The following is a 55,815-nucleotide window of genomic DNA, read 5'->3' as shown; positions in this document are numbered from 1 at the left end:
CCGGTGACGGCGAGCGCGGAGCTGCCGGCGCCGATGGCGACCGCCCAGACCGCGGTGTGGGTCAGGGTGCGGTGGCCGCCGTTCCGGCGCGGGTCGGTGCGCGTGCGGGTCGCCTTGTACACGGCGTACGACAGCTTGTCGACCACCTCGCACAGCCAGCGGGACAGCGGCCCGAAGGCGCGGGAGATCGTCGCCGACCTGTGGTCGAGGTCGGGGGCGAGCGCCGCGCCCGCGCAGATCAGCGCTCCGGCGACGAGGACCGGCCACGGCATGGGCCGGTCGGCGGCCGTGGCCGCGGCCCCCACCCCCAGCCAGGCTGCGGCCCCGGAGAGTGAGTGCGCCGGTCCCATCATGTGCGTGCCCCGCCCCGGTGTTCGTGTGGTGTAGCCGAGTTGACGGCACAGGGTACCGCTCGTGATCTTCGAGGTGGTGGCCGGTTCCCGCTTCCCGGAGGAAGCCAGGCAAGATGGAGGCGTGACCCTTATCGATCAGCTACCGCAGACCGCCGATCCCGATGCCCTCTTCGAGGCCTTCTCGACGTGGGCGGAGGGCCGGGGCATCTCGCTCTACCCGGCCCAGGAGGAGGCGCTGATCGAGGTGGTGTCCGGCGCCAACGTGATCCTCTCCACCCCCACCGGCTCCGGGAAGAGCCTGGTCGCGGCGGGCGCGCACTTCACGGCGCTCGCCCATGACCAGGTCACGTTCTACACGGCGCCGATCAAGGCGCTCGTGTCGGAGAAGTTCTTCGACCTGTGCAAGCTGTTCGGCACGGAGAACGTCGGCATGCTGACCGGCGACGCGTCCGTGAACGCCGACGCCCCGGTGATCTGCTGCACGGCCGAGGTGCTGGCGTCGATCGCGCTGCGCGACGGCAAGGACGCCGACATCGGCCAGGTCGTGATGGACGAGTTCCACTTCTACGCGGAGCCGGACCGGGGCTGGGCCTGGCAGATCCCGCTGCTGGAGCTGCCGCAGGCGCAGTTCGTCCTCATGTCGGCGACGCTCGGCGACGTGTCGATGTTCGAGAAGGACCTGACGCGCCGTACGGGTCGCCCCACGGCCGTGGTCCGCTCGGCGACGCGCCCGGTGCCGCTGTCGTACGAGTACCGGACGACGCCGATCACGGAGACGCTGACCGAGCTGCTGGAGACCAAGCAGGCGCCGGTCTACATCGTGCACTTCACGCAGGCGGCCGCCGTCGAGCGGGCGCAGTCGCTGATGAGCATCAACATGTGCACGCGCGAGGAGAAGGACCGGATCGCCGAACTGATCGGCAACTTCCGGTTCACCACCGCGTTCGGCCGGAACCTGTCGCGGTACGTCCGCCACGGCATCGGCGTGCACCACGCGGGCATGCTGCCGAAGTACCGGCGGCTGGTGGAGAAGCTCGCCCAGGCCGGCCTGCTGAAGGTGATCTGCGGTACGGACACGCTCGGTGTCGGCGTCAACGTCCCGATCCGCACGGTGCTGTTCACCGCCCTGACGAAGTACGACGGGAGCCGGGTGCGCACGCTGCGCGCCCGCGAGTTCCACCAGATCGCCGGCCGCGCCGGGCGGGCCGGGTTCGACACGGCCGGGTTCGTGGTCGCGCAGGCGCCCGAGCACGTCATCGAGAACGAGAAGGCCCTGGCGAAGGCGGGCGACGACCCGAAGAAGCGCCGCAAGGTCGTCCGCAAGAAGGCCCCCGAGGGCTTCGTCAACTGGTCGGAGAACACGTACGAGAAGCTGATCGCGTCCGAGCCGGAGCCCCTGACCTCCCGGTTCCGGGTGACGCACACGATGCTCCTGTCCGTGATCGCCCGGCCCGGCGACGCGTTCGAGGCGATGCGCCGCCTCCTGGAGGACAACCACGAGCCGCGCAGGAACCAGCTGCGCCACATCCGCCGCGCCATCGCGATCTACCGGTCGCTGCTGGACGGCGGCGTGGTCGAGCAGTTGGACCGGCCGGACGCGGAGGGCCGCACGATCCGGCTCACCGTCGACCTCCAGCAGGACTTCGCGCTGAACCAGCCGCTGTCGACGTTCGCCCTGGCCGCGTTCGAGCTGCTCGACCCGGAGTCGCCGTCGTACGCGCTCGACATGGTCTCGGTCGTCGAGTCGACGCTGGACGACCCGCGGCAGATCCTCGCCGCCCAGCAGAACAAGGCGCGCGGCGAGGCCGTCCAGGCGATGAAGGCGGACGGCGTCGAGTACGAGGAGCGGATGGAGCGGCTCCAGGAGGTGTCGTACCCGAAGCCGCTGGAGGAGCTGCTGTGGCACGCGTACAACCTGTACCGGAAGTCGCACCCGTGGGTCGGTGACCACCCGGTGTCGCCGAAGTCGGTGATCCGCGACATGTACGAGCGGGCGCTGTCCTTCACCGAGTTCACGTCGTTCTACGAGCTGGCCCGCACCGAGGGCATCGTGCTGCGGTACCTGGCGGGCGCGTACAAGGCGCTGGACCACACCATCCCGGACGACCTGAAGACCGAGGACCTGGAGGACCTGATCGCCTGGCTGGGCGAGATGGTCCGCCAGGTCGACTCCAGCCTGCTCGACGAGTGGGAGCAGCTGGCCAACCCGGAGGTGGAGACCGCCGAGGAGGCGCAGGAGAAGGCCGACCAGGTCAAGCCGGTCACGGCCAATGCCCGCGCCTTCCGGGTCCTCGTGCGCAACGCGATGTTCCGCCGGGTGGAGCTGGCCGCGCTGGACCAGGTCGAGGAGCTGGGCGAGATGGACGGGGAGTCCGGCTGGGACGCCGACGCGTGGGGCGAGGCGATGGACAAGTACTGGGACGAGTACGACGACCTGGGCACGGGCCCGGACGCGCGCGGCCCGAAGCTGCTGTCCATCGAGGAGGACCCGGAGCACGGCCTGTGGCGCGTCCGGCAGACCTTCGCCGACCCGAACGGCGACCACGACTGGGGCATCAGCGCGGAGGTCGACCTGGCCGCCTCGGACGAGGAGGGCCGCGCGGTGGTCCGGGTCACCGACGTGGGTCCGTTCTGACCCCTCCCCCGCCCCGGCCGGCCGTTTCGCGCCCCCGTTCCGACAGCCCCCCCTTTCGTGAGAGGAAGAACCGGAGATCCCATGACGACGAACCCCGCCGAAAGCCTGGTCGCCCTGCTCGACCTGGAGCAGATCGAAGTCAACATCTTCCGCGGCCGCAGCCCCGAGGAGTCGTTGCAGCGGGTCTTCGGCGGGCAGGTCGCCGGGCAGGCGCTGGTCGCCGCGGGCCGCACGACGGAGGGCGAGCGCCCGGTGCACTCCCTGCACGCGTACTTCCTGCGGCCGGGCATCCCCGGCGTGCCGATCGTGTACCAGGTGGAGCGGGTGCGGGACGGCCGGTCGTTCACCACGCGGCGGGTCACGGCGGTGCAGCGCGGCAAGACGATCTTCAACCTGACGGCGTCGTTCCACCAGCCGGAGGAGGCCGGGTTCGAGCACCAGCTCCCGCCGCGCCTGGACTTCCCGGCCCCGGAGGAGCTGCCGCCGGTCGTGGACGAGATCCGCGAGCACCTGGGGGCGCTGCCGGAGTCGCTGGAGCGGATGGCGCGGCGCCAGCCGTTCGACATCCGGTACGTGGACCGGCTGCGCTGGACGGCCGAGGAGATCCGGGACGCGGACCCGCGCAGCGCCGTGTGGATGCGCGCGGTGGGCCCGCTGGGCGACGACCCGCTGGTCCACACGTGCGCGCTGACGTACGCGTCGGACATGACACTGCTGGACGCGGTCCGCATCCCGGTCGAGCCGCTGTGGGGGCCGCGCGGGTTCGACATGGCGTCGCTGGACCACGCGATGTGGTTCCACCGGCCGTTCCGCGCGGACGAGTGGTTCCTGTACGACCAGGAGTCCCCGATCGCGACGGGCGGCCGCGGCCTGGCGCGGGGCCGGATCTACGACCGCGGGGGCCGGCTGCTCGTGTCGGTCGTCCAGGAGGGGCTGTTCCGGCGGCTGCGCTAGAAGAGGGGCTCCTGTTCCACGTCGTGGCGGCGGGGGCGGATGTCGGGCCGGTCCGGGTGCAGCTTCGCGTCGCACGCCGGGCCGAGGCCGGTGCGGCGCGAGGCGCGGCCGGTCAGCGGGCGTCCGCACAGCCGGCACCGCACGGGTGGCCGGACGGTCGACTCGGGGGCCGGTTCCTCGGGGGCGCGGTCCGGAAGTGGCTGGTCGTTCACGTGTACCTGTCTACCCTGTCGTCTGATCCGACGACGAGGAGTGGCCGATGAGCCTGTACGACATCCCGCTGCGCACCCTGTCCGGCGAGCCGCTGAGCCTGGCGGAGTACCGGGACCGGGCGGTGCTGGTGGTGAACGTGGCGTCGCGGTGCGGCCTGACGCCGCAGTACGCCGGGCTGGAGAAGCTCCAGCAGCAGTACGGCGAGCGCGGCCTGACCGTGCTGGGCGTGCCGTGCAACCAGTTCGGCGGGCAGGAGCCGGGCAGCGCGGAGGAGATCCGGACGTTCTGCTCGACGACGTACGGGGTGACGTTCCCGCTGCTGGAGAAGACGGACGTGAACGGGCCCGGCCGGCACCCGCTGTACGCGGAGCTGACGCGGGTCGCGGACGCGGACGGCGAGGCGGGCGACGTGCAGTGGAACTTCGAGAAGTTCCTGGTCGCGCCGGGGGGCGAGGTCACCCGCTTCCGGCCGCGCACGGAGCCGGACGCCCCCGAGCTGGTCGCCGCGATCGAGGCGCGGCTCCCCGCCTGACGCGGCCCGGCGCCACCGCCCGGCCCGGTTCCGCGCCACCGCCCGGCCCGGTGCTCGGGCCGGGCGTGCGCGCCCGCCCGGGCGCCGGGGCCCGGGCCGGCGGTCAGCGGTCAGCGGTCAGCGGTCAGCGGTCAGCGGATCGGGACACCCGACAGGGTGCGGGCGATGACGAGGCGCTGGATCTCGCTCGTGCCCTCGAAGATGGTGTAGATCGCGGCGTCGCGGTGCATGCGCTCGACCGGGTACTCGCGGGTGTAGCCGTTGCCGCCGAGGATCTGGACGGCCTGGGCCGTGACCTCCTTGGCGACCTCGCTGGCGTACAGCTTCGACATGGAGCCCTCCGCGGAGGTGAAGGGCTTGCCCGTCGTGGCCATCCAGGAGGCGCGCCACACGAGGAGGCGGGCCGCGTCGATCCGGGTGCGCATGTCGGCGAGTTGGAAGGCGACGCCCTGGTTGTCGATGATCGGGCGGCCGAACTGGTGGCGCGTCGTGGCGTAGTCGAGGGCGACCTCGTAGGCGGCGCGGGCCGTGCCGACGGCCATCGCGCCGACCGCCGGGCGGGACGCCTCGAAGGTGGCCATCGCCGCGTTCTTGACGCGTTCACCGCCCTTGCGGGCCTTCTCGCGCGCGCGGGCCAGGCGCTCGTCCAGCTTGTCCTTGCCGCCGAGCAGGCACGAGCCGGGGACGCGGACGCCCTCCAGGACCACCTCCGCCGTGTGGGAGGCCCGGATGCCGTGCTTCTTGAACTTCTGGCCCTGCGACAGTCCGGGGGTGCCGGGCGGGACGATGAAGGAGGCGTGGCCCTTGGAGCCGAGCTCCGGGTCGACGACGGCCACGACGACGTGGACGCCCGCGATGCCGCCGTTGGTGGCCCAGGTCTTGGTGCCGTCGAGGACCCACTCGTCCTTCGCCTCGTCGTACACCGCGCGCGTCCGCATGGCGGCGACGTCCGAGCCGGCGTCGGGCTCGGAGGAGCAGAACGCGGCGACCTTCACGTCCTCGGGGGTGCCGTACATCTGGGGGATCCAGGTGCCGATCTGCTCCTCGGTGCCGTTGGCGAGGACGCCCACCGCGGCGAGGCCGGTGCCGACGATGGACAGGGCGATGCCCGCGTCGCCCCAGAACAGCTCCTCCATCGCCACGGGGATGCCGAGGCCCGTGGGGTCGAAGAACTGCTGGGCGTAGAAGTCGAGGGAGTAGATGCCGACCTTGGCGGCCTCCTGGATGACCGGCCAGGGGGTCTCCTCGCGCTCGTCCCACTCCGCGGCGGCCGGGCGGATCACGTCCTTGGCGAATCCGTGCAGCCAGTCACGGACCTGCCTCTGGTCGTCGTTCAGCTCGAGTGTGAACTCGGCCATGGTTCCCTCCCGGCGGACATGCGCATGTTACTAACGGTAACGGAAGTCTGTTACCGGTAAGTAGCGGCTGTCAACCGGCAGCCCGCGCCGGGTCGGTGTTACGTTGCGCTGGCCTCAAGGAACATCGACGGGCGGGGAGAGACGCTATGGACACCACACACCGGACCGAGCAGCAGCGCGCAGCCGAACAGCGGCGGCGCGAACTGCTCGAGGCGGCGGACCGCGTGGTCCTGCGCGACGGGCCGCGGGCGTCCATGAACACCATCGCCGCCGAGGCCGGCATCACCAAGCCGATCCTCTACCGCCACTTCGGCGACAAGGGCGGGCTGTACCGGGCCCTCGCCAAGCGGCACACCGATGCCCTGCTCGGCGCGCTGCGCGCCGCGCTCGACGCCCCGGCCGACCGCCGGCGGCGCGTCGAGGCGACCCTCGACACGTACCTCGCCGCGATCGAGGCGCGCCCGCAGGTGTACCGGTTCCTGATGCACCCCGCCGAGGACGCCGGCCAGCAGCCGGAGCACGGGTTCGACGTGGGCCGGCACTCGGCGCCGCTGCTGCGCCGCATGGGCGAGGAGCTCGCCGAGGTCATCGCCGAGCGCGTCGACCTGGGCGAGGGCGGGGAGGCCCTGGCGCGGGTGTGGGGGCACGGCATCGTCGGCATGATGCACGCGGCGGGCGACTGGTGGCTGGGCGAACGGCCCTGCGGCCGGGCCGCGCTCGTGTCGGCGCTGGCCGACCTCCTGTGGGGCCGCCTCGCCGAGGCGGACGACCGCGCGGACGGCCCCCGGTTCTGAGCGGTACGGCCGCCCCGCACGCCGACGCCCCGTCAGCTCCGGCGCCCCCACGGGGCGCGGCGCGCCCTGCGCAGGACCCTCGCGCGGCGCCAGCCGCCCAGGCGGTCCGGGTACACCAGGCCGTCCAGGTGGTCGCACTCGTGCTGGAGGCAGCGGGCGAAGAACCCGGTGCCCTCCACCCGCACCGGCTCGCCCCGCACGTCGACGCCCTCGACCACGGCCCGGTCGTACCGTTCCGTCCCGGCTTCCAGGCCGGGCAGCGACAGGCAGCCCTCCGGGCCGCGCACGGCCACCCCGTCGGCCTCCACCAGGCGCGGGTTGACGACGTGCCCGAGGTGCCGGACGTCCTCGTCGTCCGGGCAGTCGTAGACGAAGACGCGCAGGCCCACCCCGATCTGGTTCGCCGCGAGGCCGACGCCGTTCGCCGCGTACATCGTGGCGAACATGTCCTCCACCAGGCGGGCCAGGGACGGCCCGAAGTCGGTGACGGTCTCGCAGGGGGCGTGCAGCACGGGCGAGCCGAGCAGGCTCATCGCCCGCACGGCGCCGGAACTGCCGGGGATCGGCCGGTTTCGCATGGCGTTCAGCGTACGTTCAGGCCCACGACCTGCCCTCGGGCAGGTGGCGGGGTTCGGGGCGGCGACCGGATCTCGATAGGCTGAGGCGACCCACGCTAGGAGGAACAAGGACGATGGCAGGCAACTCGGAGCCGCTGTCGCCGCGCGCCAAGCTGGCCGTGACGGCGGGCAAGGCCGCGGCGGCGGTGTCTCGCGCGGCGGGACGCGGCAGCGGATCGGTGATCGGCGGCCGGGTGGCGCTCAAGCTCGACCCCGACCTTCTGGGCCGGCTCGCGCAGCACCTGGACGTCGTCCTCGTGTCGGCGACCAACGGCAAGACCACCACGACCCGTCTCATCGCCGAGGCGCTGCGCGCCAGCGGCCCGGTCGTCTCGAACGCGCTCGGCGCGAACATGCCCGCGGGCATCACCTCCGCGCTGGCCGGCGGGACGGACTCGAAGTACGGCGTCATCGAGGTGGACGAGAAGTACCTCGCGGGCGTGGCCCGGGACACCGAACCCAAGGCGATCGCGCTGCTCAACCTCTCCCGGGACCAGTTGGACCGCGCCGCGGAGACCCGGATGCTCGCCGAGAAGTGGCGCGAGGGCCTCGCCGGCACGAAGGCCGTGGTCGTCGCCAACGCCGACGACCCGCTCGTCGTGTGGGCCGCCTCCTCCTCCCCCCACGTGGTGTGGGTGGCGGCCGGCCAGGAGTGGAAGGACGACGCCTGGTCGTGCCCGGCGTGCGGCGGCGTGATGCAGCGCCCCGGCGACGACTGGTTCTGCGGCGAGTGCGGCTTCCGCCGCCCCGCCCCCACGTGGGCGCTCAGCGGCGACCACGTCCTCGACCCGAACGGTTCCGCCTGGCCGATCCACCTCCAGTTGCCGGGCCGCGCCAACAGGGCGAACGCCGCGACCTCCGCCGCCGTCGCCGCCGTGTTCGGCGTCCCGCCGCAGGTCGCGCTGGAGCGGATGTACCAGGTGCAGGCCGTCGCGGGCCGGTACGACGTGGTCTCCTTCCTGGGCCGCGACGTGCGGCTGCTGCTGGCGAAGAACCCGGCCGGCTGGCTGGAGACGTTCTCGCTCATCGACCGGCCGCCGACGCCGGTCATCCTCTCCGTCAACGCGCGCGGCGCGGACGGCACGGACACGTCGTGGCTGTGGGACGTCGACTACCCGCGCCTGGCCGGTCATCCGATCTTCGTGATCGGCGACCGCCGGCTGGACCTCGCCGTCCGGCTGGAGGTCGCCGGCCTGGACTTCAGGGTGTGCGACACGCTCGACGAGGCCGTGCGGACGGCCCCGCCCGGACGGATCGAGCTGATCGCCAACTACACCGCGTTCCAGGACGTCCGCCGCCGCGTCGGCAACTGACCCATGAGCCCCCAAGGACGGAAGAGCATGAGCGACAGCAGTCTGCGTCTGGTGTGGGTCTACCCCGACCTGCTCAGCACCTACGGAGACCAGGGCAACGTCCTCGTCGTCGAGCGCCGCGCCCGCCAGCGCGGCCTGGACGTGCAGCGCGTGGACGTGCGCAGCGACCAGCCGATCCCGACCTCCGGTGACATCTACCTCATCGGTGGCGGCGAGGACCGGCCGCAGCGGCTGGCCGCCGAGCGGCTGCGCCGGGACGGCGGCCTGAACCGGGCCGCGGAGAACGGCGCGATCATCTTCTCGGTGTGCGCCGGCTACCAGATCCTCGGCCACGAGTTCATCAACGACCTGGGCGAGCGGGAGCCCGGCCTCGGCCTGATCGACGTGATCTCCACGCGCGGAGAGGGCGAGCGGTGCGTCGGCGACGTCCTCGCCGACATCGACCCGCGCCTCGGCCTGCCGCAGCTGACGGGCTTCGAGAACCACCAGGGCATCACGCACCTGGGCCCGACGGCCCGCCCGTTCGCCCGGACGGTCTTCGGCAAGGGCAACGGCACCGGGGACGGCACGGAGGGCGCGTACAACGACACGGTCTTCGGCACGTACATGCACGGTCCGGTCATGGCGCGCAACCCGCAGATCGCGGACCTGCTGCTGAAGCTGGCCCTCGACGTGAACGCGCTGCCGCCGACGGACGACCGGTGGTACGAGGCGCTGCGCGCCGAGCGGATCGCGGCGGCCAGCCAGCCCGCCTGAGCCCGACGCCCCGCGCGCCCCCGCCCGGCCCACGGACCGGAGCGGCCCCGGAGACACCCCCGTGGCCCACTCTCGAAGCCTGGGGGGTGCCCGACGGGAGGAGGGGCACGCCCGTGGACCCCTCATGGAGCCGAAGGGGCACACAGCTCGTGGGGCTGGAGGCCCCTGCCGACCGGGAGGGGGAGGGTGCCCCCTTGGGCCGCTCGTGGACCCGAAGGGGCGCACCACGCATGGGACCCGCAAGCCCCTGCGGGCCGGGAGGGGGAGGGCACCCCCCTGGACCGCTCGTGGAGCCGAAGGGGCGCGCGGGTGTCGAGGCGGCGATCGCGCGGAGGCGCGAAGCGCTGAGCACGTTCGCCGTCTCGACACCCGCTGAAAGCGCCCCGGAGGCGGAACGAGCCTGAAAAAGGGGAGCGCCCCGGAGGCGGAACGAGCCTGAAAAAGAGGCCCCTTCGTCTGTTCCTCCGAAGTCCGTCCAAAGGTCGGACGTCCGGTTCGGCGGTTCCCCCTTGCGCCGGTAGGGTGGCGGGTGATCCAGACCGGACGACGTGGTCCGGGAGTCGGCCCACGTTGCAAAGGTATTTCGGGCTATGCGCATTGGTGTGCTCACCTCCGGTGGCGACTGCCCCGGTCTGAACGCCGTCATCCGTTCCGTCGTGCACCGCGCCGTCGTCGACCACGAGGACGAGGTCATCGGCTTCCACGACGGGTGGAGGGGCCTGCTGGAGTGCGATTACCGCAAGCTCGACCTCGACGCGGTGAGCGGCATCCTCGCCCAGGGCGGCACGATCCTCGGCTCGTCGCGGGTCCAGCCGGCGCACCTGGTGGACGGTGTGGAGCGGGCCCGCGGGCACGTCGCGGAGCTGGGTCTCGACGCGATCATCCCGATCGGCGGCGAGGGCACGCTGAAGGCGGCGAACCTCCTGTCGGAGGCGGGCCTGCCGATAGTCGGCGTGCCCAAGACGATCGACAACGACATCGCGTCGACGGACGTGACGTTCGGCTTCGACACGGCCGTCGGGGTGGCCACGGAGGCGCTGGACCGGCTGAAGACGACCGCCGAGTCGCACCAGCGCGTCCTCATCGTGGAGGTCATGGGCCGGCACACGGGTTGGATCGCCCTGCACTCCGGCATGGCGGCCGGCGCGCACGCGATCGTGGTGCCGGAGCGGCCCTTCGACATCGACGAGCTGACGGCGCGCGTCGGTGCCCGCTTCGAGGCGGGCAAGCGGTTCGCGATCGTCGTCGCCGCCGAGGGCGCCAAGCCGCGCGCGGGTTCCATGGAGTTCGACGAGGGTGGCAAGGACGTCTACGGCCACGAGCGGTTCGCGGGCATCGCCCGGCAGTTGTCGACCGAGTTGGAGAAGCGGCTCGGCAAGGAGGCCCGCCCGGTCATCCTCGGTCACGTCCAGCGCGGCGGCACCCCGACCGCGTACGACCGCGTCCTCGCCACCCGGTTCGGCTGGCACGCGGTGGAGGCCGCCCACCGCGGCGAGTTCGGCATGTTGACCGCGCTGCGCGGTACCGAGATCGTCATGGTGCCGCTCGCCGAGGCCGTGCAGACCCTCAAGACCGTCCCCGCCGACCGGTACGCCGAGGCGGAGACCGTCCTGTAGTCCCCGGCGGCGCCGCGGCGGGCGCGCCGAAACCGCCCCCGGCCGCCGACGCGGCCGGGGGCGGTTCTACTCTGGTGCGGCAACCGGACAACCCAGCACGAATCAGGAGCCGCCGGATGGATCACAGCGGGCACGGCATGACGACGGACCTGCCGCCGTTCACGCTGGGGCGGGGGTTGGCGTACTCGCCGGACACGTTCTTCCTGGTGGGCTGTCTGCTCGGGCTGGCGCTGTACGGCTGGGGGGTCGTACGGCTGCGCCGGCGCGGTGACGCCTGGCCGGTCGGCCGCACGGTGTTCTTCACGATCGGTGTGCTGTCCGTGGCGCTGGTGATGTGCACGGGGCTGAACGACTACGGCATGGTCATGTTCAGCGTGCACATGGTGCAGCACATGGTGATCAGCATGCTGTCGCCGATCCTGCTGCTGCTGGGCGCGCCGGTGACGCTGGCGCTGCGGGCGCTGCCCGTCGCGGGCCGCGGCAGCAAGGGGCCGCGCGAGCTGCTGCTGATGTTGCTGCACAGCCGGTACGTGCGGGTGATCACGCATCCGGCGTTCACGATCCCCCTCTTCATCGCGAGCCTGTACGCGCTGTACTTCACCCCGCTCTTCGACTTCCTCATGGGGTCCACGGCGGGCCACATCGCGATGATGGTCCACTTCCTCGCGGTCGGCCTGGTCTTCTTCTGGCCGATCATGGGGGTCGATCCGGGCCCGCACCGGCCGGGCTACGTGATGCGGATGCTGGAGCTGTTCGCGGGCATGCCGTTCCACGCGTTCTTCGGGATCGCGCTGATGATGGCGTCGGAGCCGATGGTCGGGACGTACGCGAACCCGCCGGCGTCGCTCGGCGTCGACGCGCTGTCCGACCAGAACGCGGCCGGCGGCATCGCCTGGGCGTTCAGCGAGATCCCGTCCGTGGTGGTGCTGGTCGCGCTGCTGTACCAGTGGTACCGCTCCGAGCAGCGGGCGGCGAAGCGTTCGGACCGGGCCGCGGACCGGGACGGCGACAAGGAGCTGGAGGCATACAACGCGTACCTCGCCTCGCTCCAGGGCGCGGGGGGCGGCGCGCGCCGCTAGCGCCGCCCCCCGGTGGGGGGCGACCATGGCAGGGCGATGCTCGAGGCCGTGAGGAGGGCGCGATGTCCGGAGCCACGAAGACCATGGGGGCGGTCACCGTCGGTGCGCTGGTCCTGACGACGGCGTACACGGTGGCGTTGGGGAGCAGCGGCTGGCTGTGGTTCGCCTGGATCGTGCTGGGTCTGGCGACGCTGGGGCTGATGGCCGCGGGCGACGGGTGAGCCCCGGCGGGGAATCCTCCCCGGGGGGGCAACCTTTTCCGGTGGTGGCGGCGACCACCGGACGCACGTGGTTCCCCATGCAAGGACGCACATGAGTTCAGAGACACAGCCGCGGGCGCGGCACCGCCGCCGCCCCACCCGTCGCCGCGCCGTCGTGGGCGGGTTCGCCGCCCTCGGCCTCACCGGTGCCGCGCTGGTCGGCAGCGGGATGCTCGCTCCCGCCGGCGCCGCCTCCGCGTGGCCGGAGGCGAAGGGCGGCAAGCCGGTCACCAAGACCATCGAGGTGTCGGGTACGTACGACGGCAAGCTCCAGCGCTTCTACGGCAGCGGCGCCCTGGGCGACGGCGGCCAGGGCGAGGGCCAGTCGCCGATGTTCACGCTGAAGGACGGCGCGGTCCTGAAGAACGTCGTCATCGGCTCCCCGGCCGCCGACGGCGTCCACTGTCTGGGCAGTTGCACGCTGCAGAACGTCTGGTGGGAGGATGTCGGCGAGGACGCCGCCTCCTTCAAGGGCAAGTCCGCCTCGGCGGTCTACACGGTGTACGGCGGCGGCGCGCGGAAGGCGTCCGACAAGGTCTTCCAGTTCAACGGCGCGGGCAAGCTGGTGATCACCAAGTTCCAGCTGTCGGACTTCGGCAAGCTGGTGCGCAGCTGCGGCAACTGCTCCACGCAGTACAAGCGGACGATCATCGTCAACGACGTCGACGTGACCGTCCCGGGCAAGCAGTTGGTCGGCGTCAACGCCAACTACGGCGACACGGCCTCGCTGCGCAACGTCCGGATCCACGGCGACGGCAAGCGGAAGGTCCAGCCGTGCGTCCGGTACGAGGGCAACAACAAGGGCAAGGAGCCGCGCACGCTGGGCAGCGGCCCTGACGGCACCCACTGCCGCTACGCCGCGTCGGACATCACCTACCGCTGATCCGGCGCGCGGTCCGGGCCGCCCGGCGGCCCGGACCGTACGCGCAACCGCCCCGGGGCCACGGCGATCACGCCGTGGCCCCGGTCGCGTGCCGGGGCTCCGGCGCACGGGAGTGGACGTACGCACAACGCGGGTACGCCCGCGTACATCCGCCGATCGTATGACTAATTCCCTTCATGCTTTCGAATGATTGCCTCGTGGACACAACGTTGACGGACCGCTCACACCGACGGAGCCGTTCGCCGGACCGTCCCACGAGGAGGCCGCATGCTGCAGGTCGAGCGTCTGCTCGCGGACTGCCTTCGCGACGCGCGCACCGACCCACCGGACGCCCTGCCCCTGCCGCCCGACGGCGACGCCTACGCGGCGGCCCGCCGCACCTTCCTCGCCGCCGGGCTGCGTGCCCTGTGCGACGAGCGGCGGCCGGACAGCGGCTGGACGCAGGTCAACGTCGCCGTCGAGGGGCCGCACGCCTGGCCCGCCCTGTACCGGCGGCTCGCCGACACGGCCCGTGAGCTGACCGGGTCGGGGGCGGCCGACGACTTCTTCTTCCTCCACAAGCCGCCGGGGCTGCGCGTCCGCTTCCACGCGCCCGAGCCGGCCGGCGCCGCCACGCTGCGCGAGGAGCTCGTACAACTGCTCGACCGGGAGCGGGACGGCTGGCCGGCACCGGTGCCGGTCGTGTACGAGCCGGAGACGTACCTGTTCGGCGGGGCCCGGTCGATGGAGTCCGTGCACCGGCTCCACACCGCGGACACCTGGGCGTGGCTCGACCACCACACCGGAACGCGCCCGCCGGCGGACTGGCGGGTGTCGCTGATCCTGCTGCGCGCGGTCCTGGACGGGCTGGGGATCGTCGGCTGGGAACACCGCGGGGTGTGGCAGGAGGTGCGGGAGGGGACCGGCCGCCGGCTGGCGGGCGGGGTGCGCGGAGCGGACCGGGAGCGCGCCGCGGCCGGTATCCGGGCATACTGGGAGGAGTCGGACAAAGTCCGCCTGGAGGCACTGCCGACGGCGTGGCGCGAGCGGGTGACCGCGCACCGGGACGCGTTGCGCGCCACGGCCGAGCAGTGGCGGACCGACTACTTCGAGTCCGGTGAGGCCCGGATCGGGCCGCGCAGGGCCGCCGCGTTCTGGGCGGTCTTCCACTGGAACCGGGGGCGTTTCTCGGTGGCCCGGCAGGGGCTCCTCACCGAGGCGCTCGCCGACGACGGGAGGGCCTGACATGACGGCCGACACGATCGGCGCCCTCGCGCTGCTGCGCGTCGCGGGCATGCCGTGCGCCGCGTGGGCGGAGGCGGGCGACCCCGCGCTGTTCGACCGGGTGGCCCGGCACGCCGGCGTCGTCGAGCGACAGGCCGCCCGGGCGCGGGCGCTGGCCGAACGGGTGGGCACCGACGTGGTGCCGGACGCGCGGCTGTCCGCCGCCGAGCGGGGCGCCGTACTGGCGCTGCGGCGGCGCCTGCACTCCGGGGAGGCGCCCGGCCCGGACGACTGCCGGCTGTTGGAGGCCGTACCGGCCGTCGCCGCGGAGGCGCGGGCGCTGCTCGCGGACGCACGGCGTGCGCAGGAGGAGGCGCGGCGGCTGGAGGAGGCGGTCGCGGCCGAGCAGGCACGCGTGGCGGCCCGCGCCTGGGAGACGGCCCGCGACAACCCCGTGCTGCGGACGTTCCTGGCCGAGACGGCGCCCGGCGTCGTCGAGGACGTGGGGCGCCGGCTGGCCGAGGGCGCGTCCTGGCAGGGCAAGCAGCTGCGCAAGCGGACCGCGTACCTGTGGCGCGTGGTGGGCCGGATGGCCGCGAAGACCACGCCCCGGGGCTGGGCGGGCCACGTCGCCGTGATCCCGGTCGGCGGGGCGAGCGGTGCCCGGACGCTGGTCGCGGGAGGCGGCGCCCTCGGCGGCGTGGCCCTCGGGGAAGGGGAGAACGTCCACGTCGTACGAGCCGGGAACGGGCCCGCCGACCTGCTGGGTGCCCCGCCGTCGACGCTGCTCGCGCCCGCGCCGCTGCACTTCACGGAGGGCGATCCGGCCGACGGTTCGGCGGTGCTGCGCTGCTGGGTGGTGGAACCGCACGCGCCGGGGCGGCTGCGCCACGTCGTCCTGCGGCGCACCGGGGCCCTGGGCCGCGTCCTGGCCCTGCTCGCGGACGGACCGGTGGCGCTCGGGGACCTGGAGGAGGCGCTGCTCGCCTCCGTGTCGGGCGCGCGGCCCGCCGACCCGGCGGTGCTGCGCGGGTTCCTCCAGCACCTGGCCGGTTCGGGGGTGCTCCAGGTGTGCGCGGCCCCCCGACAGCGGTACGGGGCGTGGTCGCCGCCGGGCGGGGCGCTGCCGCTCCCGTCCGCGGCGGACGCCGGTTCGTGGTTCGTGGACGTGTACCGGCGGGCGGACGCGGTCGTGAACGCGCGGGCCGCCGACCGGGTACGGGACGGGGTGCGGGTCGCCGCGCGGGTCGCCGCGCTGCGCGAGGCCGGGATGGAGTGGTACGCGCCCGTGTCCTGGCCGATCGGGACGGAACCCCGGCCCGTCAGCGAGGTCCTCGCCGACCGGCTCGTCCCCGCCGAGGGCGCCGCCCCCGTCCTGCGCCGCAGGTACACGGGCTGGCCCGCGGCCGGTGCGCCGGGCGAGGACCCCGGGTACGCCGCGCTCCTCGACCACCTGGCGGCCCACGCCGGCGAGGAGCAGGTCGACTTGGACGACGCGCTGCTGGACGCGCTCGGCGCGCCCCCCGCCGACGAGGCCCTGCCGCCCTGGCCGTTCGACTGCCTGCTGCGGCCCCTGGCCGGCGGGCCCGGGACCCCGGTCGCCGTCCTGGAGACGGCGTCCCCGGCGGGGGTGCTGGACGCCCGGTTCGCGGACGGGATGCGGGCGCTGGACGGCGGGTACGGGGCCGCCGACACGTACCGGGCGTTCCTCGCGGACCTGGAGCGGCGCACGGGCGTACGGTTCGTGGAGCTGCTGGTGCCGCCGCTCGCGGAGCGGGCCGCCAACGCCGTACGGCGCCCGGTCGTCACCTCGTGGTGGACGGGCGACCCGGACCCGACCCCGTACTACGGCCCGGTCGGCGGCGAGGCGCGCTACCTGCCGCTGGACCGGATCACGGTGCGGCGGCGGGACGGGCAGCTCGTCGCCGAGGCGGACGGGCGACGGATCGTGCCGGTCCACCACGCCACGCGCAGCCCCGCGCCGCCGTACGACCAGCTGCTGCGGCTGCTGCTCATGGCGGGCCTCCCGGCCACCCGGCGGATGGTGCGGCTGGACGGCCTGGAGGAGGTGCTGCCCGGGCACGCCCGGCTGCCGCGGCTGACGGTGGCGGGAGGCGCGCTCGTGGTGGCCCCGGCGACCTGGCGGCTGGACCGCGCCCGGCTGTGGGACCCGCGCGACACGGCCCTGGCGAAGGTGCGCGCGCTGGCGCTGCTGCGGCGCTCCACGGGCCTTCCCCGCCACGTCTTCCTGCGCACCGTCCCCGGGGCGAAGCCCGTCCCCGCCGACCTGGACTCCGTGACCGCCGTCCCGCTGGTCGAGCGGCTCTGCGCCCAGCAGGCGGGCGGCGAGCTGCTCGTCGACGAAATGCTGCCCGGCCCGGACGGACTGACCTTGCGCGACCCGCTGCACGGCGGGGCGCCGGTCGCCGCCCAGGTCCTGCTGCGCCTCCCCCACCGCGCCCGTCCGGAGCAGCTCGCCGCGCAGGCCGCGGCCGCGCTGCTGCCCGACGAGGCGCCCTCAGGCGTCCCCGGCCCGACCGTCCCTCCGGGGCGGCGGACTGCTGGGGCGGTCAACACCTCATGAGGAGACAGAGAAGAAGCAACGACACGAAAGGTGGATACCGTGCCAGAAACCCTGGAACTGTCCGACCTGGACAGCCTCATCGACGACCTCGATGAGCGCATCACCGAGACAGACCTGCCCGAGGCGCAGGCCACGTCAGAGGGCTGCAGCGTCCTCTGCACGATCATCATCTGTGGATCGGCCGCCTGCCTCTAGCAGTCGTCCGTACAACAGGAGCCGCCCGGTCCGCCGGGCGGTTCCGCCGCACCCGAGGACACGCGATCCGAGGAGCAGCGTGCAGCACCGGCCCGACCCCCTCCCCCCCTCCGGCGCCCCGGCCCCCCGCGTCCGCCTCGACCCGGGCGATCCGCTCGGCCTGGTCGACCTCGCCGTCGGCTACCTGGCCTCCCGGGCCGCCGAGCCGGACGGCCCCGGCGCCGCACGGCTCCCCTCCGACCCCGGTGTCCCCGTCCTCGCCCACACCGTGGCGAGCCTCGGCGGCCCCCCGGAGGCGGGGCGCGCGGCCGCCGACGCCGTCGCCGCCTGGACGCGGAGCGCCGGCCGGGGCCCCGGCCACCCCGGGCTGTACGACGGCGGGCTGGCCGGCACGCTCGTCGGCCTGCGCCTCGGCGCCACCCTCCACCCGCGCCTCCACCCCGTCGCCGACCGGCTCCGCGACCGCCTGGTCGCCGCCGCCGTGACGGGCGGCGGCCGCCGCCAGGGGGTGCGGCTGACCGACTACGACCTGGTGCTCGGCCCCGCCGGGGTCCTCCTCGCGCACTGCGCCGGCACGAGCCCGGAACCGGACCACCTCCTCCCGTACCGGGCCCGGCTCGCCGGCCTGTGCGACAGCGAGGACCTGTGGCGGCTGCGCACCGACGGGTACGCGGGGCATCCGCACCTGGCATGGCTCCAGGGCCGCGTCAACACCGGCATGGCCCACGGCGCGGCCGGGGTCGCCGCCGCGCTCACCGCCGCCGTACGGCACACGGGTCCCGCGGCCGGCGACGCGCTGCGCCGGGCCGCGACGTGGCTGGAGGCGCAGGCGTACGAGGACGAACGGGGGCTGCCGGCCTGGCCGGGCGCCGGGCTCGACGGGGAAGCGCCGCCGCGCGGCGCGGTGGCCCGGCAGGCGTGGTGCTACGGCGCGCCCGGTGTGGCGTGGGCGCTGTGGGACGCGGCGGACGCGCTGGGCGACGCCGGTGCGGCAAGCCGGGCGGCGGACGTGTTCACACGGCTGGCCGACCGGTACGACGAGGGGTTCCACCTGGGCGGCGACGGCCCCGCCGACGTGCTGGGGCTGTGTCACGGCGCGGCGGGCGTGCTGGCGGTGGCCGACGCGTTCGCCCGGCACGCCGGGCACGCGGGCGCGGCCCGGCTGCGGGAACGGCTCGCCGCGCTGCTCCAGGAGCGGCTGCCGAAGGCACTGGCGGCGCCGTCCGGCTGGTCGGCGGAGCTGCTGACGGGCGCGCCGGGGGCGCTGGCCGCCCTGCTCACGGCCGCGCACGGCGCGTCCCGGGCGTGGCTTCCCTGCCTGGGGCTCCGCTAACCGCCGCGCGCGTTTCGCCGGGTGGGCCGCGTGCTCACCCGTCTGCCCCGGGAGCGGCACGGGCGGGCCGCGCGGCCGGGCCCGCTGGTGCAGACTGAGGTCATGGGCGACCTCAATGCCCCGGAGCCACCGGCACAGCGGTCCTTCCCCCCGGAGCCGAGGAGCGCGGCGCGGGCCCGGCGGTTCGTCCGGGCCGTCCTGGGCGACACCGCGCCGGACCTCGTGGACACCGCCGAACTCCTGGTCAGCGAGCTGGTCACCAACGCGGTGCTGCACGCCCGCACCGAGATCAAGGTGTCGGTCGGGGCCGTCGACGGCGCCGTCCGCGTACGGGTCGGGGACCGTCTGCCGTCGCGGGTGCCGGTGCCGCGGGACTGCCCCCCGTACGCCGCCACGGGACAGGGGCTGGCACTCGTCGACCTGCTGGCCTCCCGGCGCGGGGTCGAGACGGGCGGGGACACCAAGACGGTGTGGTTCGAACTGCGGCCCGGCGGGGCGCCGCGGCCCTCCCCGTGGGAGCCGCCCGCGCCGCCCCCGGGGTCCGCGGCGACGGTGACGCTCGTCGACGTACCCGGCGCGCTGTACGCGGCGGCGCAGCAGCACCGGCACGTCCTGTTGCGGGAGCTGGCGCTCGCCGCCGCCGCCGGGGAGGACCTCGGGGTGCCGCCGGAGGACCTCGCCGCCGCCCACGACGTCAGCGACGTGATCAGCGCGTGCGTCACGCTCGCGCTGCGCGGGGAACCCGCCGAAGCCGAGATGCGCTCCCTGTCGCTGGGCCTGCCGCCCGACGCCGGGCCGGCGGTGGAGACCCTGCGCCACGTGCTCGACGTGGCGGAGGAGGCGGCGCGGGACGAGCGGCTGCTCACCCTGCCGGCGCTGCCGCGCAGCCGGGCCTTCCACACGTGGCTGTTCGACCAGATCACCGGTCAGCTCGCCGGCGCGCACCCCACCGCGTGGACGGTGGTGCCGCGCGAACCGGGTTCCGGCCCGGCGGAGCTGGTGCCGTGGGACGCCGACCACGTCCAGGCCGGCAGGGTCCCGACGATCGCCGCCGACGAGCAGAACCGGATCATCGCGGTGAACGGCCCGGTGGCGGACCTCGTGGGCTGGCACGCCGACGACCTCATCGGCCTGCCGCTGACCACGCTCATCCCGGAGCACCTGCGCAAACGCCACATCGCGGCCTTCACGTCGCTGCTGCTCAGCGGCGAGCCGCGCATCCTGGGCCGGTCGGTGCCGCTCCCCGCGCTGCACCGCGACGGACGGCTCGTACCGGTGCGCCTGTTCCTCCAGAGCCAGGAGACGGCGGACGGCCGTACGGTGTTCGTCGCCCAGCTCTCCCCCCGCGCCGCCGCGCCGGACCCCTCCTCGCGCCGCCCCGGCAGGCGGCCCGCGGTGGCGCAGGAGCAGGTCGCGCCGCCCCCCGCGGCCCTCCCCGAACGCACCGCCGGGCCGCGCGCCGAAGCGGTCATGCCGGCGCTGGAGCGGCTGACGCTGCTGACGGAGACCGGGGCCGCGCTGAGCAATGCCACGGACCTGGACGAGGGCCTGCTGCGGGCCGGCCGGATCCTGACCGAGCGGCTGGCCGACTGGTGCGCGGTGGACCTGTTCACCGAGGACGCGCGGGTGGAGCGGGTCTGCGTGGTCCACCGCGCCCCCGACGGGCTGCCCCTGGAGGAGTTGGAGGGCACGCTGCCGCCGCTGTCCGAAACCTCGCGGGGGCCGCTGGCCCGGGCGCTGAGCGGCGCGGGCCCGCTGCTGCTCACCGACCCCCCGCGGCCCGCCCAGCCCCCGAGCCCGCTGGACGCCCACTACCGGGAGCTGTTCGGCCGGCTCCGGGCCAACAGCGCCGTCGTCGCCCCGCTGCGGGCCCGGCAGGAGATCATCGGCGCGCTCACCGTGGCCCGTACGGACCGGGCGAGGCCGTTCACGGAGGAGGACCTGCCGCTCGTCGACGACCTGGTGCGCGCGCTCGCCCTGGGCGTGGACAACGCGCGCCTGTACCAGGAGACCCGGAACATCGCCGAGCGCCTGCAGCGCTCGCTGCTGCCCGTCCTGCCGGAGGTGGGGTACCTGGGGCTGGCGGCGCGCTACGCCGCCTCGTCCACCACCGCGCAGGTCGGCGGCGACTGGTACGACAGCTTCGTCCTGCCGAGCGGCGACACCGCGCTCGTCATCGGCGACGTGACGGGGCACAACCTGGACGCGGCGATCGCCATGAGCCAGCTGCGGAGCATGCTGCGCGGCATCGCCGTCGACCGCCAGGAGCCGCCCGAGACGGTCCTGCGCCGCCTCGACATGGCGAACCACAGCCTGTACCGGGAGGCCACCGCCACCTGCATCTACGGCCTGCTCAAGGGGGCGGAGGAAGGGCCGTGGGACCTGGTGCACTCCTCCGCCGGGCACCTGCCGCCGCTGCTCACGACGGCGGACGGCCACACCCGGTTCCTGGAGGACGGTTCGGGCGTGCTGCTCGGCCTGGACCCCGACCTGCCCCGCCCGCGCGCGACGGACGCGGTCCCGGCGGGCGCGACGGTGCTGCTGTACACGGACGGGCTCATCGAGCGCCGCGACGAGTCGCTGGACCGCGCCATGGAGCGGCTGGGCCGGCACGCCGCCGCGCTGGCGCGCGAGCCGCTCGACGTGTTCTGCGACGAACTGCTGATCGGTCTGGGCGCCGACAGCGACGACGACATCGCGATCCTCGCGGTGCGCCCGGGGCCGCCGTCCTGACCCCTCCGCCGCTCCGGCGTCCCGTCGGCGGGACGCTCCCGGCGCTCCGGCGTCCCGGCCGGGAGCCGGTGCCGGGCGGTCACTTCGCGGGGGGCCGCCGCGCGACGCGCCGCACCGCCCGCCGCGCGGCCCGGCCGAGCAGCCACCGCTCCTCGTACAGCACCCGCCCGACGAGCGCGCCGCCGAAGACGACGACCCCCACGCCGACCAGCCAGGACTGGATGACGAGGACCGTGCCGACCGGCCCGTACGCCACCGCGTTGGACGCGATCAGCGGCGAGAACACCAGGTGCGAGAAGACCCACAGCCCGGCCAGGCCGATCACCGTGGACACCGCGCCCGGCAGGAGGGCGCCCCACGGCACCCGCCCGCCGAGGAGCAGCCGCTGCGACCACCAGAAGAACACCCAGGCGCTGGCCGCGGCCGCGGCGACCCGCCACGCCAGGTCGCCCGCGTCGTCGGGGCGGGCGGCGACGTACGACGACAGCAGGAGGTACCCGACGAGGCCGGCGAGCCAGACGAGGTGCCGCCACATCGTGTGCCAGCGGGCCGGGGGCAGCTCCCAGACCTTCTCGTACCCGGTCTGCACGACCCCGCCGAAGGTGAGCCCGAACCCGGCGAGCGCGGCGAGACCGAACCCGGTGGTGGACTCCAGGGCCGAACTGGGCGGCGCGAACAGGCGCTCCACCTCGTCCCGCGACGCCTCGGACACGCCGAGGCCCTCCGCGAGCCACTGGGCGAAGCCCTGGCCGTCGGCGGGGTCGGCGGCCGCGACCACGATGAGCAGGGGGACGAGGGTCAGCAGCCCGAGCGCGGCGAAGCCCGTCGCCCGGTGCATCAGCTCCAGGTTCTTGCCGCGCCGCCAGCCGCGCCCGGCGGCCGAGCCGCGGAACGAGCCGTGCATCCGGTGGAACCACCCCATACGTCCCGCATACCCCGGCGGGGGTGCTCCGGCCCGCCGGCCCGCCGGTCAGCACCCGATCGGCACCTCCCGCGCCCGGGTCGCCGCCGCCCCGGACGGCCCGCCCCGGCCCCGCCGGACCTTCCGGAAGGGTGGATTCAGGGCCGGGCGCGGCGTACGGGGAGGAAGGTGGTGTCACCCCCCTCACCCGTCACGTCCGTACGCCCACCTGGAGACCGGATGAGAGATCCTTCGACCGGGGTGCCGCCGACGCCCCCGACACCGCGCGAGGAGTTCGCCGCCGAGCTGACACGGCTGCGGGAGAAAGCAGGGCTGACGGTCCGCAGGGTCGCCGCGCTCGTGGAGATGCCGGGCGCGCACACGACCGTCGGCGGCTGGTTCGCCGGGCAGAGCCTGCCCTCCATCAGTTCGCTCCCGCTGTTCACCGCCGTCCTGCGGGTCTGCGGGGTGGACGACCCCCGGGACGTCGACGACTGGCACGAGCGGCTGCGCCGGGTGCGGCGCGCCCGCTCGCCCCGCACCGCGCGCGGCGTCGTCCCCTACCGGGGCCTCGCCGGCTTCGACGAGGCGCACACCGAGTGGTTCTTCGGCCGGGACCGGCTGCGCGACCCGGTCGTGGACCGGCTCGCCGGGGGCCCGGCGACCGGTCCGCACCTGCTCGTCGGGGCGTCCGGCTCGGGCAAGTCGTCCCTCCTGCGGGCCGGTGTCCTCCCGGCGCTGCGCACGGGCCACGCCTTCACCCCCGTGGTCCTCTCCCCCGGGAGCGCCCCGCCCGCGGCGCTGGCCGCCGCCGTCCGCGCCGCCACCGGCGTGCCCGCCCCGCCGGGGGGCGACCGCGAACCGCTCGCGCTCGCCGCGCGGCTGCACGCCTGGGCCGAGGCGAACGACGCGCGCGTGGTCGTCGCCGTCGACCAGTTCGAGGAGGTGTTCACCGTCTGCGGCGACCCGGGGGAACGCGAACGGTTCCTCACCGCCCTCGACGCCCTGGCCGGACCGCGGGTCCGCGTCGTCGGCTGCCTGCGGGCCGACTTCTACGGCCACGCCCTCGCCCACCCGCTGCTCGCGGCGGCCCTCCAGAACGACCAGACGGTCGTCGGGCCGCTGTCCGAGGAGGAGCTGCGCGCGGTCGTCACCGGGCCCGCGGCCAAGGCCGGGCTCGCCGTCGACGACGGCTTCGTCGACGTCCTGCTGGCCGACCTGCGCGCCTCCGGCGACGGCACCGCGGCACACGAGGCGGGGGCCCTGCCCCTGTTGTCGCACGCCCTGCTCACGACCTGGGAGCGCGGCCAGGGCACGGCGCTGACCGTGGCCGACTACCGCGCGGGCGGCGGGCTGTCGGCCGCGATCTCCGACAGCGCCGAGGAGGCCTTCGCCGGGCTCACCGACGCCCAGCAGTCGATGGCCCGCACCCTGTTCCTGCGGATGGTCAGCGTCGGCGAGGACACCGCGGACACCCGGCGCCTGCTCGCGCTGCCCCGCCCGCAGGAGGGCGTCACCGCCGATCCCCGGGCGGCGCAGGCGTACGACGTGCTGGAGCGGTTCGTCGACCGGCGGCTGGTCACCGTCGACGACGACGGCGCGCAGATCGCCCACGAGGCCCTGCTGACGGCCTGGCCCCGCCTGCGGCGCTGGATCGACGCCGACCGGGCCGGCCACCTGGTGTGGCAGGAGCTGACCCGGGACGCCGAGCGCTGGCACGCCCTGGACCGCGAGCCGTCCCTGCTCTACCGCGGCGCGCGGCTCGCCATCGCCCTGTCCTGGGCCGAGCGCAGCGGCCGGGCGCCCGAACTGACCCCCCGTGAGGCCGCCTTCCTCGCCGAGAGCGGGCGGGCGGAGGAGGGGCGGCGGGAGAAGGAGCGCCGCCGCACCCGCCACCGGCGGCAGCTCCTCGCGGTGCTGTCGGCGCTGGTGGTGCTGGCGGCCCTGCTGAGCGGGGTGGCCGTGCAGCAGCGCCGGGACGCGGAGGACCAGCAGGCCGTCGCGGTGTCCCGGCTGGTCGCCGCGAACGCCGAGCGATTACGCGGCACCGACAGCGCGCTCGCCGCCCAGCTGAGCGTGGTGGCGTACCGGACGGCGCCGACCGCCGAGGCGCGGGCCGCGCTGATGGACGCCTCGGCGCAGACCCCCTCGGCCCGCCTCCTGGGGTTCCGCGGCGTCGTCCAGTCCGTGGCCCTGAGCCCCGACGGGCGCCTCCTGGCCGCCGGGGGGCTGGACCGGCGGGTCGCCCTGTGGGACGTGCGGGACCCCCGCAGGCCGAGGGCGCTCGCCTCCGGCGCGCCCCGCTTCGCGGACACCGTGTACGCGCTCGCCTTCAGCCCCGACGGGCGGCGGATCGCCGCGGGGTCGGGGGACGGCACCGTACAGGTGTGGGAGCCGGTCCCGGCCGCCGGGGCGGGGAAGGCGGCGCCGGTCGTCCTGCGCGGGCCGAAGTCCGCCGTGTACGGGCTGGCCTTCAGCCCCGACGGGCGCCGGATCGCGGCCGGTTCCGCCGACGGAGGCGTCCACCTGTGGCCCGCCGGGGGCGGGGCGGCGCCGGTGCGCCTCGACGGCCCGGCCCCCGTGCACACGGTCGCCTTCCGCCGGGACGGCAGGGCCCTCGCCGCGGGCGGCGCCGACGGGACCGTACGGCTGTGGGACACGTCGGGCTCCGGCACGCCCCTGCCGTACGCGCACCCGCTGACCGGCGCGACGGGCACGGTGCTGAGCGTCGCCTTCACCCCCGACGGCCGGTCGCTGGCCGCCGGCAGCCTCGACCGCTCCACCCGCGTGTGGCCGGCCCCGCACCCCCGGCGGGCACCGGCCCGGCCGGCCGTCCTGGGCGGCGCCCCCGCCGTGCCGGAGGGGCCGGCCAGCTACGTGAACGCCGTCGGGTACAGCCCGGACGGACAGTGGCTGGCCACCGGCAGCGCGGACAACCAGGTCCGGGTCTACGACACCCCCTCCCGGCTCCCCGCCGCCGTCCTGCCGCACCCCACCCCGGTCACCACCCTCGCCTTCCTGCCCGGTGGCCGGGGCCTGGTCACGGGGGCGGCCGACGGGACCGTACGACTGTGGCAGATGCCGCCGCGGAAGCTGCGCGGCTTCCAGGGGACGGCCAACGCCGTGGCGTTCGGCCCCGACTCGCGGCTCCTCGTGACCGCCGGCCGCGACGCCCACCTGTGGGACGTCTCCGATCCGCGCGCGCCCCGCGCGGTCGGCCCCGCCCTGCCCAGCGCCACCGGCTACTCCGGCGCGCTCGCCTTCACCCCGGACGGGCGGACCCTCGCCGTGGGGGAGCGCGAGGGCCGGGTGCGCCTGTGGGACGTCTCCCGGCCCGCCCGCCCCGTCCCGTACGGCGGCACGGCCCTGCCCGGCGGCACCGGAACCGTCCAGTCCGTCGCCTTCGACCGCACGGGCGGGCGGCTCGCGGTCGGCAGCGAGGGCCGCACGGTGCGGATCTTCGACACGTCCCGCCCCGCCCGCGCCGCCCTGTGGGCCGAACTCACCGAGCCGACCAACTACGTCTCCTCCGTCGCCTTCAGCCGCGACGGCCGGTGGCTGGCCGCGGGAACGGTGGACAAGGCGGTGCACGTCTGGCGCGTCGACGGGCGCCGCCCGGTGCTGCGGGCGACCCTGCGCGGGCCCGGCAGCTACGTCATGTCCGTCGCGTTCAGCCCGGACGGCCGCACCCTGGCCGCCGGGACGGCGGACCGCGACGTGTGGATGTGGGACGTCGGCGACGACGGTGCCCCGTCCCGTACGGGGCCGGCGCTGACCGGGCCGGGCAGCTACGTCTACGCGCTGTCGTTCGCGCCCGACGGCCGGCGCCTCGCGGCGGCCAGCACGGACGGCACGGTGTGGCTGTGGGACACCGCGGACGTCCGGCGCCCGCGCCTGCACGCCGTCCTGACCGCGCTCGGCGGCAAGGCCTACGCCCTCGCCCACAGCCCGGACGGCCGCACGCTCGCCGCCGGCGGCTCGGGCGCGGACGTGGTGCTGTGGAGCACGCGGGAGTCCTCCGCCGAGGAGGGGATCTGCTCCCGCGCCGGTTCCGCGATCACCCCCGCCGAGTGGTCGAGGCTGGTGCCCGGCACGGCCTACGCCCCGCCCTGTCGGTGAGGCGGGGCCCGTACGGAGTTGTACGGCCGTCCGTACGGGCCTGTCCGACCTGCGGCTGAGCGCTTCCCGGCGGCGGGCGCCGGCTGGCTTCCTGGTGGAGCGCCACCGGGGCGCGATCTCCAGAAGGGACGACGTCATGCGCGTATCCACCCTCCGGACCCGGGCCGGTCTGGCCACCGCGGCGGCCGTGGCCCTCACGGGCCTCTTCGCGGGTGCCGGGACGGCCGAGGCGGCCGGCAGCCACATCTCCTCCAACAGCGGCGGCGCCAACCTCCGCTCCTGCGCGAGCACCGACTGCGGGTCGCTCGGCTACCTGTCCAACGGCACCGGCGTGTCCATGCTGTGCTGGGTGGACAGCCAGTGGGTCTACCCCCCGAACTCCAACTACGCCTCCAACCGCTGGTTCAAGGTGAACAGCTACCGGGGTCAGGGCTACGTCCACTCCTCGCTCGTCGCCAACCAGACCAGTGTCGGCCGCTGCTGACGCCTCCGCTCCACGACGCCGGGCCGCCGTCCCTCCGGACGGCGGCCCGGCCGCGTGCGGCCGGGGGCGGCGCCACCGCGGAGCGGGGCCGAACCCCTCCGGGTGGGTGCCGGCCCGCTGGGACGAAAGCCCGGCACGGGGTATGCGTCCCCATGACCCGATCCTTCTTCGGACATGGCCGGCATCGGATCGGCCCGCGTACGATCAGAGGTGATCACAGGTGGTGGCGACCGCACATGCCCCGGGCCTCCTCCGTGTGCCGCCCGGTCCGGCGGGGCGCGTCCCAGAGGCCGGTCCGGCAGCGTGAGGAGCCAGCCCGTGTTCTATTACCTGCTCAAGTACGTGCTCCTCGGCCCGCTGCTGCGGCTGCTGTTCCGCCCGAGGATCGAGGGGCTGGAGCACGTCCCGGAGACGGGTGCGGCCATCGTGGCGGGCAACCACCTGTCGTTCTCCGACCACTTCCTGATGCCGGCCGTGCTGAAGCGGCGCATCACGTTCCTGGCCAAGCAGGAGTACTTCACGGGGCCGGGCCTCAAGGGGCGGCTGACCGCCGCGTTCTTCCGCAGCGCGGGGCAGATCCCGGTGGACCGCTCCGGCAGGGAGGCCGGGCAGGCGGCCGTCCGGGAGGGGGTGCGGGTGCTGTCGCGGGGCGAGTTGCTCGGCATCTACCCGGAGGGCACGCGCTCGCACGACGGGCGGCTGTACAAGGGCAAGGTGGGCGTCGCGGTGATGGCGCTGAAGGCCGGCGTGCCGGTGGTGCCGTGCGCGATGGTCGGCACGTTCGAGATCCAGCCGCCCGGGAAGGTCGTGCCGAGGATCAGGCGGGTCACGATCCGGTTCGGCGAACCGCTGGACTTCTCCCGCTTCGCCGGCATGGAGAACGAGAAGGCCGTGGTCCGCGCCGTGACGGACGAGATCATGTACCGCATCCTCGCCCTGTCGGGGCAGGAGTACGTGGACGAGTACGCGGCCTCGGTGAAGGCGGCGGCCCCGGCCGGGAGCACGGCACCCGGCCCGCGGCGCGTCCCGTCCCGGCGACACGGCGGCTGAGCGCCACCGCGGACGAGCGGCACGGCGGACGAGCGGCACCGTGCCCTACGGCCCGGTGAGGTCGTCCACCGCCTCGTCCAGGACGCGGCGCAGCCGCAGCGCGTCCGGCGCGACGGCCGTCACCAGGGCGGCGGGGCCCGCCAGCGGGGTGAGGACGGCGGTCTCGCCCAGCAGCCGGGCCTCCGGCGGCTTCTGCGCGAACTCGGGCCGGACGACGAGGAGCTGGCCGACGGCCCGGTGCCCGGCCAGGACCGCGGGGCCGTCCCAGCCGTCGGGGGCGCCCGGGCCGCAGGCGAGCTCCTGGTCCAGGAGGGGGCGGCCGGCGCGGTGGACGGTGAGGCGGGCGGCGAGGGTGCCGGGCGGTTCGCCGGTGCGGCCCAGGACCTGCTCCTCGCGCAGGACCAGGCGGGCGGTCACGGCGAGGTCCACGGTCGTGCGCATGCGCAGGTCCGACCGGTGGGCGGCGATCAGCTGCTCCGGCAGCCAGACCAGTTCGGCGTCCTCGCCCACGGTGAGCCGTACGTCGTAGTGCGCGGCCTCACCGGTGCGCCCCGGCAGGGACACCGTCGCGGCGGCCGCGTCGACGGTGAGCCGCGCCCCGTCCCGCACCACCGCCTCCAGGGCGAGCCGGTCGCCGCCGAGCGGGGCGCTCATGGCGCCGACGACGGTGACCCGGGCGGTGTGCGGCCGCCGGGCGCGGGTGCGGCGCACCGCGAGCGGGCCACTGCTCTCCAGGACGGGCAGGGCGCCGCCCGGCGCGGCCACGATCCGGGCGGTGGCGCGGACGCTCACGCGGCTTGGGCCGACGTCCACGCGGCGAGCCGCTCCCGTACCCAGTCGGCGACGGGCGCGACGCCGTCCTCGCCGGTCAGGGAGGTGAAGACGACGGGCAGGTCGCCGCGCTGCGCCCGGGCGTCGCGGGCCATCCGGTCCAGGTCGGAGCCGACGTACGGGGCGAGGTCGGTCTTGTTGACGACGAGCAGGTCGGCGGTGGTGACGCCGGGGCCGCCCTTGCGGGGGATGTCGTCGCCGCCCGCCACGTCGATGACGAAGACCTGGGCGTCGACGAGGCCCTTGGAGAAGGTCGCGGTGAGGTTGTCGCCGCCGGACTCGACGAGGATCAGGTCGAGCGGCCCGACCGCGTCCTCCAGGTCCTCGACGGCCTCCAGGTTGGCGGAGATGTCGTCGCGGATCGCGGTGTGCGGGCAGGCGCCCGTCTCCACGGCGGCGATCCGCTCGGGCGGCAGGACGGCGTTGCGCAGCAGGAACTCGGCGTCCTCGCGCGTGTAGATGTCGTTGGTGACGACCGCGAGGGACAGCCGGTCGCGCAGGGCCCGGCAGAGGGCCGCGACGGTGGCGGTCTTGCCGGAGCCGACGGGCCCGCCGAGGCCGATGCGCAGGGCGCGGCGGCTGCCGTCGGGGCGGGTGGCGTCGGCGCTGACGGCCGGGGCGGCGGCGTGGTCGTGGGGGTGGCCCAGGTGCATGGCGCGGCTCCAGGGAGGGAGGAGGAGGGAAGCGGGAAGGGGGAGGGGCGGGGGTGCCGGGTCAGGAGGCGAAGAGGCGCACCGGCCAGGCCGCGTGCTGCTCCGCCGTGATGTCCAGCAGCGGCGCGGACGCGGCCGGCAACGTGTCGATGCCGCCGGCCGCGGCGGCCGTGGCGCGGGTGGCCACGTCGTCCATGTCGGGGGCGAGCCGGGCCAGGACGGCGGTGGCCCGGAACGGGTCGAGGCTCAGCAGCCGTACGGCCGCGGTGGCGGGCCCGCTGACCGCCTCGTACGCGGCGCAGTGCGCGGCGTCCTCGGGGCCGAGCCCGGCGGCGCGGGCGGCGGTGCCGAGGACGACGGGCTGGTGGGCGCCGCGCGGGAACGCCCGGGCCAGCGCGTCCAGTTCGGGTGCGGGCCAGGTCGCGCGGGCGGCGCGCATCAGCTGCCGGCCGAGGCGGCGCGCGGCGGCCCGCAGGGCGGGCGAGGGGGTGCGGGCGTCGGCGGCGGCGTCCAGGGCGGCGGGGTCGTGCCCGAGGGCGGCCGCGGCGGCGAGGGCGGCGGCGGTGAGGCCGGCGGTGTGCAGCCGGCCCCGGCAGAACCGCTCCAGTCCGGCGGCGTCCTCGATCCGGCCGGCCCTGACGGCGGCTTCGGCGCCCCCGGAGTGGGCGTGCCCGCCGGCGGGGAAGCGCCCGTCGGCGAGGACGAGGAGTGCGGATCGGCTCATCGTGGTGCGTCCGTGTCCCTGTTCGTGTGCGGGCGGGTGCGGGAGGGGTCAGAAGAGGAAGTAGCGCTGCGCCATCGGCAGTTCGGGCGCGGGCGCCGGTTCGACCGGGTCGCCGTCGATGGTGACGGTGAAGGTGTCGGGGTCGACCTCGACCCTGGGCAGGGCGTCGTTCTCCCGCATGTCGGCCTTGGTGACGCCACGGGTGCCGCGGATGGCGGCGAACCGCTTGCCGAGGCCGAGGCGGTCCGGCAGGCCGTCCTCGATCGCCGCGCCGGCGACGAAGTTGACGGAGTTCGCGGCGGGCGCCCGGCCGTGTGCGCCGAACATGGGGCGGGGCAGGACCGGCTGCGGGGTGGGGATGGAGGCGTTGGCGTCGCCCATCTGCGCGTACGCGATCTGGCCGCCCTTGAGCACGAGCTGCGGTTTGACGCCGAAGAACACCGGGTCCCACAGGACGAGGTCGGCGAGCTTGCCGGTCTCGACGGAGCCGGTCTCGTGGTCGATGCCCTGGGCGACGGCCGGGTTGATCGTGTACTTGGCGACGTAGCGGCGCGCCCGGCGGTTGTCGGCCCCGCCGTCGCCGGGGAGGGCGCCGCGGCGCCGCTTCATGACGTGCGCGGTCTGCCAGGTGCGCGTGATCACCTCGCCGATGCGGCCCATGGCCTGGGAGTCGGAGGAGATGATCGAGATGGCGCCGAGGTCGTGGAGAACGTCCTCGGCAGCGATGGTGCCGGGCCGGATGCGCGACTCGGCGAAGGCGAGGTCCTCGGGGACGGCCGGGTTGAGGTGGTGGCAGACCATCAGCATGTCGAGGTGCTCCTCGACGGTGTTGACGGTGTGCGGGCGGGTCGGGTTGGTGGAGCTGGGCAGGACGTACGGCTCCGAGACGACGGTGATGATGTCGGGCGCGTGCCCGCCGCCCGCGCCTTCGGTGTGGTACGCGTGGATGGTGCGCCCGGCGATGGCGGCGAGGGTGTCGCCGACGAACCCGGCCTCGTTGAGGGTGTCGGTGTGGATGGCGAGCTGGGCGCCGGTCTCCTCGCAGACGCCGAGGCAGGCGTCGATGGCGGCCGGTGTGGCGCCCCAGTCCTCGTGGATCTTGAAGCCGAGGGCGCCGCCGCGCAGCTGGGAGTGGAGGGCCTCGCGGGAGAGGGTGCTGCCCTTGCCGAGGAGGCCGATGTTGACGGGGAAGGCGTCCAGCGCCTCCAGCATCCGGGCGAGGTGCCAGGGGCCGGGGGTGACGGTGGTGGCCTTGGTGCCCTCGGCGGGCCCGGTGCCGCCGCCGACGAGGGTGGTGACGCCGGAGGCGAGGGCCTGGCCGATGAGGGTCGGCGAGATGAAGTGGACGTGGGTGTCGACGGCGCCCGCGGTGAGGATCTTGCCGTTGCCGGCGATGATCTCCGTCTCGGGGCCGATGACGAGGTCGGGGTGGACGCCGTCCATCGTGTCGGGGTTGCCGGCCTTGCCGATACCGGTGATGCGGCCGTCGCGGATGCCGACGTCGGCCTTGACGACGCCCCAGTGGTCGAGGACGACGGCGCCGGTGACGACCGTGTCGGGGGCGCCCTCGGCGCGGGTGGCGCGGGACTGGCCCATGGACTCGCGGAGGACCTTGCCGCCGCCGAACACGGCCTCGTCGCCGGCGCGCCCGGGGCCGCCGCAGCGGTCCTCCTCGATCTCGATGAGCAGGTCGGTGTCGGCGAGCCGGACGCGGTCGCCGGTGGTGGGGCCGAACAGGTCCGCGTAGACGGCCCGGTCGACGAGGAGGGGGCGGGGTTCACGCATCGAGGGGGCCTCCGGTCTCGCCGCGGAGTCCGGGTACGACCCTGGCTCCCGCGAGCGGTACGAGCTCCACCTCGACCGGGACGCCCGGTTCGAAGCGGACGGCGGTGCCGGCGGCGATGTGCAGCCGCAGTCCGCGCGCGGCGGTCCGGTCGAAGCGCAGTCCGGGGTTGGCCTCGGCGAAGTGGTAGTGGGAGCCGACCTGGACGGGCCGGTCGGCGGTGTTGAGCACGGTGAGGCGGGTGACGGGGCGGCCCTCGTTGACGGCGACCGGCTCGTCCGCGTACAGGATCTCTCCGGGGATCACGGCGGCCCCTCAGACGATCGGGTCGTGGACGGTGACGAGCTTGGTGCCGTCCGGGAAGGTGGCCTCGACCTGCACGTCGTGGATCATCTCGGGGACCCCGTCCATGACGTCAGCGCGGCTGAGCACCTCGCGTCCGGAGGCCATGAGCTCGGCGACGGTGCGGCCGTCGCGGGCGCCCTCCAGGATGTGCGCGGTGATCAGGGCGACGGCTTCCGGGTGGTTGAGCCGCACTCCGCGGGCCCGGCGCCGCTCGGCCACGTCCGCGGCCACGTGGATGAGCAGGCGTTCCTGCTCATGCGGGGTCAGTTGCACGGTTCCACCTCACAGTTCCCGCCCGGCGCGGTCCCGGACGCAGCGGGACACTATCCGGCTTCAACACTCTGTTGACCTGCGGGGACGACTGTGACGGAGAGATATTTCCTTCTCTCGCAGAAGTTTTTCCGATGCGTTAACTCGCCTTTTGCTGCCCCATGGACATCAGGGCGCGCAGCCCGTCCCGGAGCACGGACACGGGGACGGTGCCGAAGAGGGCCTGCTGGGCGGCGAACCCCTGGGCGACGGCGATCATCGTCCGGGCGACGTGCGCGGCGGGCACGTCGTCGCGCATGAGCCCGGCGGCCTGGTACGCCTCGACGACGCCGACCCAGGCGGCGTGCACGCGCGCGTAGCCCTGGCGCATGGCGGCGGAGAGCGTCTCGTTGCGCAGGGTCTCGGTCCATACCTGGATCATCAGGCGCGGCAGGCTCGCCTCGCCGTCGTAGGGCAGCCCGGACCGCTCGGTGAGGACCTCCTCCATCACGCGCTCCATGAGGACGTCGGGCGCGGGCGGCGGGGTCTGCGCGGCGGCCGACTCGAACGTGTCGCGGATCGCGTCGAGCACCTCGGTGACGATCGCCTCGATCAACTGCTCCTTGCTGCGGAAGTAGCGGTACACGGCACCGGCCGAGAGGTCGGCCTCACGCAGGACGTCCTGCATCGACGTGGCGTGGAAGCCGTTGCGCGCGAAGCAGCGCGCGGCGCCGTTGAGGATCTGGCGGCGGCGTGCGTCGAGGTGTTCCTGGGATACGCGAGCCATGATCAAAAGGATAAAACGAACGTTCGTTCTTGACAAGGAAGCCGTGCGGGAGGAGATTGAGAGACGTAAAACGAACGATCCTTCTCTTTACTCGCCCCGGAGGCGCCCCATGTCCGCCACGCCCCAGCGCCGCATGATCGCGGCGATGGTGCTCGTTCCGGTCTTCGCCGCCCTCGCCCTGTGGGCCTTCGTCTGGCCCGCGGCGCGCGTCGCCCCCCGCGACGTGCCCATCGGGCTCGCCGGCCCCGAGAGCGCCGTCACACAACTGGAGAAGGGCTTACAGCAGCGCGGGGAGGAGTTCGAGCTCCACCGCTACGCCGACGCGGGCGCCGCCCGCGCGGCGATCGAGGACCGGACCGTATACGGCGCGCTGGTCGCCGGCGCCCAGGGCCCGGAGGTGCTGGTCGCGTCGGCCGCGAGCCCGGCCGTCGCCCAGCTGCTCCAGCAGGCCGCCGCCGCACAGAGCCCGAACGGGCAGGTGAAGGTCACGGACGTGGTGGCCGCCCCGTCCGGCGACCCGCGCGGCAGCGGGCTGGTCGCGAGCCTCCTGCCGCTGGGCCTGGCGGGCCTCGCCGCGGGCGCCGTGGTGACGTTGACGGGCCTGCGGGGCTGGCGCGCGGCGGCGGCCCTGGTGGGCGGCGCGCTCCTGGTGGGCGTCGTGGGCGCCACGATCGCCGACACGTGGCTCGGGACGGTCGACGGCAACTGGGCGGCCGAGGCCGGGGTCCTGGGGCTGACGGTCCTGGCCACCGGCTCCGCGATCGCCGGCTTCGCGGCACTCATCGGGCCGCCCGGCATCGGTGTCGGCGCGGTGCTGATGGTGCTGCTGGGCAACCCGTTCTCGGGCGTGACCAGCGCGCCGGAGATGCTGCCGGAGCCGGCCGGGACGCTGGGGCAGTTGCTGCCGCCCGGCGCGGGGGCGTCCCTGCTGCGCTCGGTGGCGTTCTTCGACGGCGCCGCGGCCGGCGGCCCGCTCCTCACCCTCCTGGTGTGGGTGGCCCTGGGCATGGCGCTGGTCTTCCTGGGCGCCCGCCGCGGCCCCGCCGGGACGGCCGGCCGCCCGTCCCCGTCCGCCGCCGCGTCGCGGCCCACCCCCGTCGGCTGACCCGACGCCGGACGCCGCGCGCCCCCGCCCGCACCGGGCGGGGGCGCGCGGCTTTCGCGCGTGCGCGGTGCCGCGCCGGTCAGCCGCCGTGGGGGCGGTGCTCGGCCGCGATGCCGAACCGGCGCTGTTCGCGTGGAGCGGACGGCACGGCGCCCGACTCCACGACGGAGCCGATGGCGCGCTCCCCGGCCGCCTCCGCCGCCGATTCGAGTCGTTCCAGGTCAGCGGAGGAGACCAGCGCCACCAGCGGCTTGCCGTGCCGGGTCACGACGACCCGTTCCCCGCCGTAGACGACGCGGTTGATCAGATCGGCGAGCTCCGCCCGGGCTTGCGTCACCGGAATCTCATAGGCCATGCTCCCATTCTAAGGCTCTGTACATTCTGTACATTCATTACGGATGGAGGTCTCCTTCATGACCGTGAACGCCCGCCACGTCCTCCCCGAGTTCACCGAACGCGCCCGTGGAGGCACCCGCGCCCTCGACCCGTACGACAAGCTCCTCGAAGAGCGGATCGTCCTCCTGGGCACCCCGGTCGACGCCACCGCCGCCAACGACGTGGTGGCCCAGCTCGTCCACCTCGAGTACGCGGCGCCGGACCAGGACGTCTCCCTCTACATCAACTCGCCCGGCGGCCCGGTCGAGGCGATGACCGCGGTCTACGACGCCATGCAGACCCTCACCTGCGACGTGGCGACCACCTGCGTCGGCCGGGCCGAGTCCACCGCCGCGGTGCTGCTCGCCGCCGGCGCGCCCGGCAAGCGCGCCGCCCTGCCCGGTGCCCGGGTGCTGCTCCGGCAGCCCGGGCCGACCGACCCGTTGCGCGGACACCCCTCCGACCTGGACGTCCACGCCCGCGAGCTGGTGCGCCAACGCGACCTGCTCGTCGACCTGCTGGCCCGGCACACCGGACGGGAACGCGACCGGGTGGCGGCCGACTTCGACCGGGACCTGTTCCTCGACGCGGCCGGCGCACGGGAGCACGGCCTCGTGGACCACGTGGTCCACGGCCGGAAGGGATGACCGTGCGCCCCCCGGAGCCCCCGCCCCTGCCGGCCCTCACGCGCGCGGAGGGCGCCTACGTCGACGCGTACCTGGACACGGTCGACCTGCTGGGACGCCTCAATCCGGCCCGCGCCGCGCACGCGTACGGCGCGCTGCGGGCGGCGCAGGCGCTCGTCGGCCGGGCGGTCGCGCTGCGCGACGCGCTGACGCTGATGCACCAGCGGGGCGAGGACGAGGTCCATGCGGAGACCCTGGCGCGTGCGCTGCGCGCGCTGGACGGCGAGCGGCGCACCCGACGCGTGACGGTGCCTCACGACCCGCTGGCCTGACCGGTTTGGCAGACCCGGCCGGGGGATCCCCGCTCGACCGTTCGGCTGAGACGAAGGGACGAACTTCGTGCGGGCCGAGTTGCGGACCGCGCGTAGGCACCGGGCGGCTTCCGGCCGCGACGCCGCAGGTACGGGGCTCGGCAGCACGCGGCCGACCCGCCGGAAAACGCCGCTGTCCACCCGATCGGACCAGCCGTGACGAGACTCACACCGCCCCGTCGCAACCCCGAATTCCCGGGTCCTGCGGGAAAGATCCGTCTCGACGACAAGCCCCCGCCACCCCGGCGGGGCGGTCCGGGCGGACGCCGAGTCCTGCCGCCGTCCGGACGACTGGTCGACACGAGTGGATCGGCAGGAGTGGAGGACCCGAGCAGTACGGGGCGGCCACCGCGCACGGCGCGGACCGGCTCCCCTCGGGGTGAAGCCGCGTCAGCGGCCGGGCATCTTCGTCCTGTCCGAACCCGACAGGCAATCCTTCACAGGCGGGTTGACGAAGGGTACTGCATGTCCGCGACGCAGGATCAGGTCCCGGTACCGCACTCCCGCACCGCCCCGCACGTCCCGCCCGGGGACGCCTCCCCGGACGCCTCCCCCGCCCACCCGATGTCGGCCCGGATCACCCGGGCCCTGACCGCCCTCACCCTGGCCGCCGTCGGCGGCACGCTCGTCGCCCCCGGCGCGGCCCCCGAGGCGCACGCCGCGCCGGCCGCCGCCAGCAAGGCGTTGAAGGTCGCCGCGTCGAAGAAGGGCTCCCCCTACCAGTGGGGGGCCGCCGGCCCGTACCGCTTCGACTGCTCGGGGCTGACGCTCTACTCGTACAAGCGGGCCGGGAAGAAGCTGCCGCGCACCGCGCAGGCCCAGTACAACAAGACGCGCCGGGTGGCCGCGTCGAGCCGGCGCAAGGGCGACCTGGTCTTCTTCCACGGCGGCGGCGGCGTGTACCACGTCGGGATCTACGCCGGGAACAACAGGATCTGGCACTCCCCCAAGACCGGCTCGTGGGTGAAGCTCGACCGCATCTGGACCCGGTCCGTCTCGTACGGCCGCGTGCGCTGACACCGGGGCGCGGCGCCGGGCTCCGGGCGCCGGCGGGTCAGGTCTGGACCGGCGAGGCCCAGGGCAGGGCGATCCACACGGTCTTGCCGCCCTCGCCGGTCGGCGTGACGGACAGCCGGCCGCCGCGCTCGGCGGCCAGCCAGCGGACGATGGCCATGCCGCGACCGCTGTCCTGCTGGGCGGTCGCGGGGAGCCGCCGCGGCCGGCGCGGGTGGCTGTCGGTGACGCCGATGCGCAGCCGCTCGTCCCGTTCGAGCCGCAGGTCGACGGTGAAGGTGGGCGACAGGCCCAGGGTGTGCTGGACCGCGTTGGTGGCGAGTTCGGAGACGATCAGCCGGACCGCGTCCGCGGTGTCGGTGCCGGAGCGGAGCCCCCACTCGGCGAGCACGTCGGAGACGTATCTCCGGGCGGCGGGGACCGAGGCGGGATCGCTCGGCAGAGTGACGGACGCTTCCTGATGGTCTGCCATGGCGGCGCTGTCCCTTTCCCACCGGGGCCGGACTCCGACGTGACGTGGATTCCTGGTCGGGACGGCCCCGGACTGTGCTCCGCGCCAGCCTGCCACTCATGTCGCCCCAACAGGGAGGCATCTACCGAGATATGTGTTTATCCGCCGCTCGATACGGTGATCCCTGCGACAGGCGAGCGGATTCAGCGGGACGGCGCGGTGCGCAGGATCACCGCCACGGCCCGGTCGACCTCCTCCTCGCCGAGGTCCGCGCGGGCGGTGAGCCGCAGCCGTGACACCCCGTCCGGCACGGACGGCGGCCGGAAGCAGCCGACCGCGACGCCCTCGGCGCGGCAGTCCGCCGCCCAGCGCAGGGCCTGCTCCGGCGAGGGCGCCCGCACCGACACCACCGCCGCGTCGGGCCGTACGGCGGTGAGACCCGCGCCGGTCAGCCTCGCGTGCAGGGCCGCCGCCACCGCACGGGCGCGGTCGGCCAGACCCGGCTCGCGGCGCAGCAGGCGCAGGGCCGCCAGGGCCCCGCCCACCGCGGCCGGGGCGAGGCCCGTGTCGAAGACGAAGGTCCGGGCGGCGTTCACCAGGTGTTCGACGACCCGGGCGGGCCCGAGGACGGCGCCGCCCTGGCTGCCCAGGGACTTGGAGAGCGTCGCCGTGGCGACCACGTCGGGCGCGCCGGCGAGGCCCGCCGCGTGGAGGGCACCGCGGCCGCCGTCGCCCAGCACGCCCAGTCCGTGCGCGTCGTCGACGACGAGGGCGGCGCCGTGCTCCCGGCAGGCGTCGGCGAGGGCGCCGAGCGGGGCGGCGTCGCCGTCGACGGAGAACACCGAGTCGCTGACGACGAGGGCGCGCCGCCCGGGGTGGGCGCCCAGGGTCTTGCGCACGGCTTCCGGGTCGGCGTGCGGGACGACGGCGGTCTCGGCGCGGGAGAGCCGGCAGCCGTCCACGATCGACGCGTGGTTGCCGGCGTCGGACACGGTGAGGGAGCCGCGGGCGGTGAGCGCGGTGAGCGCGGCGAGGTTGGCGGCGTACCCGGACGAGAAGACCAGCGCCGCCTCGAAGCCGCAGAACGCGGCGAGTTCCCGCTCCAGTTCGGCGTGGAGGTCGGTCGAGCCGGTGACGAGCCGCGAGCCGGTGGAGCCGGCGCCCCAGCGTCGGGCGGCGCCGGCGGCGGCCGCGGTGACCTCCGGGTGGCGGGTGAGGCCGAGGTAGTCGTTGCTCGCCAGGTCCAGCAGGTCCGTGTCGGCGGGGCGGGGGCGCAGCGCGCGGACGAGTCCGGCGGCGGCGCGGCGGCGCGCCTCGGCGTCGGTCCAGGCGAACGGGGCCTCGGGCACGGCGGCGCCGGGCGCGTCCTTGGGCATGTCTGGGTCCCCTTTGTAGGCAGCGCACAGACCCTAACGAAGATGGGGCGTGGTCAGAGTGTGGTCATCCACACACCCGCGACGGGCCGCGTTGTCGAGTTCCTCCTTGGCCGCGGGGTGTGCCGTACGCCAGGATCAGCGCCATGGACCTGTTGAACACGCTGGTGGACAAGGGGCTGCGGCGTGAGCTGCCGACCCGTGAAGAGGCGCTCGCCGTCCTGGCGACCTCCGACGACGAGCTGCTGGACGTGGTGGCCGCGGCAGGAAAGGTGCGGCGCCACTGGTTCGGACGGCGGGTGAAGCTCAACTACCTGGTGAACCTGAAGTCGGGGCTGTGCCCCGAGGACTGCTCGTACTGCTCGCAGCGGCTGGGCTCGAAGGCCGACATCCTCAAGTACACCTGGCTGAAGCCGGAGGAGGCGTCGAAGGCGGCCGCCGCGGGGATCGCGGGCGGCGCGAAGCGGGTCTGCCTCGTCGCCAGCGGCCGGGGGCCGACGGACCGGGACGTGGACCGGGTCTCGAAGACGATCGAGGCCATCAAGGAGGAGAACGACGGCGTCGAGGTGTGCGCGTGCCTCGGGCTGCTCTCCGACGGGCAGGCCGAGCGGCTGCGCTCGGCGGGCGCCGACGCGTACAACCACAACCTCAACACCTCCGAGGCGACGTACGGGGACATCACGACCACCCACACGTACGCGGACCGGGTCGACACGGTGCGAAGGGCGCACGCCGCGGGCCTGTCGGCGTGCTCGGGCCTGATCGCCGGCATGGGCGAGACCGACGAGGACCTGGTCGACGTGGTGTTCGCGCTGCGCGCGTTGGACCCGGACTCGGTGCCGGTGAACTTCCTCATCCCGTTCGAGGGGACCCCGCTCGCCGAGGAGTGGAACCTCACTCCGCAGCGGGCGCTGCGCATCCTGGCCATGGTGCGGTTCGTCTGCCCGGACGTGGAGGTCCGGCTGGCGGGCGGGCGCGAGGTGCACCTGCGGACGCTCCAGCCGCTCGCGCTGCACCTGGCCAACTCCCTCTTCCTGGGCGACTACCTGACCAGCGAGGGCCAGGCCGGCAAGGCGGACCTGGAGATGATCGCGGACGCCGGTTTCGAGGTGGAGGGCGCCGGTACGACGACGCTGCCGGAGCACCGCGTGGACGCGGCCGCCGGGGGCGGCTGCGGGACGGGCGGCGGCTGCGGCTCCGACGGCGCGTGCGGCCCGGCGGCAGAGGCCGGTGCGCCCGCGGAGGCGGACGCGGCCGTTCCGGGGGCCCGGCCGGACCTGGTGACGGTGCGCCGCCGGGGCGCCGGGACGGACCTGGCGCCCAATGCCTGAGCCGCTGTACGGGCCGGGCGAGCTGCTCGCGCTGGACCGGGAGCACGTGTGGCACCCGTACGGTCCGATGCCCGGCCGGATCGACCCGCTCGTGGTGGAGTCGGCCTCCGGGGTGCGGCTGCGCCTGGCCGAACCGGCCGAGGGGCGAACGGAGCTGGTCGACGGCATGTCGTCCTGGTGGTCGGCCGTGCACGGCTACAACCACCCGGTGCTCAACGAGGCCGTGCGCGGCCAGCTCGACCGGATGAGCCACGTCATGTTCGGCGGGCTCACCCACGAGCCGGCCGTCCGTCTGGCGGCCCGTCTGGTGGAGATCACACCGGCCCCGCTGCGGCACGTGTTCCTCAGCGACTCGGGGTCGGTGGCCGTCGAGGTCGCCGTGAAGATGTGCCTCCAGTACTGGCGGTCCGCCGGCCGCCCGGCCAAGCGGCGGCTGCTGACGTGGCGGGGCGGCTACCACGGGGACACCTGGCAGCCCATGTCGGTGTGCGACCCCGAGGGCGGGATGCACGGGCTGTGGGCGGGGGTGCTGCCGCGGCAGGTCTTCGCCCCGGAGCCCCCGGCCGCGTACGAGGAGGAGTACGCGCGCGGGCTGCGCGAGCTGGTCGCCCGGCACGCCGACGAGCTGGCCGCCGTGATCGTCGAGCCGGTGGTGCAGGGCGCGGGCGGGATGCGCTTCCACTCCCCCGCGTACCTGCGGGTGCTGCGGGAGGCGTGTGACGCGAACGACGTGCTGCTGGTGTTCGACGAGATCGCGACGGGGTTCGGCCGGACGGGCGAGTTGTTCGCGGCGGACCACGCGGGGGTGGCACCCGATGTGATGTGCCTCGGCAAGGCGCTGACCGGCGGCTACCTGTCGATGGCGGCGACGCTGTGCACGGCGGGGGTCGCGGAGGGCATCTCGCGCGGCGAGGTGCCGGTGCTGGCCCACGGGCCGACGTTCATGGGCAACCCGCTGGCCTCCGCGGTGGCGTGCGCCTCGATCGACCTGCTGCTGTCGCAGGACTGGGCGCGGGAGGTCAAGCGGATCGAGGCCGGGCTGCGCGAGGGGCTGGAGCCGGCGCGCGCGCTGCCGGGGGTCCGGGACGTGCGGGTGCTCGGGGCGATCGGCGTGGTCCAGTTGGACCACCCGGTCGACGTGGTGGCGGCCACGGCGGCGGCGGTGCGCGAGGGCGTGTGGCTGCGGCCGTTCCGGGACCTGGTGTACGTGATGCCGCCGTACGTCACGGGCGACGGGGACGTGGCACGGATCTGCCGCGCGGTGTGCGCGGCGGCGAGGGAGGGTTGACATGCCGGTCGTGGTGGTGAGCGGTACCGGTACGGAGATCGGCAAGACGGTGGTCACGGCCGCCGTCGCGGCGGCGGCGTGCGCCGCGGGCCGTTCGGTGGCCGTGCTGAAGCCCGCGCAGACGGGTGTCGGGCCGGGCGAGCGGGGCGACGCGGACGAGGTCGTACGGCTCGCCGGGTCCGGGGTGACCGGGCGCGAGCTGGCCCGGTTCCCCGAGCCGCTGGCGCCGGAGACGGCCGCCCGGCGGGCCGGGATGGCGCCGGTGCGGCCGGACGCCGTGGCGGAGGCGGCCGAGAAGCTGGCCGCCGAGCACGACCTGGTGCTCGTGGAGGGCGCGGGCGGACTGCTGGTGCGGTACGACCCGCAGGGCGGCACGCTCGCGGACGCGGCGCGGCTGCTGGGCGCGCCGGTGCTGGTGGTCGCCGCGGCGGGGCTCGGCACGCTCAACCTGGCGGCGCTGACCGGTGAGGCGCTGCGCGCGCGGGGCCTGACCGCGCTGGGCGTGGTCGTGGGGAGCTGGCCGAAGGCGCCGGGGCTGGCCGAGCGGTGCAACCTCGCGGACCTGCCGGCCTCGGCGGGCGCCCCGCTGCTGGGCGCGGTCCCCGAGGGGGCCGGTGCCCTGTCCCCCGCGGCCTTCCGGGCGGCGGCGCCGGGCTGGCTGGCGCCGCCGCTGGGCGGGACGTGGGAGGCCGGGGCGTTCGCGCGGGCGGCGGGCGCCTGAGCACGGGGCCCGGGCGCGGGCTCCGGGGTCTCGCCGCGCGGGGGCGGGCGCTTTCGGTCCTTGGGGGCCGGGCGCCCGGCGCCTACGCTGACGGGTATGCGAGCGACTGTCAGCGAGATCGTGTTCGACTGCGCGGACCCCGCCGCCCTGGCGCGGTTCTGGGCCGGGCTGCTGGGCGGCGAGCCGGTGGACCGGGAGCCGGGCTGGTCGTACGTGGACCCGCCGGGGTTCGCACGGGTGGCGTTCCAGCGGGTCCCGGAGGGCAAGTCCGTGAAGAACCGGCTGCACCTGGACCTGGACGGCGGCGACGTGGCGGCCGCCGCCGACGAGGCGGTCGCCCTGGGCGCCGTGCGGGTCGGCGGGATCGTGCGGGACGCCTACGGACGCTTCCAGGTGCTGCGCGACCCGGAGGGCAACGAGTTCTGTCTTGTGGGTGACTGACGGGCTCTCGGCGGCGCGGAGCGGGGCACAATGCCCCTGTCCGCCCTGATCCGCCGGATGTCGCCGAGGAGGTCCCCGATGTCAAAACAGCGTACGAAGGCCGGCCCGGACGCCGTGCACCACCCCCTCTTCGCCCGCTTCTACGCGCGCGTGAGCGCGGTGGCCGACGCGAAGGGCGGGGTCGGGGAGGTGCGGCGGGAGCTGCTGGACGGGCTGTCCGGGCGGATCGTCGAGGTGGGCGCGGGCAACGGCCTGAACTTCCCGCACTACCCGGCGGCCGTGTCCGAGGTCGTCGCGATCGAGCCGGAGCGGGTGCTGCGGCGGCTGGCCGTGGAGGAGGGGCTGCGGGCGGGGGTGCCGGTGGACGTGGTGCCGGGGACCGCGGAGGCGCTGCCGGTCAAGAGCGAGGCGTTCGACGGCGCCGTCGCGTCGCTGGTGCTGTGCAGCGTACGGGACGTGCCCAGGTCCCTGGCGGAGCTGTGGCGGGTCCTCAAGCCGGGGGGCGAGCTGCGGTTCCTGGAACACGGCCTGGCGCGGGGGCGGGTGGCGGCGGCGGTGCAGCGGGGCGTGGACGCCACGGTGTGGCCCCGGCTGTTCGGGGGCTGCCGCACGGCGCGGGACCCGCTGGCCGGGATCGAGGCGGCCGGGTTCGAGATCGTCACGTACCGGAGGCTGCGGCTTCCGGAGCGGGGGGTTCCGCTGCCGTCGTCGCCGGCCGTCCTGGGCGTCGCGCGGCGGCCCGCGTCCGGTACCGCCTGAGACCGCCGCGCCCGCAGGCGCGCAGGTGGGCCGGGGAGACCCGGGCGCGGACGCCGCCGGTGACGAGGGCGTTGACCGGGGCCATCGGGTCGGCGGCCATCGCCTTGGCGAACAGGACGCCGAGGGCGAGGGGCAGCAGGGCGCCGGCGAGGGCCGTGCCGAGCGGGGCGATCCGCTTCGGTTCGACGCGGCGGCGGGCGGGTGCGCGGGTCATGGGCCCAGGCAACCGCGGCGGCGGGGCGCGGGGCATCCGCCGGGGTACTCGGGTGCCGGCCCGCGGCGTACTCAGGCGGGCGCCGGGTCAGAGCGTCCAGCGCTCCAGTTCGCCGGCGATGTCGCGGATGTCCGCCGTGCCGCCCTTCACCAGGCGCGCCAGGTCCCTGACCCGCTCCGGGGAGGTCGTGACGCGCAGCCCGCACGCGACGAGGTAGCCGTACGCGACGGCCGACGCGAACAGCGCGTTGGAGTGCTCCAGTGCCGGGACGTGCAGCAGCAGTTGCAGCAGGGCCGCGGCGCGGGTGTGCGGGTCGTCGTAGACGGCGATGCCGAATATCTCGGCGTCGTGCCGGCTGACCGCGGCGACGAGCGCGCCCCAGTCGACGACCTGCGGGTCGCCCGGGGCCTTCTGCTCGGCGACCATCAGCAGCCAGGCGAGATCGACGGAGAGGTTCATGCGCGCGCGAACGCCCTCACCGGCCGCCCTCCGGGCGGGGCCGGGGCCCGAGCGCCGGGTCGCCGCGGAACTCGTCGGCGAAGACGGACTCGTACTGCTTCATGAAGTCGGCCGCCGCGTCCACGAACGTGCGGCCCGCCTCACCCACGTCGCGCTGGACGAGCTCCTCGATGTACCGGTTCACACTGACCCCCCGCTGTCGCGCCCTGCGCCGGGCGGCCTCGGCGGTCACCTCGTCCACCCGTACGTTCAGCTGAGTCTTCGCCACCCCACCAAGCTAGCGTCCTGGCGCTAGCATCCGCAAGGGGCGGGGCCGGCCGAATCCGTTCGACGCCGCCTCGCGCGCGATGATGGGATGACCCGTATGGACGATCTTCGTATACGCGCCGCCGACCCCGCCGACCTGGACGCCGTCCTGGCCTTCTGGAAGGTGGCGGCCGAGGGCGCGAGCATCAGCGACGACCGCGACGGCGTCGGGCGGCTGGTCGCCCGGGACCCCGGCGCCCTGCTCCTGGCGGAGTGCGGCGGGGAGCTGGCGGGCACCGTGATCGCCGGGTTCGACGGCTGGCGCTGCCACCTGTACCGGCTCGCCGTCCACCCCGAGCGGCGCCGGCGGGGCGTGGGGACGGCGCTGCTCGCCGCCGCCGAGGAGCGGTTCGCGCGGCTGGGCGGGCGGCGGGCCGACGCGATGGTGCTGGACCGCAACGGACTGGCGCACCACGCCTGGCGGGCGGCCGGCTACGCCCCCGAACCCCAGTGGAGCCGCTGGGTCAAGCCGCTCGCGGACTGACCGGGGACCGGTCCTGACGCCCCTTTTGCCGCTCCTTTAGCATGGGCGGACGATTCCGACCGCATGCGAAAGGTGCGTGAGCGTCCGCCCATGGGCGAGCCCCCCGGTAGTACGACCCGCTCTCGACATCGCGCGTTCCTCCCGCCTCTGACCGATCATGGGATGGAGGTGAACCGATGACGGAAGTGCTGCTGCTCCTCGTGGCGCTGCTGCTCGCTCTGGCGTGCGGCGCGTTCGTCGCCGCCGAGTTCTCGCTGACCACGATCGAGCGCGGGACGCTGGAACGCGCGGTCGAGCGTGGCGAGCGCGGCGCCGCCGGCGCCCTGAGGGCCGTACGGTCGCTCACGTTCCAGCTCTCCGGCGCCCAGCTCGGCATCACCGTGACCAACCTGGTCGTGGGCATGCTCGCCGAGCCTTCCGTCGCCCGGCTCATCAGCAGCCCGCTCCGGGACCTCGGCGCGTCCCCGGGGGTCGCCTCGTCGCTGGCGCTGGTGATCGGCACGGCGCTGTCGACGGTGGTCCTGATGGTCGTCGGCGAGCTGGTGCCCAAGAACTGGGCCATCTCGTCGCCGCTCGCGGTGGCGAAGGTCGTGGCGACCCCGCAGCGGGTCTTCAGCGCCGCCTTCAAGCCGCTGATCAGCCACCTCAACAACACCGCCAACCACCTGGTGCGCCGCCTGGGCATGGAGCCCGCCGAGGAGCTGGCGTCCGCGCGCGGCCCGCAGGAGCTGGTCGCGCTGGCGCGCCACTCCGCGAAGGAGGGCGCGCTGGAGCCGGACACCGCCGAGCTGTTCGTCCGCACGCTCAACCTGGCCGAGCTCACCGCGGAGAACGTGATGACGCCGCGCGTCCAGGTCACCGCCCTGGAGGTGCAGGCCACCGCGGAGGACGTCGCCAACGCCACCCGCGCGACCGGCCTGTCCCGCTTCCCCGTCTACCGGGGCAGCCTGGACACGGTCGTCGGCACCGCCCACATCAAGGACGTCCTGGCCGTCCCCGCCGAGCTGCGCCACCGGACCCCGGTGGTCGAGCTGCTGCGCGAGCCGGTGCTGGTGCCGGAGAGCCTCACCGTGGACCGGCTGCTCGACCGGATGTACGGCAAGGCCACCATGGCCGTCGTCATCGACGAGTACGGCGGCACGGCCGGGGTCGTGACGATGGAGGACATCGTCGAGGAGGTCGTCGGCGAGGTGCGCGACGAGCACGACCCGCACGAGACGCCGGACCTGGCGCGGGCCGGCGAGGACCCCGACGGGCGCACGCTGTGGTCCGCCGACGGGGCCGCCCGCACCGACCAGCTGCGGTCGATCGGGCTGCACGTCCCGGAGGGCCCGTACGAGACGCTCGCCGGGCTCGTCGCGACGGCGCTGGGCCGCATCCCGGAGGCCGGGGACACCGTCGAGGTGGCCGGCTGGCTGCTGAACGTGGTCGACGCCTCGGGCCGCCGGGCGGCGCGCGTCATGCTGCACGCCCCGGCCGCGGCGGAGGAGGAGCCCGGGGAGGCGGGAGGCGCCGGTGGCCCGCGGGACCCGGCTTCCTCCGGGGCTTCGCGTACCTCGGGCGCCTCCGGGGCTTCAAGGGTCTCCGGGGCCTCGGGTGCCTCCGGGGCTTCAAGGACTTCCGGCGCCGCCGGTCCTTCGGACGAGGAGGCCGGCCGATGATCGTCGTCCAGTTGCTGATCGGCTTCCTGACGCTGGTCCTCAACGCGTTCTTCGTCGGCGCGGAGTTCGCCCTGATCTCCGTACGCCGCAGCCAGGTCGAGCCGCGGGCCGAGGCCGGCGACCGCAGGGCGCGCAGCGTCCTGTGGGGCCTGGAGCACGTCTCGGCGCTCCTCGCCGCCGCCCAGCTCGGCATCACGCTGGCGACGCTGGTGCTCGGCGTCGTCGCGGAACCGGCCATCGCGCACCTGCTGGAGCCGCTGTTCGCCGCGGTCGGCGTGCCGCACGGCCTGGTCCACCCGATCTCGTTCGTGATCGCCCTGGCGGTGGCCACGTACCTGCACATGCTGCTGGGCGAGATGGTGCCGAAGAACGTCGCCCTCGCGGAGCCGGTCCGCACCGCGCTGCTGCTCGGCCCGCCCCTGGTGGCTCTGGCGCGGGCGCTGCGCCCGGTGATCTTCACGGTCAACGCGTTCGCCAACGCGCTGCTGAAGCTGCTGCGGGTGGAGACGAAGGACGAGGTCGCGGCGACGTTCTCGGACGACGAGCTGGCCCGGATGGTCACCGACGCCGGTGACGCGGGGTTGCTCGACGACCGCGCCGCCGAACGGCTGCACGACGCGCTGGAGCTGGGCCGCCGCCCGGTGCGCGACGTGGTCATGCCGCTGGAGCGGGTCGTGTACGTGCAGGTCGGCACCACGCCGGACGAGGTGGAGCGGCTCGCCGCGAGGTCCGGGTTCTCCCGCTTCCCCGTGGTGGACCGGTCCCGCCGCATCCTGGGCTACCTGCACGTCAAGGACGCGCTGGACGTCATACCGCGCGACCGGCCGCTCCCGGTGACGGCGATGCGCCCGATCGCCCGGGTGCGGGCCGCGACCCCGCTGGACGACGTGCTGACGGCGATGCGCCGCAGCCGTACGCACCTGGCGGCCGTCCTCGACGACGACGGCCGGCTGGCCGGGCTGGTCACGATGGAGGACGTGCTGCGCGAACTGGTGGGCGGCCCGGCCTCCTGACGCCCGCGCGGCCGGACCCGAGGCCGCGGCGCGCGGGCGGGCTCCGGCTCAGAAGCGGGTCGCGGCCAGCCAGGCGTCGAGGAGCGCGCGGTCGCCGGTGACGGTGAACCGGCGCTCCCCGGCGCCGTACCGGCCGTACAGCAGGAGCAGCAGCTCGCCGCACCCCGCCTCGACCGTGACGGTGGCGCCGGTGCCGGTGGGGTCGTCGCCGTCCGCGCGCCAGGCGAAGCCGCCCCCGCCGAGCGTGAGCGTCCACACCCCGCCGGTGTCGGCCGCGCGCAGCCGCAGGGTCGCCCCGTCGCGGCCGAGCCGGGACGTCGGCTCGGCCACCCAGCCGTAGTACGGCAGGTTCTCCAGGAACTCCTCGATGCCGTCGGCGGCCGTCCCCGGCGCGATCAGCGGCTCGGCGCCCAGCGCCAGTTCGACGTCGGCGAGGTGGACGGCCGTCTCGAAGAACAGCCGCCGCGGGTAGAACCGGACGTGCGGGTCGGCGCCGTACGACCACATCGGCGTGTCGGGGTGCGCGGCGCGCAGGGCCCGCAGCACCGCGTCGGTCCCCCGCGCCAGCCAGGCGGGGTACGCGGCCGGGTCGCCGGGCAGGTCGAGCGGGACGTCCTCGACCTCGACGCGCGCGGGGGCGCGCGTGCGGACGAGGTGCTCCATCCAGCGGTGCACCTCCCCGACGTGCCGTGCGAGGTCGGCGAGGGTCCAGCCGGGGCAGGTGGGCACCGGCGTCGCCGGGTCGGCGCCCCGCACCGCCGCGACGAACCGCGCCATGTGGTCCTGGACGCCGTCGCAGTACGCGGCGTGGGCGCCGCCGGTCAGGCCCAGGCTCTCGGGCAGCCGCAGCAGCGCGGCGCGCCGGGCGCCCTCGGGTTCGCGGCGGGCCGTGTCGTGGAACAGCCCGGAGAGGCGGCGCCGGTCGGCGGGCTCGAGCCGCTGGAGGACGCGCGCCGTGTGCTCCGTCCACCGCACGGCCCCGTCCGGGTCGGACGCCCCGTCGCCGCGCGTGCCGGCGGCGGTCAGCAGGTGGGCCAGCGCGTCGGCCAACGCCCGCTCCAGTGCCTCCGTCATGGGCCCTCCCGCCTCTCCCCCGCCGTCTCCTCCGGCCGCTTCCCGCCCCGGCCCCCAGCGACCCTACGCGAACGTCCGGGCACGGCCCACACCGCGATACGATCGCTCCGCCATGGAGATGAATGCTACGTACACGAGTTTTGTCGCGGTGGGCGACAGCTTCACCGAGGGCATGTCGGACCTGCTGCCCGACGGCTCGTACCGGGGCTGGGCCGACCTGCTCGCGGGCCGTCTCGCCGCCCTGACGCCCGGCTTCCGCTACGCCAACCTGGCGGTGCGCGGCAAGCTCATCGCCCAGATCGTCGACGAGCAGGTGGACCGGGCGGCCGAGATGGGCGCCGACGTGGTCACGCTGGTCGGCGGGCTCAACGACACGCTGCGCCCCGGGTGCGACATGGGCCGGGTGCGCGCGCGGCTGGAGGAGGCCGTCGAGCGGCTGGCGCCGTCGTGCAAGCGCCTCGTGCTGATGCGCAGCCCCGGTCGCCGCGGCCCGGTGCTGGAACGCTTCCGCCCGCGCATGGAGGAGCTGTTCGCGCACGTCGACGACCTGGCGGCGCGCCACGGCGCGCTGGTCGTCGACCTGTACGGGGCGCACGTGCTCGGCGACCCGCGCCTGTGGGACGTGGACCGGCTCCACCTGACGGCCGAGGGGCACCGACGGGTGGCCGAGGCGGTCTGGCAGGCGCTCGGACTGGAGCCCCAGGAGGACTGGCGGGCACCCCTGCCGCCGGAGGTGCGGGGCCCCTGGGCGGAGCGGCGGCTGAACGACCTGCGGTTCGCCCGGCAGCACCTGGGTCCGTGGATCGGGCGGCGGCTGACCGGCCGCTCGTCCGGCGACGGCCGCCCCCCGAAGCGCCCGGAGCTCCTGCCGTACAACGGCCCCTCGGCATAGCCGCCCCCGCCCGGCCGGGGCGCGGACGACAGGCGCCTCGTAGCAACGCACGAACCGGGGCGGGGCGTCGACCTGCAGGAACCGCCAGTAGAATCCGTACACGTGACTGCAAAGCCTCGCATCCCCAATGTCCTCGCCGGCCGCTACGCCTCCGCCGAGCTCGCCGTCCTCTGGTCCCCCGAGCAGAAGGTGAAGCTGGAGCGGCGCCTGTGGCTCGCCGTGCTGCGCGCCCAGAAGGACCTCGGGATCGAGGTCCCGGACGCCGCCCTCGCCGACTACGAGCGGGTCCTCGACCAGGTCGACCTGGCGTCGATCGCCGAGCGCGAGAAGGTCACGCGGCACGACGTGAAGGCCCGGATCGAGGAGTTCAACGCCCTCGCCGGGCACGAGCAGGTCCACAAGGGCATGACCTCGCGCGACCTGACGGAGAACGTCGAGCAGCTGCAGATCCGGCTGTCCCTGGAGCTGGTGCGGGACCGCACCGTCGCGGTGCTGGCGCGGCTCGGGAAGCTGTCCGCCGAGTACGGCGAGCTGGTCATGGCCGGCCGGTCGCACAACGTGGCCGCGCAGGCCACGACGCTCGGCAAGCGCTTCGCGACCGCCGCGGACGAGCTGCTCGTCGCGTACGCGCGCCTGGAGGAGCTGCTGGGCCGCTACCCGCTGCGCGGCGTCAAGGGCCCGGTCGGCACGGCGCAGGACATGCTGGACCTGCTGGGCGGCGACGCGTCGAAGCTGGCCGAGCTGGAGCAGCGGATCGCCGCGCACCTCGGCTTCGCGCACGCGTTCACGTCCGTCGGCCAGGTCTACCCGCGGTCCCTCGACTACGAGGTCGTGACGACGCTGGTGCAGCTGGCCGGCGCCCCGTCGTCGCTGGCGAAGACGATCCGCCTGATGGCGGGCCACGAGCTGGTCACCGAGGGCTTCAAGCCGGGCCAGGTCGGCTCGTCCGCGATGCCGCACAAGATGAACACCCGCTCCTGCGAGCGCGTCAACGGCCTGATGGTGATCCTGCGCGGGTACGCGTCGATGGCCGGCGAACTGGCCGGCGACCAGTGGAACGAGGGCGACGTGTCCTGCTCGGTGGTGCGCCGGGTCGCGCTGCCGGACGCGTTCTTCGCCTTCGACGGGCTGCTGGAGACGTTCCTCACCGTGCTGGACGAGTTCGGCGCGTTCCCCGCGGTCGTCGCGCGGGAGCTGGACCGGTACCTGCCGTTCCTCGCGACCACCAAGGTGCTGATGGCCTCCGTGCGGGCCGGGGTGGGCCGCGAGGTGGCCCACGAGGCGATCAAGGAGAACGCCGTCGCGTCCGCGCTGGCCATGCGCGAGCAGGGCGTCGAGCGCAACGAGCTGCTGGACAAGCTCGCGGCGGACGAGCGGATCCCGCTGGACCGCGCGGAGCTGGACGCGCTGATGGCCGACAAGCTGTCCTTCACGGGTGCGGCCGCCGACCAGGTGGGCGCCGTGGTCGCGCGGATCGGGGAGATCGCCGAGCGACACCCGGAGGCCGCCGCCTACGCCCCGGGCGCCATCCTCTGACATGGCCGCACGCCGGTTCACCGCCGAGGAGCTCCAGGCCGCCCGCGACCGCGTCGTCCCCGACGTGGTCGCGGACGGCCTGACCGTGCTCTTCTGCGGCATCAACCCGGGCCTCATGTCGGCCGCGACGGGCCACCACTTCGCCCGGCCCGGCAACCGCTTCTGGCCCGTGCTGCACCTGTCCGGCTTCACCCCGCGCCGGCTGGCGCCGTCCGAGCAGCACGAGCTGCTGTCGTACGGGCTGGGCATCACCAACGTCGTGGCGCGGGCGACGGCGCGCGCGGACGAGCTGACCGACGACGAGTTCCGGGAGGGCGGCCGGCTGCTCACCGCCAAGGTGGAGCGGCTGCGGCCGCGCTGGCTCGCGGTCGTCGGCGTGACCGCGTACCGCGTGGCCTTCGGCGACAGGAAGGCCGTGACGGGGCCGCAGGAACGGACGATCGGCGACACGCGGATCTGGGTCCTGCCCAACCCGAGCGGGCTGAACGCGCATTGGACGGCGCAGACGATGGCGGAGGAGTACGCCCGGCTGCGCGTCGCGGCGTTGGACGGTCCGTCTTCGTGACGGCGACGGCCCGCAGGTCCCCCGCCCGCCGCGGGTGGAGGCGCGGGCGACGTCCACCGCTTCGTCCTCGATCCGCGTCCTCCGCCCGCCGCGGGTGGAGGCGCGGGGCGTGACCGCCGGCGCGCCCCGGGGCTCCGCGGGCCCCCGGCGCGGTCGCCGGCGCGGTCGCCGGGCGGCTCGGGACGCCGCGGCGCACTCCGCTGTGCCGGCTCTCCCGGTCGGCCCGCGCTCGCCGCCCGCCCCGGCATTGAGTACCATCCGGCAGACACGCGGCTCGAGCTGGGAGGACACACGGTGGGGCGGCTGACCGGCGGGGACCCGTCGCTACTGCGGCGGATCAACTCCGCGGTGGTACTCCATGCGCTGCGCGGCGGTGACGCCCGTACGCTCACCGACCTCACGCGGCTCACCGGCCTCTCCCGCCCCACGGTTGAGGGGGTGACGGAGGGGCTCATCGAGGCGGGGCTCGTCGTCGAGGCCGGCCCCGAGGAACGCGAGGTGCGGCGCCAAGGGCGGCCCGCGCGGCGGTTCCGGTTCCGGGCCGAGGCCGGGCACCTGTTGGGCATCGAGATCGGCCCGCACCGGGTGGCGGCGCTCCTGTCGGGGCTCGACGGGCGCATCATCGGCGCGGGCACGCGCGCCGTCTCCGAGAGCGCGTCGGCCGACGAGCGGCTGGAGCGGGTGCGGGCGGCGGTCGCGGACGTGCTGCGCCGCACCGGCGTGGCGCGCGGCACGCTGCGGGCGGTCGGCGTGGGCACGCCGGGGATCGTCGAGGCGGACGGGACGGTGCGGCTGGGCACGGCGCTGCCGGGGTGGACCGGGCTGGCGCTGGGCGAGCGGCTGCGGCGGTCGTTCCACTGTCCGGTGCTGGTGGAGAACGACGCCAACGCGGCGGCGGTCGCCGAGCACTGGAAGGGCGCCGCGATCGACTCGGACGACATCGTGTTCGTCCTGGCCGGGTTGAGCCCGGGCGCCGGGGCGCTGATCGGGGGGCGGTTGCACCGGGGGTTCGGCGGGGCCGCCGGGGAGATCGGCGCGCTGCACCTGCTGGGGCGCGGGGAGGCCCCGGAGGCGCTGCTGTCGACGACGGACGAGCCGCTGCACCCGCTGGACGAGCAGGCGGTGGCGGAGGTGTTCGCGCGGGCGCGGCGCGGCGACGAGCGGGCGCTGGCGGCCGTGGACCGGTTCACCCAGCGGCTGGTGCACGACGTGGGGGCGCTGGTACTGGCGCTGGACCCGGAGATGGTGGTCGTCGGCGGGTGGGCGGCCGGCCTGGACGGCGTCCTGCCGCCCCTGCGGAAGGAGTTGGCGCGGTTCTGCCTGCGGCCGCCGCGCGTGGAGCTGTCGCTGCTGGGCGAGGCGGCCGTGGCGACGGGTGCGCTCCGGCTGGCCCTGGACCACGTCGAGGAGCAGTTGTTCGCCGTGGAGGGCACGGTCACCGCGCGGCGCTGAGCGGGGCGCCGCCCGCGGCTCAGGAGGCGATCTGGAGGTCGCCCGCGTCGCCGAAGGTCAGACGGCACGTGTCGGCGCGGTAGGTGGCGAGGGACACCGCCGCCGTACGGCCGCCGGACAGGTAGCGCGTCGTGACGACGAGCACCGGGGCACCGGGCAGGCGGTCGAGTTCCCGGGCGTCGTCCGCGCGGGCCGAGCCGAGCTCGACGGCGCGGTCCTGCCCCTCCAGGGGGAGCCGCTCCAGTTCGCGCAGGACTCCGCGCGCGAGGGCGGGGCCGGTCAGGGACTGGGACGTGACGAGGCCGGGGACGGAGGCGGCGGGGACGTACAACTGCTCGGCGGCGAGGGCCTGGCCGTGCGTGGCCCGCAGCCGGCGCACCGCGTACACGGGGCGGTCGGCGCCGCCGTCGGGGGCGTCGTCGGCCTCCAGGAGGCGGAGCACGGCGGCGGGCGGCGGCGCGGTGACGCAGTCGACGGCCTGCCAGCTCTCCTCGCCGGCGCCGGGCCAGCGGTGCCGGGCGGTGGAGACGTCCACGCCGACGCGGGGCGGGGCGACGGTCGTGCCGACGCCGCGGCGGCGCTGGAGGCGGCCCTCCAGCTCCAACTGTTCGAGGGCCTGGCGGAGCGTGGCGCGGGCGACGCCGAAGCGCGCGGCGAGCTCCCGCTCGTTGGGCAGGATCTCCCCGACTTGGAACTCGGAGTCGAGCGCCTCACCGATCACGGTCTTCAGGTGCCAGTACTTCGGCTCCGGCACCGATTCCAGCTGCGTGGTCCCCACCCTGATCCTCCGCGATCGCCGTGCCCCGGACGACTTTCCGTGCCTTTGTTTATTAAAGGTCCCTGCACTATCCCTGCGACCATAGGGCGGGCCACCTCCTTGGTCAAGACCAATCGTCGCCAGAGTGGGCGACATGACGGCGCCGCGTGGCCGATACGCTCTTGAACTCCCGGCCACCGAAGGGTATTTGCGGCCAATCCGCCGCCTCGACGGGGTCTGACGGGCGACGGGGGCGCCGGCACGGCCGTGGAGGTCCCGTTCACGGCGGAGTCCCCCGAGGGGGGCCGTGCGCCGTCCGCGCGGTACGGGCGGAGGAACCCGGGCGGGCCACCCCTGCCGCCGCACGGCATCCCCCACCGGCAGACGCGGGAGCCGGTGACAGGGTCCTGGCGGGTGAGCGGGACGTGGTGTGGACCTGCCCGGCTTCGGGGACGGCGGTGTCGCCGGGCGGCCCGGTGGCGGGAAGGAGGGACGCCACCCGGACGTCGGCCACGAGCCGGGCGCGCCCCGCGCGAGGGGTGGGGTGCCCTGCGCCGAAAACTGTAAAAATCAACCTTTAAGGGTTCAGATGCATGCTTAACCCGTCAGTCACACATCGTTCGTGACCGCGCAACACCGCTGCGTCAGAGTGCTGTCATGACCCAGATGCCCCAGACGACCACGGCGACCGTCACCACCGCGAAGCCTACCCGCCGACAGCACCACTGGCGGCGGGACCTCGTCGAGCTCGCGGCCCTGTTCACCGCCGTGGCGGTCGCGGACGCGATCGCGAACGCCATCGCGCACGGCCCGGACGGCCCGTACCTGCTCGTCGTCTCGGCGGTGGTCCTGGTGGCCACCGCCGCCTTCCACACCTGGTGGGCACGTCGCCACAGCCATGCGCCGCCGGCCTCGGCACCCCCGGAGACACCGGTCGCGCCGGACCGCGCGCCGGCCGCCGGGCGGGGCCACGGCGCGGAGCCCGTCCGGACCGGGACCGTGCTGTGGCGGATGCGGACCACCGTGCGCGACGAGCCGGGCAGCCTGGCCGCCCTGTGCGGGGCGCTCGCGGAGCTGCGGGTGGACATCCTGACCCTGCAGACCCATCCGCTGGCCGACGGGACCGTCGACGAGTTCCTGCTGCGCGCCCCCGCGCCGCTCCAGCCGGCCGCGCTGACCCGGCAGATCGCCGCGGCGGGCGGCGCGCACACGTGGATCGAGCGGGCCGACGCCCACGACCTGGTCGACACGCCCACGCGGGTCCTGGGCATGGCCACCCGCACCGCGCTCGACGCCGCCGAACTGCCCCTGGCCCTGCGGCAGCTGCTGGGCCGCTGCACCATCCGCTCCGTCCCCGCCGCCTCCCCCACCGGCCGCGGCAGCAGTCGCACGGCCCCGGTGGAGGGCACCCTGGAGCAGGGCGACACGGTGATGCTGCTGCGCGACCCGTACGGCGGGGTGCTCACGGTCGAGCGCCCGTACCTGCCGTTCACGCCCAGCGAGTTCGCCCGGGCCCGCGCCCTGGCCGAGCTGGACGCGCGCCTCGGGCCGCGGGTGCCGCGCAGCCAGGACGTCCTCACCCTGCCCGAGGGCGACGAGATCACCGTCCGCCGCGCCGACCAGGACGACGTGGAGGCCGCGCGGGCCATGCACGACCGCTGCTCCGACCACACCCTCGGGCTGCGCTACCACGGCCCCGTCGCCGACGCCGACCGCTACCTGAACCACCTGCTCAGCCCCCGCTTCGGCCGGACCCTCGCCGTCGAGACCGCCTCCGGCCGGATGGTCGCCCTCGGGCACCTGCTGTGGGACGGCGACGAGACCGAGGTCGCCCTGCTCGTCGAGGACGCCTGGCAGCGCCGCGGCATCGGCTCCGAGCTGCTGCGCCGTCTCGTCGGCCTCGCCGTCGAGGCGGGCTGCGACAGCGTCTACGCCGTGACGCAGGCGTCCAACACGGGCATGGTCGCCGCCATGCGCGCCCTGCGGCTGCCCCTCGACTACCAGATCGAGGAGGGCACCCTGGTGATCACCGCCCGGCTCGACGCCCTGCGCGCCGAACGGCGCAAGTCGGCCGAAAGGCACGGGCGGCCCGCTTCGGACACCGACCGGACCACGGAGTCCGGCCGCGCCGGTCAGGGCGCCCCTCACCATCCGTAGCCGCTTCCGGGAGGGCCCGGCGGCAGCGAGATCCGGCCAAAAACCGGCAGCGA

The 55,815-nt window shown here is 75.1% G+C and carries 54 protein-coding genes (1 of these 54 only partly in view); 35 read left to right on the top strand and 19 right to left on the bottom strand.

The features are described 5' to 3' along the window. Positions 1-353, bottom strand: partial view of a metal-dependent hydrolase gene (locus RND61_RS20460; protein ID WP_315879461.1) — the start only. It extends 439 nt beyond the left edge of the window; 353 of the gene's 792 nt are visible here — the first part of the coding sequence; it begins with the start codon at positions 351-353; the stop codon falls past the left edge of the window. Positions 354-474: 121 nt separating this feature from the next. On the opposite strand from RND61_RS20460, the gene RND61_RS20455 reads away from it, so the two are divergent. Continuing rightward, positions 475-2,988 carry a DEAD/DEAH box helicase gene (locus tag RND61_RS20455; protein ID WP_315879460.1) on the top strand — a complete coding sequence of 838 codons (2,514 nt, stop codon included), beginning with the start codon at positions 475-477 and terminating at the stop codon, positions 2,986-2,988. Positions 2,989-3,069: 81 nt separating this feature from the next. Then, positions 3,070-3,942: an acyl-CoA thioesterase gene (locus RND61_RS20450; RefSeq protein WP_315879459.1), complete on the top strand. Its 873-nt coding sequence runs from the start codon at positions 3,070-3,072 to the stop codon at positions 3,940-3,942. Here RND61_RS20450 and RND61_RS20445 read toward each other — a convergent pair. Continuing rightward, complete coding sequence (locus tag RND61_RS20445; protein WP_315879458.1) at positions 3,939-4,154, bottom strand: DUF6011 domain-containing protein; 216 nt, start codon at positions 4,152-4,154, stop codon at positions 3,939-3,941. The genes RND61_RS20450 and RND61_RS20445 overlap by 4 nt on opposite strands. Positions 4,155-4,201: 47 nt before the next feature. Between RND61_RS20445 and RND61_RS20440 the strand changes: the two genes are divergently transcribed. Continuing rightward, a complete protein-coding gene (locus tag RND61_RS20440; RefSeq protein WP_315879457.1) occupies positions 4,202-4,687 on the top strand; it encodes a glutathione peroxidase in 486 nt (161 codons plus the stop codon). A 131-nt stretch (positions 4,688-4,818) separates the two neighbouring features. On the opposite strand, the gene RND61_RS20435 is transcribed toward RND61_RS20440, so the two are convergent. Further along, on the bottom strand, positions 4,819-6,045 hold the full coding sequence (locus RND61_RS20435; protein ID WP_315879456.1) for an acyl-CoA dehydrogenase family protein: 1,227 nt from the start codon (positions 6,043-6,045) through the stop codon (positions 4,819-4,821). A 146-nt stretch (positions 6,046-6,191) separates the two neighbouring features. Between RND61_RS20435 and RND61_RS20430 the strand changes: the two genes are divergently transcribed. Next, complete coding sequence (locus RND61_RS20430) at positions 6,192-6,839, top strand: TetR family transcriptional regulator (RefSeq protein WP_315879455.1); 648 nt, start codon at positions 6,192-6,194, stop codon at positions 6,837-6,839. Between the two features lie 32 nt (positions 6,840-6,871). Here the strand turns inward: RND61_RS20430 and def are convergent, their stop codons facing one another. Beyond that, positions 6,872-7,417 (bottom strand): peptide deformylase, encoded by a 546-nt coding sequence (def, locus tag RND61_RS20425; protein WP_315879454.1) that lies wholly within the window; start codon positions 7,415-7,417, stop codon positions 6,872-6,874. A 113-nt stretch (positions 7,418-7,530) separates the two neighbouring features. Between def and RND61_RS20420 the strand changes: the two genes are divergently transcribed. The 11 genes from RND61_RS20420 to RND61_RS20370 all read left to right on the top strand — a co-directional run bounded on the left by RND61_RS20420 (position 7,531) and on the right by RND61_RS20370 (position 21,411). Beyond that, a complete protein-coding gene (locus RND61_RS20420) occupies positions 7,531-8,769 on the top strand; it encodes a MurT ligase domain-containing protein (RefSeq protein WP_315879453.1) in 1,239 nt (412 codons plus the stop codon). A 27-nt stretch (positions 8,770-8,796) separates the two neighbouring features. Beyond that, on the top strand, positions 8,797-9,525 hold the full coding sequence (locus tag RND61_RS20415) for a type 1 glutamine amidotransferase (protein ID WP_315879452.1): 729 nt from the start codon (positions 8,797-8,799) through the stop codon (positions 9,523-9,525). Positions 9,526-10,115: 590 nt separating this feature from the next. Beyond that, the gene (locus RND61_RS20410) at positions 10,116-11,141 is read left to right on the top strand and encodes a 6-phosphofructokinase (protein ID WP_315879451.1); all 1,026 of its coding nucleotides are present in this window, start codon (positions 10,116-10,118) and stop codon (positions 11,139-11,141) included. A 116-nt stretch (positions 11,142-11,257) separates the two neighbouring features. Further along, on the top strand, positions 11,258-12,220 hold the full coding sequence (locus RND61_RS20405) for a cytochrome c oxidase assembly protein (RefSeq protein WP_315879450.1): 963 nt from the start codon (positions 11,258-11,260) through the stop codon (positions 12,218-12,220). A gap of 62 nt (positions 12,221-12,282) precedes the next feature. Further along, positions 12,283-12,441, top strand: a complete 159-nt coding sequence (locus RND61_RS20400) for a hypothetical protein (RefSeq protein WP_315879449.1) — start codon at positions 12,283-12,285, stop codon at positions 12,439-12,441. A gap of 91 nt (positions 12,442-12,532) precedes the next feature. Continuing rightward, on the top strand, positions 12,533-13,363 hold the full coding sequence (locus tag RND61_RS20395) for a pectate lyase (protein ID WP_315879448.1): 831 nt from the start codon (positions 12,533-12,535) through the stop codon (positions 13,361-13,363). A 267-nt stretch (positions 13,364-13,630) separates the two neighbouring features. After that, positions 13,631-14,587 (top strand): thiopeptide-type bacteriocin biosynthesis protein, encoded by a 957-nt coding sequence (locus RND61_RS20390; RefSeq protein ID WP_315879447.1) that lies wholly within the window; start codon positions 13,631-13,633, stop codon positions 14,585-14,587. A gap of 1 nt (position 14,588) precedes the next feature. Further along, the gene (locus RND61_RS20385) at positions 14,589-17,150 is read left to right on the top strand and encodes a lantibiotic dehydratase (protein WP_315879446.1); all 2,562 of its coding nucleotides are present in this window, start codon (positions 14,589-14,591) and stop codon (positions 17,148-17,150) included. Between the two features lie 39 nt (positions 17,151-17,189). Continuing rightward, a complete protein-coding gene (locus RND61_RS20380; protein WP_315879445.1) occupies positions 17,190-17,345 on the top strand; it encodes a hypothetical protein in 156 nt (51 codons plus the stop codon). Between the two features lie 79 nt (positions 17,346-17,424). Further along, the gene (locus tag RND61_RS20375; RefSeq protein ID WP_315879444.1) at positions 17,425-18,678 is read left to right on the top strand and encodes a lanthionine synthetase LanC family protein; all 1,254 of its coding nucleotides are present in this window, start codon (positions 17,425-17,427) and stop codon (positions 18,676-18,678) included. A gap of 102 nt (positions 18,679-18,780) precedes the next feature. Further along, positions 18,781-21,411 carry a SpoIIE family protein phosphatase gene (locus tag RND61_RS20370; RefSeq protein ID WP_315879443.1) on the top strand — a complete coding sequence of 877 codons (2,631 nt, stop codon included), beginning with the start codon at positions 18,781-18,783 and terminating at the stop codon, positions 21,409-21,411. Between the two features lie 79 nt (positions 21,412-21,490). On the opposite strand, the gene RND61_RS20365 is transcribed toward RND61_RS20370, so the two are convergent. Further along, a complete protein-coding gene (locus tag RND61_RS20365) occupies positions 21,491-22,333 on the bottom strand; it encodes a ribonuclease BN (RefSeq protein ID WP_315879442.1) in 843 nt (280 codons plus the stop codon). A 219-nt stretch (positions 22,334-22,552) separates the two neighbouring features. Between RND61_RS20365 and RND61_RS20360 the strand changes: the two genes are divergently transcribed. The 3 genes from RND61_RS20360 (at position 22,553) to RND61_RS20350 (ending at position 27,965) form a co-directional block, all read left to right on the top strand. After that, positions 22,553-26,431, top strand: a complete 3,879-nt coding sequence (locus RND61_RS20360) for a WD40 repeat domain-containing protein (RefSeq protein WP_315879441.1) — start codon at positions 22,553-22,555, stop codon at positions 26,429-26,431. A 136-nt stretch (positions 26,432-26,567) separates the two neighbouring features. Beyond that, positions 26,568-26,915 carry an SH3 domain-containing protein gene (locus RND61_RS20355; protein ID WP_315879440.1) on the top strand — a complete coding sequence of 116 codons (348 nt, stop codon included), beginning with the start codon at positions 26,568-26,570 and terminating at the stop codon, positions 26,913-26,915. A gap of 318 nt (positions 26,916-27,233) precedes the next feature. Continuing rightward, positions 27,234-27,965 carry a lysophospholipid acyltransferase family protein gene (locus tag RND61_RS20350; protein WP_315879439.1) on the top strand — a complete coding sequence of 244 codons (732 nt, stop codon included), beginning with the start codon at positions 27,234-27,236 and terminating at the stop codon, positions 27,963-27,965. A gap of 45 nt (positions 27,966-28,010) precedes the next feature. Here RND61_RS20350 and RND61_RS20345 read toward each other — a convergent pair whose 3' ends face one another. From RND61_RS20345 to RND61_RS20315, 7 genes are all read right to left on the bottom strand, one after another. After that, positions 28,011-28,757, bottom strand: coding sequence for an urease accessory protein UreD (locus RND61_RS20345; protein ID WP_315879499.1), 747 nt, complete (start codon positions 28,755-28,757; stop codon positions 28,011-28,013). After that, on the bottom strand, positions 28,754-29,449 hold the full coding sequence (ureG, locus tag RND61_RS20340; RefSeq protein ID WP_315879438.1) for an urease accessory protein UreG: 696 nt from the start codon (positions 29,447-29,449) through the stop codon (positions 28,754-28,756). Before ureG ends, RND61_RS20345 begins: the two co-directional genes overlap by 4 nt. A gap of 61 nt (positions 29,450-29,510) precedes the next feature. Beyond that, entirely contained in the window at positions 29,511-30,173 is a 663-nt protein-coding gene (locus RND61_RS20335; RefSeq protein WP_315879437.1) for an urease accessory protein UreF, read from the bottom strand. A gap of 48 nt (positions 30,174-30,221) precedes the next feature. Next, positions 30,222-31,958 carry an urease subunit alpha gene (locus RND61_RS20330; RefSeq protein WP_315879436.1) on the bottom strand — a complete coding sequence of 579 codons (1,737 nt, stop codon included), beginning with the start codon at positions 31,956-31,958 and terminating at the stop codon, positions 30,222-30,224. Then, entirely contained in the window at positions 31,951-32,262 is a 312-nt protein-coding gene (locus tag RND61_RS20325; protein ID WP_315879435.1) for an urease subunit beta, read from the bottom strand. Before RND61_RS20325 ends, RND61_RS20330 begins: the two co-directional genes overlap by 8 nt. A 9-nt stretch (positions 32,263-32,271) precedes the next feature. Next, positions 32,272-32,574: an urease subunit gamma gene (locus RND61_RS20320; protein ID WP_315879434.1), complete on the bottom strand. Its 303-nt coding sequence runs from the start codon at positions 32,572-32,574 to the stop codon at positions 32,272-32,274. Positions 32,575-32,710: 136 nt separating this feature from the next. Next, the gene (locus RND61_RS20315; RefSeq protein WP_315879433.1) at positions 32,711-33,337 is read right to left on the bottom strand and encodes a TetR/AcrR family transcriptional regulator; all 627 of its coding nucleotides are present in this window, start codon (positions 33,335-33,337) and stop codon (positions 32,711-32,713) included. Between the two features lie 109 nt (positions 33,338-33,446). Here RND61_RS20315 and RND61_RS20310 point away from each other — a divergent pair, with 109 nt between their 5' ends. Continuing rightward, positions 33,447-34,442, top strand: a complete 996-nt coding sequence (locus tag RND61_RS20310) for an ABC transporter permease (RefSeq protein WP_315879432.1) — start codon at positions 33,447-33,449, stop codon at positions 34,440-34,442. A 79-nt stretch (positions 34,443-34,521) separates the two neighbouring features. Here the strand turns inward: RND61_RS20310 and RND61_RS20305 are convergent, their stop codons facing one another. Continuing rightward, complete coding sequence (locus tag RND61_RS20305; protein ID WP_315879431.1) at positions 34,522-34,797, bottom strand: type II toxin-antitoxin system Phd/YefM family antitoxin; 276 nt, start codon at positions 34,795-34,797, stop codon at positions 34,522-34,524. Positions 34,798-34,840: 43 nt separating this feature from the next. On the opposite strand from RND61_RS20305, the gene RND61_RS20300 reads away from it, so the two are divergent. From RND61_RS20300 to RND61_RS20290, 3 genes are all read left to right on the top strand, one after another. After that, complete coding sequence (locus RND61_RS20300; protein ID WP_391653794.1) at positions 34,841-35,464, top strand: ATP-dependent Clp protease proteolytic subunit; 624 nt, start codon at positions 34,841-34,843, stop codon at positions 35,462-35,464. Beyond that, positions 35,461-35,775, top strand: a complete 315-nt coding sequence (locus RND61_RS20295; protein WP_391653793.1) for a hypothetical protein — start codon at positions 35,461-35,463, stop codon at positions 35,773-35,775. Before RND61_RS20300 ends, RND61_RS20295 begins: the two co-directional genes overlap by 4 nt. Positions 35,776-36,378: 603 nt before the next feature. Further along, entirely contained in the window at positions 36,379-36,831 is a 453-nt protein-coding gene (locus RND61_RS20290; RefSeq protein ID WP_315879497.1) for a C40 family peptidase, read from the top strand. Positions 36,832-36,868: 37 nt separating this feature from the next. Here the strand turns inward: RND61_RS20290 and RND61_RS20285 are convergent, their stop codons facing one another. Beyond that, a complete protein-coding gene (locus RND61_RS20285) occupies positions 36,869-37,300 on the bottom strand; it encodes an ATP-binding protein (protein WP_315879429.1) in 432 nt (143 codons plus the stop codon). A gap of 182 nt (positions 37,301-37,482) precedes the next feature. Next, positions 37,483-38,655 (bottom strand): 8-amino-7-oxononanoate synthase, encoded by a 1,173-nt coding sequence (locus RND61_RS20280; RefSeq protein ID WP_315879428.1) that lies wholly within the window; start codon positions 38,653-38,655, stop codon positions 37,483-37,485. A gap of 143 nt (positions 38,656-38,798) precedes the next feature. On the opposite strand from RND61_RS20280, the gene bioB reads away from it, so the two are divergent. The 5 genes from bioB (at position 38,799) to RND61_RS20255 (ending at position 43,192) form a co-directional block, all read left to right on the top strand. Further along, complete coding sequence (gene bioB / locus RND61_RS20275; protein ID WP_315879427.1) at positions 38,799-39,983, top strand: biotin synthase BioB; 1,185 nt, start codon at positions 38,799-38,801, stop codon at positions 39,981-39,983. Beyond that, complete coding sequence (locus tag RND61_RS20270; RefSeq protein ID WP_315879426.1) at positions 39,976-41,271, top strand: adenosylmethionine--8-amino-7-oxononanoate transaminase; 1,296 nt, start codon at positions 39,976-39,978, stop codon at positions 41,269-41,271. The genes bioB and RND61_RS20270 overlap by 8 nt, the downstream gene beginning before the upstream one ends. Position 41,272: 1 nt before the next feature. After that, positions 41,273-41,992, top strand: a complete 720-nt coding sequence (gene bioD, locus RND61_RS20265; RefSeq protein WP_315879425.1) for a dethiobiotin synthase — start codon at positions 41,273-41,275, stop codon at positions 41,990-41,992. A gap of 96 nt (positions 41,993-42,088) precedes the next feature. Then, positions 42,089-42,433 carry a VOC family protein gene (locus RND61_RS20260; RefSeq protein ID WP_315879424.1) on the top strand — a complete coding sequence of 115 codons (345 nt, stop codon included), beginning with the start codon at positions 42,089-42,091 and terminating at the stop codon, positions 42,431-42,433. Positions 42,434-42,511: 78 nt separating this feature from the next. Next, positions 42,512-43,192 (top strand): class I SAM-dependent methyltransferase, encoded by a 681-nt coding sequence (locus RND61_RS20255; protein ID WP_315879423.1) that lies wholly within the window; start codon positions 42,512-42,514, stop codon positions 43,190-43,192. Between the two features lie 301 nt (positions 43,193-43,493). Here the strand turns inward: RND61_RS20255 and RND61_RS20250 are convergent, their stop codons facing one another. Then, positions 43,494-43,865: a fic family toxin-antitoxin system, toxin component gene (locus RND61_RS20250; RefSeq protein ID WP_315879422.1), complete on the bottom strand. Its 372-nt coding sequence runs from the start codon at positions 43,863-43,865 to the stop codon at positions 43,494-43,496. 16 nt (positions 43,866-43,881) lie between these two features. Beyond that, complete coding sequence (locus tag RND61_RS20245; RefSeq protein WP_315879421.1) at positions 43,882-44,133, bottom strand: antitoxin; 252 nt, start codon at positions 44,131-44,133, stop codon at positions 43,882-43,884. Between the two features lie 87 nt (positions 44,134-44,220). On the opposite strand from RND61_RS20245, the gene RND61_RS20240 reads away from it, so the two are divergent. The 3 genes from RND61_RS20240 (at position 44,221) to RND61_RS20230 (ending at position 47,329) form a co-directional block, all read left to right on the top strand. Next, positions 44,221-44,655 carry a GNAT family N-acetyltransferase gene (locus RND61_RS20240; RefSeq protein ID WP_391653789.1) on the top strand — a complete coding sequence of 145 codons (435 nt, stop codon included), beginning with the start codon at positions 44,221-44,223 and terminating at the stop codon, positions 44,653-44,655. Positions 44,656-44,831: 176 nt separating this feature from the next. After that, positions 44,832-46,316: a hemolysin family protein gene (locus RND61_RS20235; protein WP_315879420.1), complete on the top strand. Its 1,485-nt coding sequence runs from the start codon at positions 44,832-44,834 to the stop codon at positions 46,314-46,316. Further along, positions 46,313-47,329 carry a hemolysin family protein gene (locus RND61_RS20230; protein ID WP_315879419.1) on the top strand — a complete coding sequence of 339 codons (1,017 nt, stop codon included), beginning with the start codon at positions 46,313-46,315 and terminating at the stop codon, positions 47,327-47,329. Before RND61_RS20235 ends, RND61_RS20230 begins: the two co-directional genes overlap by 4 nt. Before the next feature lie 48 nt (positions 47,330-47,377). On the opposite strand, the gene RND61_RS20225 is transcribed toward RND61_RS20230, so the two are convergent. Continuing rightward, positions 47,378-48,403 (bottom strand): maleylpyruvate isomerase N-terminal domain-containing protein, encoded by a 1,026-nt coding sequence (locus RND61_RS20225; protein ID WP_315879418.1) that lies wholly within the window; start codon positions 48,401-48,403, stop codon positions 47,378-47,380. A gap of 112 nt (positions 48,404-48,515) precedes the next feature. On the opposite strand from RND61_RS20225, the gene RND61_RS20220 reads away from it, so the two are divergent. The 4 genes from RND61_RS20220 to RND61_RS20205 all read left to right on the top strand — a co-directional run bounded on the left by RND61_RS20220 (position 48,516) and on the right by RND61_RS20205 (position 52,848). Next, positions 48,516-49,295, top strand: a complete 780-nt coding sequence (locus RND61_RS20220) for an SGNH/GDSL hydrolase family protein (RefSeq protein ID WP_315879417.1) — start codon at positions 48,516-48,518, stop codon at positions 49,293-49,295. 102 nt (positions 49,296-49,397) lie between these two features. Further along, positions 49,398-50,831 (top strand): adenylosuccinate lyase, encoded by a 1,434-nt coding sequence (purB, locus tag RND61_RS20215; RefSeq protein ID WP_315879416.1) that lies wholly within the window; start codon positions 49,398-49,400, stop codon positions 50,829-50,831. A gap of 1 nt (position 50,832) precedes the next feature. Then, positions 50,833-51,396, top strand: a complete 564-nt coding sequence (gene mug, locus RND61_RS20210) for a G/U mismatch-specific DNA glycosylase (RefSeq protein ID WP_315879415.1) — start codon at positions 50,833-50,835, stop codon at positions 51,394-51,396. Positions 51,397-51,690: 294 nt separating this feature from the next. Beyond that, entirely contained in the window at positions 51,691-52,848 is a 1,158-nt protein-coding gene (locus RND61_RS20205; protein ID WP_315879414.1) for an ROK family transcriptional regulator, read from the top strand. Positions 52,849-52,867: 19 nt separating this feature from the next. Here RND61_RS20205 and RND61_RS20200 read toward each other — a convergent pair whose 3' ends face one another. Beyond that, a complete protein-coding gene (locus tag RND61_RS20200) occupies positions 52,868-53,626 on the bottom strand; it encodes a GntR family transcriptional regulator (protein ID WP_315879413.1) in 759 nt (252 codons plus the stop codon). 636 nt (positions 53,627-54,262) lie between these two features. On the opposite strand from RND61_RS20200, the gene RND61_RS20195 reads away from it, so the two are divergent. Further along, entirely contained in the window at positions 54,263-55,762 is a 1,500-nt protein-coding gene (locus RND61_RS20195; protein WP_315879412.1) for a GNAT family N-acetyltransferase, read from the top strand. Positions 55,763-55,815: the final 53 nt, after the last annotated feature.

The sequence above is a fragment of the Streptomyces tamarix genome (assembly GCF_032423885.1).
Taxonomy (GTDB): Bacteria; Actinomycetota; Actinomycetes; order Streptomycetales; family Streptomycetaceae; genus Streptomyces; species Streptomyces tamarix.
The sequence above is the reverse complement of the archived record's forward strand: the minus strand, read 5'-3'. Positions and strand labels throughout refer to the sequence as shown.

Bases quoted from the DNA above. Each gene is read 5' to 3' on its own strand.
- RND61_RS20330 (WP_315879436.1), bottom strand. From the start codon at position 31,958: ATGCGTGAACCCCGCCCCCTCCTCGTCGACCGGGCCGTCTACGCGGAC.
- RND61_RS20305 (WP_315879431.1), bottom strand. From the start codon at position 34,797: ATGGCCTATGAGATTCCGGTGACGCAAGCCCGGGCGGAGCTCGCCGAT.
- bioD (WP_315879425.1), top strand. From the start codon at position 41,273: ATGCCGGTCGTGGTGGTGAGCGGTACCGGTACGGAGATCGGCAAGACG.
- RND61_RS20335 (WP_315879437.1), bottom strand. From the start codon at position 30,173: ATGAGCCGATCCGCACTCCTCGTCCTCGCCGACGGGCGCTTCCCCGCC.
- RND61_RS20400 (WP_315879449.1), top strand. From the start codon at position 12,283: ATGTCCGGAGCCACGAAGACCATGGGGGCGGTCACCGTCGGTGCGCTG.
- RND61_RS20390 (WP_315879447.1), top strand. From the start codon at position 13,631: ATGCTGCAGGTCGAGCGTCTGCTCGCGGACTGCCTTCGCGACGCGCGC.
- ureG (WP_315879438.1), bottom strand. From the start codon at position 29,449: ATGCACCTGGGCCACCCCCACGACCACGCCGCCGCCCCGGCCGTCAGC.
- RND61_RS20280 (WP_315879428.1), bottom strand. From the start codon at position 38,655: ATGCCCAAGGACGCGCCCGGCGCCGCCGTGCCCGAGGCCCCGTTCGCC.
- RND61_RS20230 (WP_315879419.1), top strand. From the start codon at position 46,313: ATGATCGTCGTCCAGTTGCTGATCGGCTTCCTGACGCTGGTCCTCAAC.
- RND61_RS20405 (WP_315879450.1), top strand. From the start codon at position 11,258: ATGGATCACAGCGGGCACGGCATGACGACGGACCTGCCGCCGTTCACG.
- RND61_RS20440 (WP_315879457.1), top strand. From the start codon at position 4,202: ATGAGCCTGTACGACATCCCGCTGCGCACCCTGTCCGGCGAGCCGCTG.
- RND61_RS20220 (WP_315879417.1), top strand. From the start codon at position 48,516: ATGGAGATGAATGCTACGTACACGAGTTTTGTCGCGGTGGGCGACAGC.
- RND61_RS20420 (WP_315879453.1), top strand. From the start codon at position 7,531: ATGGCAGGCAACTCGGAGCCGCTGTCGCCGCGCGCCAAGCTGGCCGTG.
- RND61_RS20415 (WP_315879452.1), top strand. From the start codon at position 8,797: ATGAGCGACAGCAGTCTGCGTCTGGTGTGGGTCTACCCCGACCTGCTC.
- RND61_RS20355 (WP_315879440.1), top strand. From the start codon at position 26,568: ATGCGCGTATCCACCCTCCGGACCCGGGCCGGTCTGGCCACCGCGGCG.
- RND61_RS20195 (WP_315879412.1), top strand. From the start codon at position 54,263: ATGACCCAGATGCCCCAGACGACCACGGCGACCGTCACCACCGCGAAG.
- RND61_RS20290 (WP_315879497.1), top strand. From the start codon at position 36,379: ATGTCGGCCCGGATCACCCGGGCCCTGACCGCCCTCACCCTGGCCGCC.
- RND61_RS20365 (WP_315879442.1), bottom strand. From the start codon at position 22,333: ATGGGGTGGTTCCACCGGATGCACGGCTCGTTCCGCGGCTCGGCCGCC.
- RND61_RS20410 (WP_315879451.1), top strand. From the start codon at position 10,116: ATGCGCATTGGTGTGCTCACCTCCGGTGGCGACTGCCCCGGTCTGAAC.
- RND61_RS20385 (WP_315879446.1), top strand. From the start codon at position 14,589: ATGACGGCCGACACGATCGGCGCCCTCGCGCTGCTGCGCGTCGCGGGC.
- RND61_RS20235 (WP_315879420.1), top strand. From the start codon at position 44,832: ATGACGGAAGTGCTGCTGCTCCTCGTGGCGCTGCTGCTCGCTCTGGCG.
- RND61_RS20360 (WP_315879441.1), top strand. From the start codon at position 22,553: ATGAGAGATCCTTCGACCGGGGTGCCGCCGACGCCCCCGACACCGCGC.
- RND61_RS20260 (WP_315879424.1), top strand. From the start codon at position 42,089: ATGCGAGCGACTGTCAGCGAGATCGTGTTCGACTGCGCGGACCCCGCC.
- def (WP_315879454.1), bottom strand. From the start codon at position 7,417: ATGCGAAACCGGCCGATCCCCGGCAGTTCCGGCGCCGTGCGGGCGATG.
- mug (WP_315879415.1), top strand. From the start codon at position 50,833: ATGGCCGCACGCCGGTTCACCGCCGAGGAGCTCCAGGCCGCCCGCGAC.
- RND61_RS20300 (WP_391653794.1), top strand. From the start codon at position 34,841: ATGGAGGTCTCCTTCATGACCGTGAACGCCCGCCACGTCCTCCCCGAG.
- RND61_RS20295 (WP_391653793.1), top strand. From the start codon at position 35,461: ATGACCGTGCGCCCCCCGGAGCCCCCGCCCCTGCCGGCCCTCACGCGC.
- RND61_RS20240 (WP_391653789.1), top strand. From the start codon at position 44,221: ATGACCCGTATGGACGATCTTCGTATACGCGCCGCCGACCCCGCCGAC.
- RND61_RS20250 (WP_315879422.1), bottom strand. From the start codon at position 43,865: ATGAACCTCTCCGTCGATCTCGCCTGGCTGCTGATGGTCGCCGAGCAG.
- RND61_RS20395 (WP_315879448.1), top strand. From the start codon at position 12,533: ATGAGTTCAGAGACACAGCCGCGGGCGCGGCACCGCCGCCGCCCCACC.
- RND61_RS20225 (WP_315879418.1), bottom strand. From the start codon at position 48,403: ATGACGGAGGCACTGGAGCGGGCGTTGGCCGACGCGCTGGCCCACCTG.
- RND61_RS20370 (WP_315879443.1), top strand. From the start codon at position 18,781: ATGGGCGACCTCAATGCCCCGGAGCCACCGGCACAGCGGTCCTTCCCC.
- RND61_RS20285 (WP_315879429.1), bottom strand. From the start codon at position 37,300: ATGGCAGACCATCAGGAAGCGTCCGTCACTCTGCCGAGCGATCCCGCC.
- RND61_RS20310 (WP_315879432.1), top strand. From the start codon at position 33,447: ATGTCCGCCACGCCCCAGCGCCGCATGATCGCGGCGATGGTGCTCGTT.
- RND61_RS20435 (WP_315879456.1), bottom strand. From the start codon at position 6,045: ATGGCCGAGTTCACACTCGAGCTGAACGACGACCAGAGGCAGGTCCGT.
- RND61_RS20315 (WP_315879433.1), bottom strand. From the start codon at position 33,337: ATGGCTCGCGTATCCCAGGAACACCTCGACGCACGCCGCCGCCAGATC.
- bioB (WP_315879427.1), top strand. From the start codon at position 38,799: ATGGACCTGTTGAACACGCTGGTGGACAAGGGGCTGCGGCGTGAGCTG.
- RND61_RS20450 (WP_315879459.1), top strand. From the start codon at position 3,070: ATGACGACGAACCCCGCCGAAAGCCTGGTCGCCCTGCTCGACCTGGAG.
- RND61_RS20270 (WP_315879426.1), top strand. From the start codon at position 39,976: ATGCCTGAGCCGCTGTACGGGCCGGGCGAGCTGCTCGCGCTGGACCGG.
- RND61_RS20430 (WP_315879455.1), top strand. From the start codon at position 6,192: ATGGACACCACACACCGGACCGAGCAGCAGCGCGCAGCCGAACAGCGG.
- RND61_RS20255 (WP_315879423.1), top strand. From the start codon at position 42,512: ATGTCAAAACAGCGTACGAAGGCCGGCCCGGACGCCGTGCACCACCCC.